This window comes from Kordia sp. (assembly GCF_022447245.1).
Lineage (GTDB): Bacteria > Bacteroidota > Bacteroidia > Flavobacteriales > Flavobacteriaceae > Kordia.
Genome location: NZ_JAKVBC010000011.1, coordinates 1 through 57,671 on the forward strand (window position 1 = coordinate 1; position 57,671 = coordinate 57,671).

Genomic DNA, 57,671 nt, shown 5'->3' on the forward strand with positions numbered 1-57,671 from the left:
AAATCAAATACCTGTTAACAGGTATTTGATGAAAAATAAACAAGTAGCTTGATATATGATTATTCACTTAACTTAGCATAAAACCTGTCCTCTGAATGGGGGAATGATCAGATTGTCTTTATATTTCTAATTTCTACAAGAAATTATTCAACTTTATTTAGTTTAATTTCTTTTTACTTCTTTTTACCTTTGAAGGTTTCTTGAGTTATTTCATAAAAGGTTTATTGTTTTTAGCATACCGTACCCAAGTTCACTATAATCGGTTCCTACCTGTATCTATATGTACTTTTGATCATTCCTTCTTATTATTTTGTTTATTTCATATCATAACATAATTAACATGATTTTAAACAAGAAAAAAACCTTATTTATTGGAAGTTTCTTTTCAAAAAATTGGTTTTGATTGTTAGAAGAGATAAAGATCACTAAGGTTTTACCGTATTTTAAACACTTTTAATTCACTAACTTTATACATATTATCTTATTTTTTTGAACTCATAAAAAAAGAGAATACACAAATTAGAATTGCACAAAAATTCAATATCCAAATTATAATCACAGCAAATAAAAGGTAGATTGAACAATGAAGAAGAAAATGATAGATTTTAATCTTGGGGTTGATGCTTCAATTTTGTATGTTGATCTATTATATGTCCTACAGATTCATGTAGAGCTAACTGTTAATAATTATAGCCTACACTAAGTATAAAAGAATCTTCTTCGGAAGTTTTTTTAATACAATATGATTACTACGGATTCACCGTAAATATTTGGTGATTGGAATATTTACCTTTACAGCATTATTAATATCAATACACTAGGTCCGCACTAATTTTATATAGTAAATTAAAGAGCACCAAGAGTTTGATTTTGCTGACATTTTTAAAAAGCATTAATTTTTTGACAAAAAAATATACGGTTTTACCTTACAAAAGTTATAAGTTTTTAAATCTATTTAAGCAAAAACTAAAGTACTTTTACAGTTATATAATTAGTTTATTTAAATTTTAATCGGGCTTAAAATTTGAATGTTAGTGCATAAAAAATATAAGGAGAGAAATTGTCAAGGATTTGTATCATTTTTTCATATGTGAATTATTAAGTTAATACTAAGTTTTCTTCAAATTTAATCGAGACGTTTCTCTTCTTTTTTATGCGAATAAAATCTTTTCTTATATTTTCAATGTTGTAGATTTATAAAAAAGCAGGCTGTAAGCCGAATCCTGTCAAGCCTTATCATTTATCTAAAATCATTGTTACCAATAACTTTTATCTGCCTACCCTTGAACATCGAACGTGCCGTTCTCAAACATTCATATACATGGCATTGCACCTCGTAGAGTTTACCTGATTTCACTACAGCATTACCTGTACATACTTTCTGCTGCACTTGTCCTCGCCTCACGACGGACGGATGTTATCCGCTACAATTGCACTATGGTGTTCGGACTTTCCTCTCCTTCCTAAGAAGCAGCGATAAGGTAGCCTGCTTTCCGCAAAAGTACACAATTGCTTTGTATGATAAAAACAATTAGATGCTACTCTTTTTTAAAATTTAACAAATACAACAACTACGGATGAATACAATACTTGTACACGTTTTTTTGCAATTCGTTGAGTATTTTATTAGTTATAATTCTTGAAGGTCTTATATAAGCAGCCAATTCATCTTGACTTACAGGTATTTCGTTAGGAATAGCCTCCATATTCAAAGAAAATATTTATAGATTCTTATCAAAATCGGATAGTGTTTTACAAAGGCGCTTTTTTATAAATCGATTTTGTAATTTTATGATTCTTCTATCCAACGATCCGTATTCCATAGCTGCATTATAAAATAATTCGCTGTTAAAACTATACATGATTCCTTTAATAAATTTTCCAAAAATTAACTGTTAATTTAAATAGCATCAGGTATAAATAATGAAAATAGATAAAGGCTAGGAATCTTGTTTGAATCTTTTTGAATTCTACTACGATAAGATGCAAATCCTTTGTTAATGTATCAATGGTTTGGTGCTTCTGTAAAGCTCAAATTTGACAAAAATATTATTTTCAGAATCTCTGCAGGTTCCACATTAAATACGGATGTTGGTACTTCCGACGAATTTTACAAAGTATCTGCATTTATTCCTTTGTAAAAAACAAGTTCTATTCTATTTTTTTAATACAAAAATGAACCAAGCACTTCGGTGTTTGGTTTTTCTTTTTTTACATGAGTCAAGAATCGAACTTACTTAACAAAATCTGTTAATAAAAAAGCAGAACTATCTGCATATTTACTGTGCTCGATTAGATATGTATTGTTATATTTGTCCCTGTTAAGATTCCTCGAATTCTATGGAACATTTCATTGTATCAGCGCGTAAATATAGACCGCAAACATTCAAAGATGTTGTTGGTCAACAAGCGATTACAAATACTTTAGAAAATGCTATTAGAAGTAATCATTTAGCACAAGCTTTATTGTTTTGCGGGCCACGTGGCGTAGGAAAAACAACCTGTGCTCGTATTTTGGCCAAGAAGATCAATCAAGATGGTACAGAAAATCCTGATGAAGATTTTGCATTCAACATTTTTGAATTAGATGCTGCTTCAAATAACTCTGTAGATGATATCAGAAGCTTAATTGAGCAAGTGCGTATTCCTCCACAAGTCGGAAAATATAAAGTATATATTATTGACGAGGTACACATGTTATCTCAAGCAGCTTTTAATGCGTTTTTAAAGACCTTAGAAGAACCGCCAAAACATGCTATTTTTATTCTGGCTACAACCGAGAAACATAAAATTATTCCAACAATTTTATCGCGATGTCAAATTTTCGATTTTAAACGAATTGGCGTTAAAGATGCTAAGGAATATTTAAAGTATATCGCAGAAAATCAAGGTATAGAAGCTGACGATGACGCTTTACACATTATTGCACAAAAAGCCGATGGTGCCATGCGTGATGCTTTGTCTATTTTTGACAGAGTAGTTAGTTTTTCTGGAAAACAATTGACACGACAAGCCGTAACCGAAAACTTGAATGTGCTCGATTATGAAACCTATTTTACTGCAACTGATTTAATGTTAGCCAATGATATTCCGCAATTATTAGTTGACTTTAACACAACATTATCTAAAGGTTTTGACGGACATCATTTTATAGCGGGAATTGCATCGCATTTTAGAGATTTATTAGTCTGTAAAAATCAAGCTACGATTGCTCTCTTAGAAGTCGGCGATCAAACCAAACAAAAATATTTAGAGCAATCACAAAAAACGTCACAACAATTTTTAATGAAAGGAATTGAACTGGCAAATGATTGTGATTTAAAATATAAAACGAGTCGAAACCAGCGTCTTCTAGTCGAATTATGCTTAATGCAATTGGCCTCTATCACTTATGATAGAGAAAAAAAAAATAGCAATCGGTTCATAATTCCTGCTACGTTTTTTATTGCTCACGGTAAACAAATTGATCCAATTGCTAAAGTTACCTTAGCAAATACATCAGTTTCTACTCAGCAGCAGCAACCACAACTCAATACTACAACTTCGCATCAAGTAGCTGAACCAACACCAGTAAAAGCTGCACCTCCGAAAGTAGAAACGCCACCACCAGCAAAACCGAAGATCGATATTTCGATGATGCGAAATAAGGTTTCTGGTTTGTCACTCTCAAGTATCAAAGCAAAGCAAGAACATTTAAAAAAGCAACAGAGTAAAATTGTACAGCATAAGGTATTGCCAAAAGATCCTTTTACGGAAGAAAAGATGATTGAAGTGTGGAATGCATATGTGGAAAAGATTGATAAGAAAGGTGAAAAAATTATGGCATCTTTGTTGGCTACCGATGTTCCAAAATTGAAGAATGATACAACCATTTCTATCGAATTGCCAAATGCAACCATGAAGATTGAAATTGAACGTGCGCAATATCCTTTATTAGAATTTGTGCGTTCTGAATTGAATAATTACGATGTTTCGTTAGAAATTGAGGTTAACGAATTGACTGCAAAGAAATATGCGTTTACAACTCGTGATAAATACGAAAAACTAAAAGAAATTAATCCACTAGTTGAAAGACTACGTAGAGATTTTGATTTAGAAATATAAAAGTTATACGAATGTTAGGATTAAAATTGCCAACCGATCCGCGTTGGGTAAATATTGCAGAAAAGAACATTGAAGAAATTTTAACCGATCATGCTTTTTGTGAACAGAAAGCAGCGAGTACTGCAATTTCCCTTATCGTAAGTTTCCCTGAATATTCTGAATTGGTCGAAGACATGATTGCTTTGGTCAAAGAAGAAATCAGTCATTTTAAAATGGTTCATGATAAAATTCTTGCCAGAGGTTCGAAGTTAGGTCGCGATCGAAAAGATGAATATGTTTCTAAATTATTACAATTCTTCCCAAAAGGTGGAAGCAGAACTACTCAATTGGTTCACAGACTGTTATATGCAGCTTTGATTGAAGCTAGGAGTTGCGAGCGGTTTAAATTACTATCAGAACATATTAGTGATCAAGAATTGGCTACTTTTTATAAAAATCTAATGGTTAGTGAGGCCAATCACTATACTATGTTTCTAACGTATGCTAGAAAGTACGGAAATCGTGAAGAAGTAGATCAAAAATGGCAAGCTTTGCTAGATTTTGAAGCAGAAATCATGAAAGGTTTGGGGAATAAAGAAACTATACACGGGTAATTTAGACACACCTGGCTTTTAGACTTGCTGCGCTGTTAGATTGTTAGAATTATTTACCTCTGGAGGATTTTGTTTGCTGTAAATATAAACATTTTATGAAAAACACTCGTTATTTATAAATTGTGCGATATACTTGACTGATAATCATCAAATCTCCTTTTTTAACAGCAAAAGCTGTTGTATTTTTATAGTGATTAATATTATACAGTTACTATGAAAAAACTTTACATTTTTATTTTATTAGTTTGCACTAGCCATAATATCAAAGCTCAAGACGATCCCGATTTATTAGGTACTTGGTACTTGCATTATATTGAGTCCAACGGAAATATTGTATATGTTCCAAGTAATGGGAATTCATCTATAGTACAGCCTTCCATTATTTTTTCTAATTTAGTTACAGATCCACTAGAGCATAATATAGAGGGAGATGGTATGTGTAATAATTTCTTTGCGCATTATGAACTTCCAGGTAATGATACTGTCACAATACCTATTTGGAGTACAACATTAATATTTTGCGATGAAGCAAATTCGGGTGATTCATCCCTTGAGCAAATTGAGCAATATGAATTATTGTATTTTGGCATTTTATTCGATACTTCAACTACGACTACTTTTAACTATACAATTGACACTACGAATAACATTTTAATGATGGTTGATTCACAGGGAGAAAAACTCGTGTACGGAAAACAGATTCTGTCAACCAAAGATAATGAAGTGTTTTCAAAGAATATACAACTCTACCCTAACCCTGCACAGAAAGAGTTATTTATAACGGGAATCTCTATCAATACAAAAACGAGTTATTCTATTTATAATCTTATCGGAAATACTATTATTTCTAACAAGCAATTAATAGAAAAGCGCATCGATGTACATTCTTTGAAAGCAGGAACCTACTTTTTAAAAGTATCACAGAATGGAAACACTAGTGTGAAAAAATTTATCAAACAATAACTTTTTTGACATGTTTATTTCCGTTTACGGTTCTGATTACTAATATATACATTCCTTTGGAATAACTGGAAGCATCTATTTTTTCTGTTTTGAAGAATGTTTCCAAAAGATTGCCAGTATAACTGTACAGTTGTATTTCTTCAATCTGATGATTACTGCGAATTTGTATGTGTTTAGTATCTTCATTTAGATATACAAACATGCCATTTACCATTTGTGACTCTCTTGTCGATAAGATACTTGAATCTTCTACCAAATAATCAAAATCATCAAAAAAATACGTTCCTGTATCTTGTCCCCACATTACTTGAACTTCAATGCTACTTGTGTTTTCCATGACTGTATACACATATTCATAAAGCTCATATACAGTTGTTAAATTATAGGTTGACGATGGAACAAATCTATTGCTTCCATTTTCAACCGCTTTTATCCTAAATTTAAATCGTTGATTGCTATTAGTTGCTTTTGCATAACAGGAAATCGATATTTTTTTACCTGTTAGATCTTGTGTATATGCGTTATTTTTTAATAGCACTTTATTATAGCCAGCTGCTGTTGTCACTTCTATTTCTGCCGCAACAGCTCCACTTCTAGCATTTGTTGTAGCATCTGAGAATGTTGCATTGGCTGTTTCTAATGATGAAAAAATCCAATCTACATTATAACCACATTCAAAATTGGGGTTTACTATAATAGTATCTATAGAATTATCACATACAGGTTCAGCTCCAGCCGATAACAATGCATCTTTTACATCTTCTACCCAAATCGAGGTATCTACAGAAGCATCTGAATAATAATTAATGGTATTAGGATTGTCTCTTCGTTTGTGAATCGTTTTATTTGATTTATTTCCTGCACACCAAGCTGAGAAAGAAAAACCTCTACTGATTGCTGCTTCTGCTATAAAAGCATGATAGGCTACTCTCGCTTCACTCACAGGACCTCCATACATTCCATAGGCTCCCGTATTATACAAAAATCCGTTTTCATTATCTGCTCCAAATTCTCCTACATATACAGGTATATTATTCGCATTTGACCATAATAACACCTCATCAAATTGTGTACTTATACTTGCTTTTTCCGCTTCTGTTCCCCAATTAAAAACATTATACTGCTGCTTAGAAGAGCTCGTAAAATTAAATGGCTGATAGTAATGAAATGTTGCTATCAAATAATTATCGCTTGTCACAACAGCATTACTTATTTGAAGCGGAGCCATGTATGAATTGGCTCCACCACCTGTAATTATAATATTTCTTGTTGTATAGAACCCGCCTGTGGCACGTATACTATTGATAATTGTCATATTTAATGCATCAACTTCCGTTGCGCTCATATGAAAATATGGTTCGTTGATTATTTCAAATAGTAAGTTTTCTGAATGATTTTTAAATCGATTCGCTATAGCAATCCATATCGCTTTAAATTTCTCGGTATCTGCCAATCGTTTCGCAGAAGTTGGCGCTGTATATTCAGCTCTGTTGGAATCAAATGTATAAATAAACTCTGTTTTTAAGGTAGCTCCATGAAAATCCAAGCTTACTATTAACCCAGCATTTAACGCCCAATTTACAACTTCTTCTACTCTATCTAAATATACTGCATCTATTACATAATCCGTAGACGATCCTGAATAATTATCTGATGTGCCAGAGTTACTTGCATAAATTGATGTATCACCTGAGGTTCTAGTTCCAAAGAAATCAGTAGGAATTCTAACATTCGTAAAACCTTCGTTAGCTACATCCACAAAGAATTGTTCATATACGGCTGGCGCCCAATTTCCTTCCAAAGGAGCACTTAAAACATTTCCTAAATTTATTCCTCTTCCCATCTGTGCAACCATTTCTTCTGGTCCTGTCTGAGAATAACTAACTATTGAAATACTTAAGAATATTGCAAAAACTATTATTTTTCTCATTATTAATTCCTTTGGGAAGTTCTTTGCTTTCTTTTAAATATCTCTTTTGATTTTCCCTGGTTGTATAAATCAGGCATTAAGTATTTCCCTCTATTTTCACCTTTATCTGCCTCTACGATTCTTTCTTTTGGATTTTGCTTTAGATAAGGATCATTACGTTCAGCTGTTAATTGCCAAGAAACTTTTTTTCCTGAAATTCCACCACCAATTACAAAGCTTCCGCCAGTCAATTCTCTTTCTATAAAAAGTCCTGACATGGAAGCTCCTATTGGCGTTAGTTGATAACTTGGATTTTTATTAATTGCTTCATAGTATTCGGGCATTGTTATTATAGCCTTTCCATTAGCATCAAAAGTAGCAATACCTCGATATACATTTAGGATTTCATTAGATTCAATTGAAAAGTGTTTTAAGTATCTATTTTCTGGATCAAGAGGATGGTCTATTTTAAATGTTTTTGTACCTGAGGCTGATAAGTTTCCATTGGCATGAATGGCGTTGTTAGAAACTCCTGTGTTTTCCCCAACAACTCCATAACTTCCTGTATGACTTGTTAACCCATAGATACCGCTTCCACTACCTGTATTTTCTCCATGTATTCCATATCCTGAACTCTGGCTTAATCCATAAACTCCTGTTCCCCCTGCGGTATCTGTTTGTCCATAAACACCACTTCCTGTTCCTCCAAAGTTAAATCCGTAGACTCCATTTCCTGTTCCTGTATTTCTTCCAAAAACACCAGAAGCACTGTTTGTACTTGAGCCGTATATAGCACGTTGCGCAGCTCCCGTGCCATTTGTATGCACTGATAATTGACTTGTGGTTTCTCCATCAGTATTGATAAAAACTCTGCCTGTAGAAACTATTTTCATTCGGAGTTCTCCATTAGTGGCAAAACCTAATTGATTTATTCCAGCTTTATACATTCCTATTCCAGAATCTGTTTGCCAAGAATACGCAGGTGATGTTGCTGATCCACTTATGTATGCATGCATTCGTCCAGGAGTAGATCCTGCTGTGATTTCAAATCGATCCAAATCATTCGTTTTAATTCGCAAACCGCTATTATCGGTTGTTCCCAAAAAATTATTTGTAGTGGTTGTTCCTGAGTTTCCAGTAGTTTTCCAAAAAAAAGGATTGCCAACTGGTGTCCATGCTGAGTTATTCCAATAATAAAATCCAACTCCAGTGGTCGCATTCGTATTATACACTAATAGACTTTCTGTACTTCCTCCTGTAATAGGATCTATTGTACTTAGTTCAGAAATATCAACTCTCGGAACCAACATCCCTTTTTCTGTACTGGTGACATCGAGCATACTTCCATCACCTGGAGTAGTTGTATTGATTCCGACTTGTGCATTTGTAATTGACGTAAGGGAAAAATAAAGCAATAGAATGCCAGACACCCTGATAAGTAGTGTTTTTGTGTTCATGGTAGGTTAATTTTAAAAATGACTTCTTCCTAAGATAAGAATTAACCCTCACATAAACTACTGAATAACAAGTATAAAGGGCACTTTTATTGTTTTAACATACTGAGTTTACGTTCTTATAATACATTTTGGGTCTCTCAAAATAATAACGGCTAAACCTTACTTTTGACAAGATTTGTTTTACTATTTTAATAAACAACAATTAACCTACCATATCATGAAATACAAGTTATTTCCCATTTTTCTTGTGTCATATACTATATGTATGGCGCAACTTACCGTAAAAAACTCAAACTATATATTTGCTGATGGAGTCCCCATATATGTAGAAGGAGAAGTTAATTTAAGTGAAGCTAATAGTCAGTTTTATTTACGAAATGATTCTCAACTACTTCAAGGAATAACTTCAACTGGAAACTCAGGTATTGGACAAATGAGCGTTCAACAGGATGGAACTGTTAGCCAATACGCTTATAATTACTGGTGCTCTCCCATAGGCAATGTTGATAGTAATACAAGTGTCAATAATTCATTTAGAGTAAATTTACTTGATGACAGTACTGGTTTGATTACTAGTACAGATGCTTTATTCACAGCGGCTCATGATGGAATTTCTTCTCCGCTTACAATTTCAAATACGTGGTTGTATACATTTACCACAAGTACCGATTATAATGAATGGACTCATGTAGGAGCTACTGGAGCTATTGCACCAGGCTTAGGCTTTACGATGAAAGGAACTAACGGAAGTAGTAATAATCAAAATTATGAATTTAAAGGGAAGCCAAATAATGGAACTATGACTAACAATGTATCTATTGGCGAATGGACACTTGTCGGAAATCCATATCCAAGCGCCATAGACGCTTTAGCTTTTATTCACGATCCTCAAAATATTCTTCAATTACTGGTGATTTGCATTTATGGGAACAAGACCCTACTGTAGATTCTCATTATATTGAAGATTATGTTGGAGGTTATGCTACATATACTATTTCTTCGGGAGGTGTTGGTTCCTTTACACCTGCTACTTTTACTACATATTCAGGCACTGGAGTTCCAACAAATATTCCATCAGGAGCACGAAAAAAGACATTAAAAAGATATCTCCCAATAGGACAAGGATTTATGGTAGAAGGAATTGCCAATGGTAACGTATTTATGAAAAATTCACATAGGATCTATTACCCAGAAGCACAAACGGAAAGCTATTTTTTTAGACCTAATGCTCAAACAACTTTATTACAAAGTGAAAATTCTGACGATTTAGACACCTATGGCTTAAATACAGTTCCTGATGATTTTATGCGTTTTAGGATTAATGTAGATTTTAATAATACGTATACCAGACAGCTTTTGATGAATTTTCATGTAACAGCTACAGATGGCTTTGATTATGGGTTAGAGGGAAAAAGCCCGGAAGATACTGCTTCTGATGCGTATTGGGTTTTAGATGAAGTTCCGTATGTTATACAAGCATATCCATACGAAGATGCTCTTGAAATTCCGTTAGCTTTAAAATTGAATACTGATCAGACTCTGCGTTTTCGCATATTCGATGTTCAAAATTTTGACGATGCTCAAGCCATCTATTTACATGATATGATAACAGATACATACACAAATCTTAGATTACAAGACGTTGAAATTAATTTGACATCAGGAATACTTACTGATCGGTTTGAAATTGTTTTTAATAAAAAAGTATTATCAACTCCTACCGTAAATCCAGACATGTTTAGTGTGACTCAAAATAATGAATTGAATACTTTAGTTATTCATAATCCTAATGCAATTGAGATTAGTGAAATTAATATGTATGATACTACAGGAAAGCATATTTTTCAAATCAACCCAAAACTTCCTAAAATTCAATACTCCATGAGTACTGCAGATTTGAGTGGTGGAATGTATATTATAAAATTAAAAGCAAATGCTCCAAATACTAATATTGTTAAAAAAGTTATTGTACATAACTAATTATAAAGATAACGTTTTGCATTTTCAACTATCGTAATATTAATATGCCCTTAGACAAAAAACATCAAACTAAAATTTTCGGTTTGATGTTTTTTATTGAGTTAATTTATCTTAAAAATTAAAGTCTGTATGTGAGACCAATTTGAATAACTGCATTTTTACCTTCAAAATTTGGCACTCTGTCTTCGTCAAACATTTCAGCCAATCCAAGGTTGTAACGTGCTTCAATAGCTACATTTTCTAGGATTGTTAGTCCAATCCCTCCATTTACACCAAAGTCAAAGTTTTTAAAATTGTCTTCAAATTCGTGAATTTTCACACCTATTTGTGGTCCTAATTGAATGTTTAAGAAATCTGTTAGTTCATACTTTAACATTAGTGGTACTTGCAAATAATCTGCGCGTAAGTTCTTTTCTTTTGCACCTTGAGCTGAATATAAAAATTCTGGTTGAAAGCGTATTCTTTCAGTCAAACTCATGTTTATAAAAAATCCTGCTACAAAACCAATTCTCGAATCATTAAAACCATCTTGAATGTCATTTAAGTTGGTTCCGCTATAGTTTGAAATATTGAGTCCAATTTTGAATCCGTAACGTGTTTCTGTATCTGCACTTACGTAATCGTCAACATCAATAGAATCATCTGTTTCTTTAATTTTTTCTTGAGAAAAGGCGATACATGAGCATAGTAAAAACGAGAGAAGTATCAGTTTTTTCATCTGTAAGATTTTATTTTAGGTTGTTTAGATTCTTTAATATTCGAGTATGAATCTATCGCTATTAGTTATTTTTAAAAATACTTATCCCTTACTCAAAAACTTAAAATATTAGTCCCTAATTTCGTTTTTTTCGATGTTTCGAAGAATAATGTCTTTATAATGCCATCTGAAAGTCCAATTTTAGGCACATATATCTTACGGGCACCACTCCATTTGCACGCAGAAAGGTAAATTTTGGTTGCTGGAATGATTACATCTGCTCTATCTGGATTCAATCCTAATTCTGAAATACGTTCCTCATAGCTAAGACTTTGCAAAAATTGATACTGTGCATTTAAGTAGATATACGATAACGGTTCACCTATTGGCGTTCCTGACATTTTGTATAGTTTGTTAATATTTCCGCCTGAACCAATGAGTGATAAACGTTTCAAGTCTTTGGTATTTTTCTTGATCCATTTTTCAATATCGTCCCAAAAAGTATCGGTAATCATTCCGTTTAATAAACGAACTGTTCCAATTTTGAAAGAGCGTGACGTTTTTATTTTTCCATTAGAGAAGATCGTAAACTCAGTACTTCCACCACCGACATCTACATAAAGATAGTCTTTCTCTTTAGCGATGACACTATGAAGATCAGTAGAAGCAATAATTTCTGCTTCGCGTTTTCCATCAATGATATCAATTTTAATATCTGCCTTCTTCTTGATTCTTTCAACAATAGCAGCACCGTTTTTTGCATCGCGCATTGCTGAAGTCGCGCATGCCATATAACTTTCCACTCCATGAACATCCATTAACAAACGATAGGATTTCATTGCGTTGGTCATACGATCTATATTCTTTTTAGAAATTTCTCCATTCGTAAATACATCCTGTCCCAAACGAATTGGCACACGAACCAACGAGCTTTTTTTGAATTTTGGGCGTTTGTTTTCCTCTTCAATCACATTTGCAACTAACAATCGTATAGCATTCGATCCAATATCAATGGCAGCAAATTTTCTAATTCTCAAAATGGATTTCTTTTATGTGTTAATTTGACATTTTTTCTAAATAGTAATCATACGTAGCAAATTGTGAACGTACTTTTATCAACTGGTTTTTGCGATATGCATTGTCCTGTTTTTCCGAGAATACGCGTGCTTTTACGTTATCGCTCCAACCAATATTGAATGTATCTAGCAATTCTTTTTTGATATCTTCATCGTATATCGGACAGGTAACTTCTACCCTTTTGTCTATATTTCGCGTCATCCAATCAGCAGAGGAAATATAGATTTTTGAATCACCATTGTTGCCAAAGATAAACATTCTTGGGTGTTCTAAAAACTTGTCAACGATACTTATTGCCTCAATGTTTTCGCTCATTTCAGGAATGCCTGGAATTAAACAACAAATTCCACGTACAATCAGCTGAATTTTTACTCCAGCTCTGCTTGCATCATACAATTTGTCAATAATTTTATAATCTGATAAACTGTTGACTTTTATTTTGATATAGGCTTCTTTGCCTTCTCTCGCATTTTTTATTTCTGTATTAACCAGTTTGATTAATGCGTTTCGTGTATAGTGCGGTGATACAATTAAGTGCTTGTATTTTGCTACTTTGTAATTTGTTTCAAAAAAGTCAAATACTTTTGAAACTTCTTTTAGTATGTTTTGATCTGCCGTAAAAAGCGTATAATCCGTATAAATTTTTGCTGTAGATTCGTTTACATTTCCTGTACTTACAAAACCATAACGAACCAATTTCCCCTGTTCTCTACGTTCTATCACACAGGTTTTACTATGCACTTTTAAGCCTTGCACACCAAAGATTAAGTTTACGCCTTCGCTCTGCATTTGTTCTGCATATTTGATGTTCGCAGCTTCATCAAATCTTGCTTGTAATTCAATTTGGACTGTTACCTTTTTACCATTTTTCACTGCATTTACAAGAGAACTTGCTACATGTGAAATTTTTGCCAAACGATATACCGTAATTTTTATGTTTTCAACTTTCGGATCTAAAGCTGCTTCTCGCAAAAAGCGAACTACATAGGCAAATGTGTGATACGGTGCGTATTGTAGGTAATCTTTTTGAGCAATTTTTTCAAACAAACTTCCTTCCATATTCAAGCCTTTTACTGGCAATGGCGGATATGATTTGTAGAGTAAGTCTTTACGCCCTAAACTAGGAAAAGACATATAATCTTTACGGTTGTGGTAACGTCCACCAGGAATTAAGCTATCAATATCATCAATACCCATTTTTTCCAACAAGTATTCAAAGGTGTCTTTTTCAATGGTTTTATCGTATACAAAACGTACAGGTTCTCCACTTTTTCTACCTTTTACACTACTTGATATTTTTTGGATGAAACTTTTCGTTAAATCGTTGTCAATATCCAATTCGGCATCACGCGTTATTTTAATCATGTGTGCCGATAAACTTTCGTATTCAAAAATGCTAAAGATATTTCCTAAAGAGTGACGAATTAAATCATCTAACATGATGATAAAGTTCTTTTCGCCTTCTGTGGGTAATACAATAAAGCGATCGATTGTTTTAGGAATTTCAATCAGTGCATATTTGATCTTTTTTACTTTAGGTTTGAAAAAACGCGTTACTTTTTTCGTATTTCGGGTTTGTTCTTTCATCACCATACGAATTGCCAAATATGCAGCTTTATCTTTTAGACTCGGCATTTCGTCAATATCATCCAAAATGATGGTTACCAATGCAGGGCTTACTTTTTCAATAAAGTATTTTTCAATGTATGCGCTTTGACTTGGCGATACTTTTTGCTCATTGATTACAAATATATTTTCTCCTTCTAAAGCTTTTTGAACTTCATTCAGTATACGCAAGCTTTCTGCCTGCTGCTTGATTACAATTTTGGTAATTTGCTCTAATAGATCTTTTGCTTTTGCGCCTCCTAATACACTTCTTCCTCCTTTCCCTGCTTGTGCAATACGTTTGACTGTGGCATAACGTACTTTGAAAAATTCATCTAAGTTATTTGAAAATATTCCTATGAAACGTAAGCGTTCAATGAGTGGAACCGTTTTGTCAGCGGCTTCTTGCAATACACGACCGTTGAATTGCAACCAACTTATTTCTCTATTAATGTATTTATTTTTAGTCTGCTGCATTTATTTTAAGTCTTTTGGGAATACTTTTAAGATTGTTTTGCCTTCGCTGATCGTTTCCCATGAATTTGTATCAAATTGGATTACTACGACACCACTAGTTGGCACATTGTCAAAAAACTGACTTCCGTAGGTATTTGCTACTGCGGTAATGGCATGATTGTGACCGAAAACCATTAAAGTATCTACCTCATCATCACATGATTTTACCGTTGCTACCAATCCTGATCCGCCAAAATCATACATACTTTCTTTAATAATTACTTTTTCAAACGGGTAGTCCAAACAACGCGTAAATATGGCACATGTATGCAAAGCTCTGTTTGCTATACTTGAAAAAATGACTCCTGGTGTTTCAATTTTAGCTGCAATGTGTTTTGCTACCAAATGTGCATCAGTAATTCCGCGTAATTTGAGTGTACGATCTTTATCATCTACAGGATATTCCCATGATGATTTTGCATGTCGCACGATGATTAGGGTTTTCACAATTTCTCAGTTTTTAATTAAGGTGCTAAACGTTCAATGTTCCATGAATAGTCAGCTTGTAATTGGTAACGAATTCTATCATGCAATCTATTAGCTCGTCCTTGCCAGAATTCAATTTCTTTGGGTTTTACGATATATCCGCCCCAATGTGATGGGCGTTCTATTTCTTTACCCTCGTAGACTTTTTCTAAATCTTTTAATTTTTGTTCTATATACGCTCTCGATGGAATTACAGAACTTTGATCAGATACCAAAGCTCCAAGTCTGCTTCCACGTGGGCGTGATTCAAAATATCCATCAGATAGATTTTCTGCTATTTTTTCTACTTTTCCTTTGATGATAATTTGTCGTTCCATTGCTGGCCAGAAAAACGAAAGACAGACATTTGGGTTGTTTGTCATTGCTAGTCCTTTTTCACTTTCGTAATTTGTGTAAAAGATAAATCCTTCAAAAGTGTACTTTTTGAGCAAAACAACTCTGCCTTTAGGAAAACCATCCAAACCAATTGTACTCAATGTCATCGCATTGACTTCTGCAACCGTTTCTGACTTTTCAACTTCTAGAAACCAATTGCGAAACATTTCAATAGGATTTTCGACGCAATTTTCTTCTAACAGTTCGCTTTTTTCGTAGGATTTTCTGTAATCACTTAAATCTTGTTTCATTCGTTTTATTTAACGTATATATCTATAAAATTATAGGTATTGCAATTTACAGCTTTTCGTTTGTTTAGCGAAGTAAAAATAGTCGCATTTTACTGAATATTTTTCTAAATCCAATTATGCATTAATAAATCTACTAACGCTCTTAATTACTACAAATACTAAAGTTTTGCTCTATTTTTTAAGAACTCTCAAACTAAATTTATGATAGACCTCACAATGCCGCGTTGAGATTAATAAGATCCTGTTATTTTTTGTGTTTCAGAACTTTATTATGAATAGTTTAATCAATTTTTCATATCATGAAGGGCTACATCAATAACTAATTTATAGTCAATAACCTTTTATATGAGAAAAGTATAATTCAATTTTATATTGTAAGTTTGAAAAAAACTTTTAATTTAAGTAAAACGCTATGAAATTTAAAATTACACTTATCCTATTACTAGGTGTTTTGACGCTATCGTTTGCTCAAGATAGAGAAAAAGCTAGTTATATAGGAACTGCTGACACGCACACCTATGTTCCTTCAATTGCCTCTAGATTGAATGAAATTACACCATCAACAATAAAACCTCCAAGTGAAGTAAAAGATGGAAGATATTTTAAAAATCGTATTCCTATCATTCCTGGCAAAGGAAAACAACAGGATATCTTATCCAAAAATCCGCATCCATTGAGTCAAAAAATTTCAGGAAGAACTCCAGATATAACTTGGGTAGGTGCAGTCTCAAATTCTCAACCTACAGATCCTGCGCTTGCAGTTGGGCCTAATCATGTTTTTGTGGTATTTAATACAGGCTTTGCGATTTATGATAAAGACGGTAATGAATTGGTTGGGCAAACAAATCCAAATCCTGCTATATTTCCTAGTTCTGGTTGTTGCGATTTAACAGTATCGTATGATCCTGTAGCAACTTCTGTTGGAAATTCGAATCCAGGTAGATGGGTACTTTCTTTTCTTGGATCAGGTGCTCAAATAGCTGTTTCTGATGGACCCGATCCTGTGAATGATGGTTGGAATGTTTATACCATTAATACTGTAAATGATTATAATAAGCTTTCTGTATGGAGTGACGGATATTACCTTACGGATGTAACTGGTTCTGGAGATAGAGTTTATGCTATGGACCGTCAAGCAATGCTCGATGGAGAACCTGCAGCTAACGTATCTATACAAGGTTTTGGCCTTCCTAACTTAAATGTTAGTGGTTTTGCTAGTGTACAGGTATTAAACATTTCTGATAGTGTATACCCAAATCCTGGAAATGCAACAGTCGTATTTTTTCAAGATGATGCTTACCCTAATCAAGATGATGACAGTGTAAAATTTTGGGATATAGATGTAGATTTTGACAATCCATTAAATTCAACAGTCTCTAATCCTCAAGAAATCATTGTAACACCATTTACATCTGTATTTGATGGTGGTTCCTTTTCTAACTTAAGACAACCAGGAGGACAAGATATTGATGCTTTACAAGGTATTGTGATGAATCAGGCTCAATACAAGAAATTCCCTAGTTATGAAAGCGCAATATTTAACTTTGTTATTGATGTAGGTACTGGAGGTAATGAGCAAGCAGCCATTCGCTGGTATGAGTTTAGAAGAAATAGTCCTTCAGATCCGTGGATGATGGCACAAGAAGGAACTTTTTCTGACCCTGATGGACGCCATTTTTGGCATGCCAGTATGATCATGGACATTCAAGGAAATATAGGAATGGGCTTCAGTGCCATGGGAAATGCGACTACAGGCAATGGTAGTAATGAATTTGTTTCTAGCTATTACACAGGTCGATTTGCAAATGACCCTGGTGGCACAATGACTATTGCACCTCAACTTATTGCTGCCGGAAATGGCAATATTCCGGGTTCTGAACGCTATGGAGATTATGGTAAGATAGACCTTGATCCTTCTAACTTTAAGAGAATGTATTTTATTAATGAGCTTATGTTTCCTAACCGAGCAAATGTAGTCGGTCGTTTTCAAATAGCTCCTGATTTGGATACAGATATAGGCGTCGTAAATATCGATGCTCCTGTAGACGGAACGTTAACTAATAGCGAACAAATAACAGTAAGTATTTTTAATTACGGTAACAATCCAGTCTCTGGCTTTGATGTGACTTATCAAATTGATGGTGGCACAATAATTACAGAAACTTATACTGGCACTATTAACTCTACAGAAACAGTATCATTTACTTTTACAACTCCTGCAGATTTAAGTGTTGAAGGACAAACATATACCCTTGTAGCTTCCACTGTTTTAAGTGCGGATGAAGAGAATTTAAACGATACTTTTACGAAAAATGTAACCCATTTATTTGCGGAAGATGTAGGTGTAACTGCTCTTGTTACTCCTTCTACAGGAAGTTTATCTGATACCGAAATTGTTACTGTAGAGATTACTAATTTTGGAACTTCTACACAGACTTCTATTCCTGTATTTTACATGGTTGATGGAGTTACTGAGAATGAAACTTATACTGGATCCATAGCTCCTGGAGCTACTGACAGCTATGCTTTTACTGCTACTGCTGACCTTTCTACTCTAGGAGATTACACTTTTGAAATTGGGACAGCTTTAGGGTCAGATTCCGATACCAGTAATGATGCAATCACAACAATCATTACTAATATTATCTGTATGCCTGATAGTGATTGCGCAGGATTTGGTGATGGCGTAACGCAATTGCAACTTGCAGATCAAGATATTGCCACAAACTGTGGTCCTGATGGATATTCTGATGATACATCTACAATCTTTAACTTTAATTTAGATGACGATAATCCTTTTAATGGTGTTTTACAACTAGGATATGTGAACTCTAATTACACAATATGGATTGATTTTAATGATAATAATGAATTTGAAACAGATGAAATTATTTCTAGTGGTCTTGTTGCAGCTGCTGATACCGATTTTAATTTTACTGTGGACTTTGATATAATACCTAATGTGTTACCTGGTTTGCACAGAATGCGTGTTAGAGGTGGAGATGAAAATTCTGGTGGAACAGTTAGCGACCCTTGTGGTGATTTACAATACGGTAGAACTAATGATTATACAGCAAATGTAATTCAAACCCTTAGTGTGGAAGATAACGTATTAAATGCTTCTAACTTTACCATTTTAGACAAAGGAAATAACATTTTTGATATTTCATTAAGCAACACGAATATAGATAGAATGATACTATCTGTTTTTGATATTTCTGGAAAACAAATATTTAGTCACGGACTTGTTAACGAAGATAAAGAAATCCGTTACAATCTAAATATGTCTTATGTAGCATCTGGAGTATATCTTGTTCGCCTAAGAAAAGGAAATACAGAATTGGTCAAAAAGCTAGTTGTGAAATAAATTTTCTGCCAGATACCAAAACATTTAGAAGAGACTACTTATTTTTTAGGTAGTCTCTTTTTTTGAGGAATTTACTTGAAAGTCTTATGACAAAAACGATATGTCTTAAAGAATCATGATATCCTTACAAGTCTGCAATTTATTTTAATTGTAAGATTTCAGACTATTTTTTTATCGATAATTTGATTAAAAACATGTATTGCTTTCCATTTAGTAATTCCACGAATACTATTCTGTTTTTCGTCCGTTTAGCGAAGTAAAAACGAGTCCTTTTATATTAAGTTTTCATCAAGTTAATTTATATATTTTACTAAAAAAAAGGGACAACCTAGGTTGCCCCTTGAAGCTTTATTGTAAGCCTATCTTAATTTTCTTGTTGATGTGTACATCCACCTGCTCCAAATTCGCTTGGTCCATCATTACATAATATAGATTGAGCTGTACAACCATTCAGTGATTGACAACCTCCTACACTACAAAAACCTGTACATCCTAATGTATTTGCTGGTATTGAACCATTTCCTCCTAATAGCATGTTTTTGTTTAAAGATGAAACAATGTTTTTGTTTAATCCTAAGTTACTAAACTTCTTTTTTTTCATGATTTTAAATTTTCTGTTGCGCCTACTTTTTCTATAGGTTTTCGGCAATACCTTTTCAATCGATTGTTACTGCCAAATTAGAAAGGAATGTGCACGAAAAAAAGAGTCATAAACGTAAATTGGATGATTTAAGTTATTAAGTAGTTACTTGATTGCATAACAAACTTTTTCTTCATCTGGAGCTTGAGACATTGGTGGTGATACAGGCTCAGACCCTCCTTTTACTGCTTTAGTTTGTAATTTTTGAATTACTGCTACTGAAATTTTTGCTATTTGTAAATTACGTGTTGACTTTTTCTTCATAATTGAAAATTTTAAATTATTAATTCTTTTTAAATCTATTGATTATCAATTTATGTTTTGAAAATTCTAAACTTAAATCATCTAATTCAAGGAAGAAACTTCACTTCTTAAATACAAATAATCAACATGTTAACAACGTTTTCAATATTCGTTTTACCGCATAAAAAAAGGAACAATAATTGCTCCTCTTTTCTTAAAAATTAGTTTTATTCTAGTGACATTGCATATTTCCGCAACGTGAATATAATGCTGTTTGCGTACATGTAGGTGTACAAGAATAGTGTCCACCTTTTACTTCGTTTGTATCTAATATTGATACTTTCTTTTTGTTCAATCCTAATTTTAAAGTTCTTGATTTTTTCATGGTTATAATTTTAACGTGCCTACAATTTATAAAGGCTTTGGCTTTTCCCTATCAATCTTTAGTAGGTAAAAATTGATAGTTGTAATCTATTGAAGAAATTAAAATTAAAAAAAGTAAACTTCCGTAAATTAGATGATTTAAGGTTGCATTAGTGACACATTTCATTTCCACATTCAGATCCAAGAGCTGTTGGAATTCCCGGAATAGAAACGGTATCTGTTCCCCCTTTAAGCTTTGTAGAAAGCGATGTATTTATTTTGGAGATTAGTTTTTTTGAAAATCGTAGCTTTTTTGGTTGTTGTTTTTTCATTATTCAAGTATTTAAAAAATTGCGGTTAGTTTATTTAAGCTCTTAAAACTATTGAATATAATTAATTTAGAAATTTTTGTAAACCTTAAATTAGACAATTTAAGGCAGTTTAAATGTACTCACAGCATATTGCTAATACTAAGTCTCAAGACGTTTTTCTAATTCTTTGATGTAGTATGAAGGATTTATTCCTGTTGCCTTCTTGAAGTGTTTTGTAAAGGATTCTGGGCTTTTGTATCCAACCTCTAATGCAATATGTTTGATTGCATATTTACGAAATTGATGATCTGTATTCAATCGGTTTATGGTATAGTTGATACGCAACTCATTTAAGTATTGATAGAATGTTTTTTCTTTGTACTGTTTAATGATTTGCGTAAGATAGGTAGTATTCGTTTTTGCCTTTTTCGCCATATTTGCCAACGAACATGAAGATTCTAAGAAATAGTGTTGTTCTTCTAACTTTTCGAGGCGTTTTAAAACAGCTTCTACTTTTGTGTCTGTTATAACAATTTCTTTAGATTTTTGTTGTGCTTCAACAGTTTTCTTTTCTTGCGCTTGTACTAATTTTTCAAAATGTAATTTGTTCTTCTTAGCTTTTTGCCTGTAGTACAACAATAATAAAAGTACAATACATAATAGTATTATTATGATTGCTAACCATTTATAAAGGTTTTTTTCAGATTTTTCTACCTTGTCTATTTTCTTTTGTTTTATATTGATAAGGCGTTCATATAAAACTTCATTTACGATGGCTATTTTAGATTCAGATATTTCTTTCAAATCCTCTGCTAAAGATTTGTATATTGACGCATTTTCATGTTGCGCATCTCGTTCATAGCAACTAGCTAACAATTCATAATTTTCAACTAATTCAAGTGGTCGAAATTGTGTTTTCAAAAGATTTCCAGAAGCTTCAATAATACTGGAAACTTTTTCAAAATTAACTAATGCTTTTTGAAAGTTTTCAAGTGCAAAATGACTTTTACCTACATAGAAAGTAGTTTCTGCCATCCGTTCTTTATTTCCAATTGATTCTCTGAATTGTATTGACTTATCTAAATATTGTATTGCTTTTGAGTATTCTTCTTTGAGAATATATGCCATGCCCTTATCATGATAAAAAAAACTTTCAGCAATTTTATCATTATCATCCATCATTTTTAATCCTTTATCAATATATACTAACGCTGAGTCTGGTTGATGCATCACTAAAAAAGTGCCGCCAATTCCCATAATAATTCGGGATAGATTTTTCTTATGAAAGTTGAGTTCTAATGCACGTTTATATCCGACCTTATACATTTGTAAAGCTTTTTGATACTTTCCTAAATTTCTAGTGATTTTTGCTATATTTATTTGTGCGATTTCAATTTCTTCTTGCTGATTGTTTAAAAATGCATTTTCGTAAGCTTCTGTATAGCACTTTAAAGCTTCCTTATCTTCATACCAATGCGAATATACATTTCCTAAACGCAGCAAATATCTATTTCGAAGCGTGTTTTTCCCTGAGATATCAATGAGTTTCAATCCAAGTTTTAGAGAATCAACAGCCTGTTGACTTTCTCCTATATTTGTATATAAAATTCCAATATCTAAATACGTTTCTATTAATAAAGTAGTATCCTTTTTAGCATATCCTATTTTTAATAATTCTCCTAATTTTTCTAAGGCAAGTGTTCCTTCATTGAAAAGATTCTTTTTTACAGATTGCTTTAGTGCTATTACATCTCGCCTTTCATGTTTACAAGCATATACTGAAATAAGCAATATAATTAGAAAAATTTTCCTCATAAGCGACTCTATTTTTTTGATGATCTCTATTTCTTCTTAAAAATCTAATAGTTCAGCGTCAAATTAACTATGATTCTTCTGAACTGTTTAAATCTTTTATATAATAGGAAGGATATAAATCTGTTATCTTTTTAAAATCTTAACTTTTATCATTTTATTTTAACTAATTAATTAAATTCAAAAACTTTTCCGTCATCAGCTAATACTACATTTTCAAAAACAGTTTTGGCTTCTTCTTTGAATTCATCAAAACCATCATAACGTGTTGAAAAATGTCCCAGTATTAACTGACCAACATTGGCTTCTTTGGCAATCATAGCTGCTTGTTTTGCCGTTGTGTGCTTTGTTTTAGAGGCTAATTGATCGTGCTTGTTTAAAAAAGTAGCTTCGTGATATAAAACATCTACTTCTTTGATTTGATCAACTATTTTAGGGAAATATTCGGTATCACTGCAAAAAGCGTACCCTTTGGATTTAGGAGGATCGAAGGTTAATTTTTCATTAGGAATGACTTCACCAGAATCTAATGTGATGTCTCTTCCCTTTTTTATGTTTTGATAGTAACATTTTTCTATTTCATAGTTCAATACAGCATTGATATTTAGTTTACGTTCTTTTTCTTTTTCCTGAAATAAAAAACCATTTGTGTATACACGATGCTGCAATGGAATGGTAGTCACCTTAACTTTTTCATCTTCAAACAAAACTTCAGGTGCATCACTTTCCAATTCGTGAAAACAGAGTTTATAATTTGTCCAAGATTTAGACAGTTTTAATTGTAAAAGCGTAAGTTCTTTTAATCCTTTTGGTCCATAAATATGCAAGTCAGTATTTCTACCTAACAACATAAATGTAGAAATTAGTCCAATTAAACCATAAAAATGATCTCCGTGTAAATGTGAGATAAAAACATGTTTAATTCGTGCAAATTTCACCTTACTTCTGCGCAGTTGCACTTGTGTTCCTTCTCCACAATCTATGAGGAAAATATGATTTCTAATTTCCAGTACTTGCGCTGTTGGATTTGTATGTTTTGTTGGTGTTGCTGCATAACAGCCCAATATTGTTAGCTTCATTTAATATAATATTGACAAGATCGCTAGAAGCCTAAATCGCGTTCTATTTCTTCCATTTCAATAATGTCAAAAGCTTCCTGTAATGTTGGTACTGTCATGATGGCTTCTGGTAAATCGTCTGTACTTATTTTATTCGTAACTATGACAAAGGAATGTTTGGCGGCACGATGTTTTTTTGAGAGTTGTAAAAACTCAACTAAATCACTTTTAATTAGGTTCCCAAAAGAAAACAAGTTCACAATGATGTTATCATTTTTAACTTCGTCGTAACGTGTTTCTATTTTTTGTACAAGTGCTACAGTATCTGTAGATTCTTGTGTAATGATGAGAATATTCTCTTGTTTATCTAAAATCATAAGTTCAAAATTTAGAGGGTTTTGGTTGTTTTATGATGTGCATTATAACAATTTACAAAATTTACCTCATAAATATATATTCACAATACGTTTAACCCTATTTTAATATAAATACCAAGAAAACCAAAAATTATGTTATTTCTTTATTTTGGAAGCCAATAAGTAAATTACAGCCATTCGCACTGCCACTCCATTTTCTACCTGATTCAGAATGATAGATTGCTTGGAATCTGCCACATCACTGGTAATTTCCACTCCACGATTGATGGGTCCTGGATGCATGATGACAATTTCTTTATCCAATGAATCTAATAGTGTTTTGGTAACTCCATATTGTTGTGCATATTCACGTGTTGAAGGAAAGTAACTAATATCCATACGTTCATTTTGCACACGTAACATGTTTGCCACATCGCACCATTCTAATGCTTTTCGCAGATTGGTTTCTACACCAACACCTAAACTTTCAATGTATGTTGGTAGCAATGTTTTAGGTCCGCACACTTTTACATTGGCTCCTTGAAGTTTGAGTGCAAAAATGTTTGATAAGGCAACTCTACTATGTAAAATATCACCGACAATAACTATATTTTTCCCGGCTACATCACCTAATTTTTCACGGATAGAATAAGAATCTAACAATGCCTGCGTTGGATGTTCATGAGCACCATCACCAGCATTGACTATACTTGCACTCACATTTTTTGAAAGAAAAACTCCAGCTCCTGGATTTGGATGTCGCATGACTACCATATCCACTTTCATGGATAAGATGTTGTTTACAGTATCAATTAATGTTTCTCCTTTTTTCACAGAAGACTGCGAAGCTGAAAAATTGATAACATCTGCTGACAAACGTTTTTCGGCTAATTCAAACGAAAGCTTCGTACGTGTACTATTTTCAAAAAATAAATTTGCAATGGTAATGTCTCGTAAAGAAGGTACTTTTTTTATAGGACGGTTGATCACTTCTTTAAATTGATCTGCCGTTTCAAAAATGAGTTGTATATCTTCTTCTTTAAGATATTTAATTCCTAGCAAGTGGTTTACACTTAATTCACTCATTTCTAATTGTCTTTTTCTTGATTAATAAGATATACCATGTCCTCTCCATCATTCTCTTTCCAATTTACTTTTACTTTTTCTTCATTGATGGCATCTACTTGTCTTCCTCGGTAATTTGGTTGAATAGGCAAATGTCTGCTAAAACGCCTATCTATTAACACAAGTAACTCAATTTCTTCAGGTCTTCCAAACGATTGAATAGCTGTCAATGCTGCACGAATACTTCTTCCTGTGTACAGTACATCGTCAATAAAAACAACTTTTTTATTTTCAACGACAAAGTTGATATTGGTTTTATTAGCTTCTAAAATTTTTTCACTGCGACGGAAATCATCTCGAAAAAAAGTAATGTCTAGATATCCAAGTTGAATGTCTTTTACCTCATATTCATCACGTAAAATGCTTGTCAACCGCTCAGCAAGATAAATTCCTCTGGGTTGCATTCCAACAAGTACAGTATTTGAAAAATCGAGATGATTTTCGATAAGCTGACATGCTAATCGATGCAGGATAATTCCGATCTCTTTTGAGTTCAATAAGGTTTTTTGACTCATAGTGTTTGTCCAAATGGTATTTGGAATACAAAAGTACAGTTTTTTTTGGTTTTATACGTTTTATTCTAAAAACTCATCCCAATTTTACTGCAACTACACAAAATATTACTCCTTTTGTGGGAAACCGTAAGATCAAGTCCAAAAAAAGCCGTTTCAAATTGAAACGGCTTCTTATAATATGATAAAATGTTCAGAATTATTTTCCTTCCATTTTGTCTTTTAACTGTTGTAAAGCGTTTAAGTCTCCAAGTGTAGTTTTCTCAGAAGCTTGTTGCTTTTTAGCAGCAGCTTGAACATTACGTTGCTCTTCTTCTCTAAAGATTGCAGTGTGAGAAGCTACTACTCTCTTGAATTCTTTGTTGAACTCAATTACTCTGAACTCAGCAGTATCACCTTTCTTCAATTTCTTACCGTCTTCTTTTTCTAAGTGACGAGAAGGAATAAATGCTACTACATCATCATTTAATGCTACAGTTGCTCCTTTATCATTTGTATCAGAAATCTCAGCAGTATGTGTAGTTCCTACACCAAACTCAGCTTCGTACTTATCCCAAGGATTTTCAGTAGTTTGTTTGTGACCTAAACTTAATTTACGCCCTTCTACGTCTAATTCTAATACAAGTACTTCTAATTTGTCACCAACAGTAACAAACTCAGATGGATGCTTCACTTTCTTAGTCCAAGATAAGTCAGAAATATAAATTAATCCGTCAATACCTTCTTCTAATTCTACGAATACACCAAAGTTAGTGAAGTTACGTACAGTTCCTGTGTGTTTAGAACCTACAGGGTATTTAGTAGTAATATCAGTCCATGGATCTGGAGTCATTTGCTTGATACCAAGAGACATCTTACGATCTTCTCTATCTAATGTTAAGATTACCGCTTCTACTTCATCTCCAACTTTTACGAAATCTTGAGCTGAACGTAAGTGAGTAGACCAAGACATTTCAGATACGTGAATTAATCCTTCAACACCTTCTGCTACTTCGATAAATGCACCGTAATCAGCAATAACAACAACTTTTCCTTTTACTTTATCTCCGATTTTTAATTCAGAATCTAAAGCTTCCCATGGATGCGCGCTTAATTGCTTTAATCCTAATTGGATTCTTGACTTGTTATCATCAAAGTCAAGGATTACAACATTTAATTTCTGGTCTAATTCAACAACCTCATTTGGATGGTTGATACGAGACCAAGAAAGATCTGTAATGTGGATCAATCCGTCAACTCCACCAAGATCAATAAATACACCGTAGGAAGTGATGTTTTTCACAACTCCTTCTAGTACTTGACCTTTTTCTAATTGACTGATAATTTCTTTCTTCTGCTCTTCGATATCTGCTTCGATAAGCGCTTTGTGAGAAACAACCACGTTCTTGAATTCATGGTTAATTTTAACCACTTTGAATTCCATTGTTTTATTTACGTACTGATCGTAATCTCTGATTGGCTTCACGTCAATTTGAGATCCTGGTAAGAACGCTTCAATTCCGAATACGTCTACAATCATACCACCTTTAGTTCTGCACTTAACAAAACCATTAACGATTTCACCTTTATCATGAGCAGCGTTTACACGATCCCATGCTTTGATTGTTCTCGCTTTTCTGTGAGATAATACTAACTGTCCAGTTCTGTCTTCACGAACGTCAATTAATACTTCTACTTTGTCTCCAACTTTTAAATCTGGATTGTAACGAAATTCGTTTAAAGAAATTACACCTTCAGATTTAGCATTAATATCAATGATTGCTTCTCTGTCAGTCATTCTTACTACAGTTCCATCTACTACAGCATCATCATCTGTATCAACGAAATTTTCTGCTACTAATTTTTCGAATTCTTCTAACTTTTCGTCTTCTACTTGGTCAATCCCTTCTTCGTAATTGTGCCAGTTAAAGTTTGCTAAGAACTCTTCAGGGTTTTTAACGTCCTGAACGTTTGTGTTTGTGTTATCTTCAGCCATTGCTGATTAAAATTTGTATACTACTCATTTAGAGAACCTTTGCATGTAAAAGCAGTAGATTGTTATGTTTCTATAAATTTTCTTGTCCCTTTTCCGTTTCTCCATCATGCTAAAAAGGAGTGCAAAAGTATGATTATTATTTTGATTTACAAACTAATAGTCCTTCAATCCACATGTTTTATACAATTTAGCTATGAAATATGATTTTCATCGAAAAAAAAGATTGTAACACTGTCATAACACAAATTTTATTTTTTTACTTTATCTTTATGATACTAATAATTAAAATAACAAAAGAATGAGTGTAAAAGCGAAATATCAAGGAGTTTTAGATCTTGGACAAGAATTAAATATTCAAAATGGAAATGTAGAAGAGGTAGATGGAATATTAAAAGTAAGCGGAACTGCAGGAACGCAGTATGAAAAAAACTTGATGTGGGACAAAATTAAAGAAGTAGGTGGTGAATTGCCACAAGATATTGAAGCAGATATTAAAGTTGCTGACGAAACTGTTTTTCACCGTCATATGGTAGCAAGTGGAGATACTTTAGGTAAAATTGCTAAGAAATATTACGGAAAGGCTGGTGAGTACCATGCAATTTTTAAAGCAAATGGAGATATTCTTGACAATCCAGATGTAATTCATCCAGGACAAGAATTAGTAATTCCTCATTTATCATAAGTAAGTAATATATAATATATACATAATATAAAACCGCCTCATTAAGAAAAATGAGGCGGTTTTTTTATTTATCTAATTTTATCAAAAGTAACTCTTGTTTCAAAATTCCATTCTTCCCCTATATCTAAATCTACATTTTGAATATATCTATAATACTTGCTATAAAATTCAGTATCCCATATATATTGCTTTGAAGAATTGTTATTGATACTAAAAATACTTTCTATTTTTGTAAAAAGCTGAAGGGCTTCACTCCATAAAAAAATTCTATTGTTAACTTCTTCCATCTTTCTATTGCCATTTTGATTGAATGTGACAGATTCACTGATGTTGTCCGTATAGCCTTTTTCTCCAATGTCAATACTTGCAGATACTAAAGAACCATAACAAATATTCATAGAAATAGCCTCTCTTCCAATCAAAGTATTTCTGGTAAAATACCCGCCTTCTTTAAATGTAGTATGCTTTATATGTTCGGCTTCTTCTCCATGAGATATATCGTCTTTATGCATGATACTTTTTTGCAAATATGAAAATTCTTCACAAGGTCTCATTGTAAATGCTGTTGTATGATTTTTCAGTATATCATTATCTATAAAAAAATCTATTTCTTCTAACGTTTCTTTTCCATGAAAACCGCCTGTAAAGTACGTAACACCATTTTTTTTGTGTGCAAATTCAGATTCACCAAAATGTAATATCGTGGTTTCTGTTGGTTTCATTTCTTCTCCATCATAAATAAACTCCTCACAGTATGTAATTCTAAATTGATCCGTATATACAGCGTCTGACAAATTTTGTTCGTGTCTTATCGTAAAACCCCAATAATATTCAGGTTTTGATTCACTCTGCGTAAATACAGTAAAAACAGCATTCCCTTGATAGCCTACAGGATCATAATTCACATAACATTTACGGAAATCTTCATAAAAAGTTCCTTGATTAATTTCAATTTTAAAAGTAGCACCAACGGTTTTAACTTCAACCGTTCCTGCTCTTGAAGAATACGTTTCATTTTCAAAAACGGTAATGTGTAATTTATTAATGCTAAAATTGATTTCCGAAGTTACTTCAATCCAGCTAGGGGTTGATACAATTTTCCAATCAATATTGGTAGAAATATCAATTTCATATTCAGTTTCTTCTGGTGGCGCGAATAATTGAGTTTCAGCAATTTCAAAATAGGACTCTACTTCAAATTCAGTTTCATCTTTGGAACATGAAGATATAAAGAGTAAAATAAAGGCAGTGATAGATATTAAAAATATCTGTTTAGCAATTTTCATACAGTTTAGGTAACTTAATCGATTTTTTTTCAATCTGAATATAGGATATTCATCCTAGTTATCCTAAAATACTCTATATGAGCAACCTTTTATAGGGTAAAAACACTTTTTAAGCGTTTATGGTACGATTTACCAAATTGAGAATACGTTCAAATTGTTCTTTGAGTCCCATATCACTGTTATCAATAGCAATGGCTTCTTCAGCTTGTCGTAAAGGAGAATCTTCTCTATGCGAATCTATATAATCTCTGTTTTGCACATTGCGTAATACATCTTCGTATTTAACGTCCTCTCCTTTATCTATAAGTTCTTTATAACGACGCATGGCTCTTTTTTCAGGAGAAGCAGTCATAAACAGTTTTAATTCTGCGTTCGGAAAAACGACTGTTCCTATATCTCTTCCATCCATGACAATTCCTTTGTTTTCGCCCATTTTCTGTTGTTGTTTTACCAACTGATAACGAACTTCGGGAACTGCAGCCACTTTGCTTACAAAGTCAGATACTTTTAAGGTTCTAATTTCTTGTTCTACATTTTCACCATTCAAGTACATTTCTGCAAAGCCTTGTGCTTCATTAAATATAAAGTTGAGCTGTATATTGTCTAAGTTTTCCACCAAATCATTTACCGAAAAATCTTCTGCATTGATATATTCTTTTCGAAGCGCATATAAGGTTACAGCACGATACATTGCTCCTGTATCTACATATATATATTCTAATGTTGCGGCAAGTTGTTTGGCAATAGTACTTTTTCCTGTAGATGAGAAGCCATCAATGGCAATGATAATTTTTTTCATGATTGCATTCGTTTTGGCAGTAAAACGTCGTCTTATTGTAAATTGATTGTAACACCAAACATGCTAGTATTTGCTGCAATAGCATAACGAGCATAGGTATAATCAAATTTTAGTTTATTGATTCGAAGTCCAAATCCAGCTGTAATTCCTGAGAAATTACGTTGGTCCACAATTTTAAGTTCTTCTCCTCTACGGAAGTTATATCCTAAACGAATATTAAATCCTTTGTCAGGAAACAATTCCATTCCTACAATCGTTCTGCGAATGAGGTTTTTAAAGAAAGTAACTTTTTCTTCGGTAACGCCGCCTTCTATAGATTGTTCTGCTCTATTTGGATTTGCAAACGCTATATTCCATTCTTGTAAGTTTTCAAAAGTAACATGCCAACGAATAGGAACATGTTCTAATTTTTGTGATAATCCTAAAATTAATTCAAAAGGTAACTTTTCTTGTATACCAGCATAGGTTGTAAATTGAACTCCTAAGTTTCTAGCTACTAAAGCCACATTGAACTCCAACTTTTCATTGATATACATAATTCCTAAATCAACCGCGCCACCAAAAGAATTATATTGTTCTAGTTTTGAGTTAATGAATTTTGCATTGGCTCCAATGTGAATATCTGTCCAAGGAATATTATATGCATATCCCATTGATAAAGCAATTTCATTTCCTGTAAAGGTCCCTGTAGAGTTTCCTTCTTCATCATAACCATCAAACTGTCCGTAGGCTACATATGTAACTCCAGCATGAAAAGTTTGTACTCTTCTATCCCATGTATAAGCATAAGCAGCAGAACCGTAATTTACATCTCCCAAATAATTCACATAGTTTACAGACAATTGATTGTCCATTGTGTAATTAATACTCGCAGGGTTAAATAATGCCTGATTTACATCTTTATCATAATTCGTAATTACTTTACCTCCAAGAGCTGCTTGTCTTGGTGAAGAAATTAAGTTTAAAAACTGGTACGTATATCTACCTCCGATTTGTGCGGAGGCCAGCGTAGTTATAAACAAAAAAAAGGAATAGAGGATCTTTTTCTGCATGTGTACAAAGTAACTAAAATCTTTATTCAAAACGTTTAGATATTGTAAATATTTTATGCGTTTTTTAAAAAATTCTAGATATTTCTATGAATTGATTTTTTTCTGCGGCAAAACTACACGTTTTATTGGCAATCCTTTACAAATATGGCTCTCATAGCATTTTATTTTTAATGATATTTTATAAAACCGCACATGATGTCTTTGTTTTTCCGCACAAAACCATCGTAAATTAAGAGCATGTTTAGTAGTCAGTAAAAGAATTCAAAAGCCATTTTTAATCATCAAAAAACAAACAAAACCATCCTATGTACATAAAAGAAGTTTTCCGGAAAACTATCATTACTTTTTTAGAGAGGCTAATTATAAAATTCTAATATCTTGTTTAGAGAAAACACGTATTCAGAAATGATTAATTATGTAACAGTTACTCAATAACCATAACATTTTTTTTGTTTAGTTTAACACTATTGGGTAGCTGTTCGCCTTTTTGATGTTTTTAGAGTATCTCGTAAATTTTTCTCTTTCTGAATACGTGTAATATTGCAGGTCTTCCATGTTAGGTACAAAAAAAGACTTAGAATTTTATTACTATAAAACTCTAAGTCTTGTTTTTAAGTATGTTTTATGAAATTAAAATTGAGTTTAAATTCAATTTTAACTTTATCATTCTGCTGATAATGTTTTTGCGTTTTTCACAGGTTCATCAGTAATTGCATGTTTGATAACTTCGCTCATTTCAGTAACATAGTGAAATGTCAATCCTTTTAAGTAGGCTTCTTTAATTTCTAAAATATCGCGTTTGTTTTGCGCACACAAAATAATTTCTTTGATTCCTGCGCGTTTTGCTGCTAATATTTTTTCTTTAATTCCGCCAACAGGCAATACTTTTCCTCGTAAGGTAATTTCTCCTGTCATGGCAATATCCTTTTTCACTTTTTTCTGTGTGAATAAAGAAACCAACGATGTCAACATGGTAACTCCGGCACTTGGTCCATCTTTTGGAGTTGCACCTTCTGGAACGTGAATGTGTACATTGTATTTTGAGAATATTTCAGGTTTTATTCCTAACAAGTCTGCATTAGATTTCATATACTCCATAGCAATCGTTGCAGATTCTTTCATCACTTTTCCTAAATTTCCTGTGATTGAAAGCGTTCCTTTTCCTTTTGATAAGGTAGATTCTATAAATAAAATATCTCCACCAACACTTGTCCAAGCTAAACCAGTAACGACTCCTGCCACATCATTATTTTCGTATTTACTACGCTCCATTCTTGCAGGACCTAATACTTCTTCTATAATGCTATTGGCAACTTTTTTCTCGTATTTATCTTCCATTGCAATGGATTTAGCTGCATAACGCACCATTTTTGCGATTTGCTTTTCCAATCCACGCACACCACTTTCACGTGTATAACCTTCAACAATTTTTTCAAGCTGCTTCTTCCCTATTTTTAAATCCTTTTCAGAAAGTCCATGCTCTTTTAATTGTTTTCCTAACAAATGCTTTCCTGCTATTTCTATCTTTTCTTCTGTCGTATATCCAGTTACATTGATAATTTCCATACGATCGCGCAAAGCTGGTTGAATGGTACTTAAACTGTTTGCCGTAGCAATGAACATTACTTTTGACAAATCGTACCCCATTTCTAAGAAGTTATCATAAAACTCTGTATTCTGTTCTGGATCTAATACTTCTAGCATCGCCGATGACGGATCGCCATTGTGACTACTAGAAAGCTTATCAATTTCATCCAATACAAATACAGGATTTGAGGTTCCTGCCTTTTTTAAGCTTTGAATAATTCGTCCTGGCATTGCACCGATATACGTTTTACGATGTCCACGGATTTCAGCTTCATCGCGCAATCCACCTAATGAAATACGCACATATTCTCTTCCTAACGCTTCAGCAATTGATTTTCCTAAAGAGGTTTTTCCAACTCCTGGAGGACCGTATAAACATAAAATTGGTGATTTCATGTCGTTACGTAATTTTAAGACTGCTAAGTACTCTATGATACGTTTTTTTACATCTTCTAAACCAGAGTGATCACGATCTAAAATGGTTTGTGCTTTTTTCAAGTTGAATTTGTCCTTACTGAATTCATTCCAAGGTAAATCTAAAAACAGTTCAAGATAATTACGTTGAATTGAATATTCAGCAACTTGTGGATTCATACGTTGCATTTTCGACAATTCTTTATCAAAATGCTTCTTCACTTTTTCGTCCCACTTTTTCTTTTTGGCACGTGCGCGCATATCTTCTACTTCTTGCTCATACGAAACGCCACCGCCCAATTCTTCTTGAATGGTTTTCATTTGCTGGTGCAAGAAATATTCACGCTGTTGCTGATCTAAATCGTGACGTACTTTTGATTGAATGTCATTCTTTAATTCTAGCTTTTGCATTTCCAAATTCATGCTCTTCAATGTTGCCAATGCACGTTGCTTTAAGTCAGTTACGGCTAACAACTCTTGCTTTTCTTTTACTGTCAAATTCATATTTGACGATATGAAATTGATTAAGAAAGAAGAACTTTCAATATTTTTTATTGCAAAAGATGCTTCTGAAGGAATATTTGGACTTTCCTTTATAATTTGCAGCGCTAGTTCTTTGATAGAATCTAAAATTGCGCTAAACTCTTCATCATCTCTTTCTGGACGTGTTTCTGGTACTTCTTTCACCGTTGCTTCCATGTACGGAGTATCGCGCAATAGCGTATCTAGTTGAAAACGTTTTTTTCCTTGAATGATGATTGTTGTATTTCCATCAGGCATTTGCAATACACGTAAAATTCGTGCTACTGTTCCTAAAGTATTGATGTCTTCCAATGCTGGATTTTCAACAGATTCATCTTTTTGAGAAACAACTCCAATTACTTTTCCTCCATTATTGGCATCTTTGATCAATTGAATTGATTTATCGCGTCCAGCTGTAATAGGAATTACAACTCCTGGAAATAATACCGTATTTCGTAATGGTAAAATAGGTAACGTTGGCGGCAATTGTTCTCTATTGATTTCTTCTTCATCTTCGGGCGTCATCAACGGAATCAATTCCGCATCTTCATCAATAGATTGAAATGACAAACTGTCCATATTTAAAAACTTTGTTTCGCTCATATATATTGTACTAGGTCATTCTGTCATATAAACAGAATTAAATCGATCTTTAATTTTTTTCTTTTCTAGCTTAACCACTTATAAATCAACCGTAGTAGTTGATTTTACTGGTCACTACGACTACTTAAAGACAATTGTTATGCCAAGTTTACTTCAAAAAGCAGATAAAAATCAAGAAATATTAAATAATTTTAGATAAAACTGTAACAAACTCATTTTTCAGTAATCTTTACAATAAACTAAACTTTTTGAGCCACCAAAAGTTACATACTGAACAACTCATTACGTTGTGCAAAGAAGGAAATCAATCTGCGCAAATGGAGATTTACAATCGCTATTATAAAGCGATGTACAATACTGCATTTCGAATTTTAAAAAACAGCGCAGAAGCAGAAGACGCCATGCAAGAAGCATTTTTGAATGCTTTTATGAAATTGGACACTTTTAGCGAACAAGTTTCTTTTGGCGCATGGTTAAAAAAAATAGTAGTGAATAAAAGTATTTATCTGTACAAAAAGCAACAACAAAAAGAAGAAGTTCCTATCGATACATTGTTACATAAGGTCGAAGATAATGATGGAGTTGCTTCGGATGAAGAGTTTACAAGCTTACAGGCTCAAAAAGTATTGCAAACTTTAAAAACACTGAAGGACAATTACAGAATTTCTTTGACCTTACATTTAATTGAAGGGTACGATTATGAAGAAATTTCCTCGATTCTAAATATCAGCTATGCAAATTGCAGAACTACGATTTCGCGTGCAAAGGAAAGTCTAAGACGAAAATTGGAAGTATACGTATGAAACGAGCATTAATAAATTATTATCTCATAATAAAAAATTTAAACGTGTGAAAGATAACGACAACATTACAAACCTGTTTGACCGATTGAAGGATGATTTCGATATCGAAACACCTGAATTGGGACACGAACATCGTTTTTTGAGAAAGCTACAACAGCAGCAGCAAAATCAAGAAACAGCAGACACCAGTAAACCAAAAACATTGTTTACTTGGTGGAAGCAAATTGCAGCAGCCTGTGTAATTTTATTGAGCTTGGGAATTTTTATCGGTTCTAATTTTAGAACTGGTGAAATAGATACTCCAGAAGTTACATTTTCACCAGAAATTGAAAAATCTCAACTGTATTTTGCTTCTATTATTGAGAAAGAAGTTGAAAAATTGAAAGCTGCTGAAGATGAAGACACCAAGCAAATCATCCAAAATACGATGAAGCAATTGGAACGACTTGAAAAAGATTATGAAAGCCTAAAAAAACAACTCATTGAGCGTGGAGACGACAAACGTATATTACATGCAATGGTCACAAACTTTCAACTTCGTATAGAATTATTAGAAAGTGTTTTGATACAAATCGATGAAATAAAATTATTCAAAAATGAACAAACTATCATATAAATTAACCTTTCTCGCCCTTGTTTTGCCTGTTCTCGTATTTGCGAATAATGGATTTGGGAAACACCTTGGAAAGCATACTAAAGAGAAAACAATTACTAAGGAGTTTTCAGTGAATTCAGATGCTGTGTTAAAAATTACCAATAGTTATGGAGCTGTATACATGACTGCTTGGGACAAAAATACGGTTGCTATTGAAGTTGTCATTAAGACGAATGGAAATTCTGAAAAGAAAGTAGCAGAACGTTTAAGTCAAATTGACGTTGATTTTACAAACACAAGCAATATGGTAAATGCCAAAACGAAATTTAATAATGGTTCAAAGGCTTGGTGGAAATGGAATAAACGCAACAGTGTAAATGTTACAGTAAATTATACGATTAAGTTTCCAAAAGGAAATGTGTTAGATATTTCAAATGATTATGGTAAGATCTTTATTGATAAAGCTGAAAATAGAACTTCTTTAAACTCAGATTATGGCGGAATGGAAATTGGAGAACTGTTATCAGAAGATAATTCACTAAATTTCGATTATTCAAATAATGTCAGTATTGCTTATATGAAAGGTGGACGAATTAATGCTGATTATTCTTCATTTAATGTAAATAAAGCAGTAAATATTACGTTGAACGCCGATAATACTAGATCACTTTTTGGTACTGTAAACAATATTGAATACAACTGTGAGCATAGAACACTTCAAATAGAACAAGCAAACAACGTACGAGGAACTGGAGATTATTTGTCATTGCGTTTGGGAACAATTTCTGGAAATATAGACTTAGAAGCAGATTACGGTTCTATCAAAATTTCAGAAATGACTGATAAAGCTGGTGATATTAATATTGAATCTGAATTTGCTGGCATCAAAATAGGATACGATCCTAACTATTATTTCAACTTTGAGTTTGACCTAGAAAATGCAAGCTTTAAAGGGGAGAATAGTCTCGTATTAAACAAAAAAATCATTGAATCGGGTGAAAGCTATTACGAAGGCTATCACGGAAATGGTTCAAGCGACAACAGTATTATCATTAATTCTGAATACGGAAGTATTCGATTTATAAAACAATAATTCATCAAATCATAAAACAAACATTAATTTAAAAAATCAATCATCATGAAAAAAGCGACAGTATTCATCATTACATTATTACTAGCTACAACAGTTTCACACGCACAGTGGGGAAAAAAGAAAATTAAAGGAAATGGTAATGTGACCACCATTACTAGAACTACATCAGACTACGATGCCGTAAGCGTAGCAGGTTTCTTTGATGTAGAATTGGTAGCTGGAACTGAAGGAACTATTACTTTAAAAGGAGAATCTAATTTATTGGAATATATTGAAACAGAAGTAAAAGGAGATGTGTTAAAAATTAAAGCCAAAAAAGGAGCTAATTTACGCGTAAGTAGAGGAAAGCAATTAATTATTACAGTTCCTTTTAGAGATATTAGTGGAGTTTCATTATCTGGCTCAGGAGATGTATATACAAAAGATACGATCAAAGCAGATACTTTTAAAATGGCATTGTCTGGTTCTGGAGATGTTATCGTTGATGTAAACACAGGAAAGCTAAAAATGGCGGTTTCTGGTTCTGGAGACATGACAGCAAGAGGAACTGCTGATAATGCAGAAATGGCATTGTCTGGTTCTGGAGACATTCACGCATCTAAATTACAAGCTAAGAGTGCTAAAGTTAGCTTGGCAGGTTCTGGAGATATCCGATTACACGCTACCGATTATTTAAAAGCTCGTGTAGCTGGTTCTGGAGATATCACATGTAAAGGAAAACCAGTAAAACAAGATACTAAAGTAGCAGGTTCAGGAAGTATTTCTATGAACTAGAAGATTCAACAATCAAAATTTGGACATTAAAAAATCCACTCATTACTGAGTGGATTTTTGCTTTATGAGTATTTTGTATATGCTTTATTCTCTGGAAAAAACTGAAACAGAGGAAACGTCAACTGAATATTCAATTCCATCTTGTGTTTGTATTTCTTGTTGATCTTGCACAAAGGTAAGCGTTTGTCCATCTGCGCTCAACTGATACGTTAATTGCTGTGGCTCACCTGTTATTGCACTTGTATCTACACCAGGAGTTGTAATCGTAAAGAAAGGATCGTTTGTAACAATTGTATTATTTCCGACATCCTCATAATTTCCTGAATTTGTTTGGTCAGTAAGCGATTGTGTTGTTGTCGTTGGTGCTTCACCAGCAATGCTAAAAGAACTTTCAATGCTGTAATCACCAGTTGCTACATAGGTATTTTCAGTAAACGTAACAGTATAATCTAAATCAACACCCGTAATAGTTCCTGTGGTAGATATAGGAATTCCCAAAATAGTAGTCGTGGTTTGTATGTCTGCTTCTAAAGATACGGCTCTCCATGTTCCTAAAAGGGTTCCTGGATTGTTTGTATTGTTTGTATTTGCAGTTTCTTCTACTCCATCATCTAAAGCTTCATTTTCACAGGTAAATGCAGTTAGGGAAATAAAAATTAACAGTAAAAGGGATGTTTTTTTCATTTGATAACGGTTTTAATTTGTGCCAAATTTAATAAAATTTATATCGTAAGCAACTACTAATCTTTTGATTGCATATGAATCATTTATAATATTCGTAACTTCGGATGATTATTTTATGTGGTGTCTTACTGTCTTCATCTTCATAATAAAGTCTTTTGGTCCAATTATTTTGATCATCAAATTCTGTATACTCAAATTTTTCAATTTCATCATCTCCCACAGGAAAGCTCTTCTTTATCCCAACGAGAAATCCATTTTCGTCATATAAAAATTTCTTTTGAACTTCATAATTTACTTCCCCATTATACAGCGTTTTAAGATCACTACCTACAGGTTTACCATCTTTTAGATAAGCCGTCCCTTTAGATACTTCTATTAATTCGCCCTCATAAGGTTCATAAGAGGTAAACTCAATTTTTGTATCTGAAGTATGGGTGTATTTATTAATTCCTTGAAATTTTCCTTCTGCATCATACCTTGACTCTTCTACCATTTTTCCATTTTCTATTTTGGAAATTAAATAATAGCGTATCTTATTGTTCTCATCAAAAAAATTTGTTCGTTCATGATCACCTTTCTCTGAAAAAATGAGACTGTAATTTCCAAATCGTGTGGGTGCTCCTTGTTGCCATTTACCAGATTTTTCAACTGGCTCATATTGATTCTCAACAAGCGTTTTTACTTTTCCGTTCAATCCGTATTTAGTCCACTCTGTTTGCTCCACACAGGAATTCAACATAGTAAGAACAATACTTATTATTGGAAATAGTATATACTTTTTATTTTTCATAATAGGTATATGTTCTTGTGACTAATTTTTGTGGTGTCTCACTGATATCATCAACATAATCTAATCTTTTTATCCAATTATTTTGATCATCAAATTCAAGATATTTGTAAGTATATTTTTTAACTTCACCATCTTCATTTGTCTCTTGAATAGTATGTACTTGTCCATTTTCATCGTATTGAAATTTTACTCTAAACTCATACGTTACTTTTCCATTGGTAAATGTTTTGTGATCTCTTCTTACTAACTTACCGTTTTTCAAAAATGTTTTCCCCGCTCCAACTTCTTCTCCTTTGGGATTATAAGTAGTAAATTCAACTTTAGTCACAGAGAGGTGTTTGAAATTTGTAATTCTTTCTAATTTCCCTTTTGATCATAAGAGGATATTTCTTTTATTTCTCCATACTCTTTTTTGGGGATTGAACGTTCTTTCATTTTTCCATTTTTCCCAATAAAATCTTCTACTTCAAAATTTCCATCAGCATCAAAAGCAACACTGTAATTTCCAAATTCTATTGGTTCTCCTTTGTTCCATTCTCCAAATTTTGTTTCGGGTTCGTAATGCATTTCTACAAACTTTTTTACTTTTCCGTTAACATCGTATAAATTCCAGTCCGTTTTCTTTCCACAGGAACTTAGCATTGCAAAAACAATAATGAGTATGAGAATTGAAATATGTTTTTTAGTTTTCATAACATTCATAGGTTTACTAAAGTTATGCAGATATGTTTATTGTACATATTTCGTTTTCTTCACAAAACTCAATACGATAAAAGAAATCAGGAAAAATATAGCCAAGAACATTACGGACCATTGCATAGATCCTGTAATCGATTTTAAAGCTCCAAAAACAACCATTCCCAATACAATCGCTACTTTTTCCGTAACATCAAAAAAGCTAAAATACGTTGCGGTATCTTCTGTTTCTGGCAATAGTTTGGAATAGGTTGAACGCGATAAGGATTGAATGGCACCAAGCACTAAACCTATTAATCCGCCTAATATATAAAAGTATAATTGAATTTTTTCTTGATCTTTATCTAACATAAATGCAACAAAACAAACGGCTCCCCAAATGACGATTGTGCTTTTTAATGCAGTTAAGTTTCCGTATTTTTTGGATATGTTTGAAAAGATATATGCGCCAAAAATGGCAACAACTTGCACCAATAATATAGCACCTATTAAGTTGGTTGTTGGCAATCCTAATTCAGTACTTCCAAAGATTCCCGCCATGTAAATAATGGTTTGTACACCTACGCTATAAAAGAAGAAAGAAATTAAATAGGTACGTAATTGTGGATAATCCGTTAACTCCTTCCAAACTTTTCCTAATTCTTTGAAACCACTTGTTAAATAACCTTTTTGAGGTTTTCTTTCATGCACATTTTCAGGCAATCTTCTATAAGTGATTTGAGCGAAACCTAACCACCAAACTCCGACTGCAATAAAAGATATTTGCGTAGGTAATGTACCTTCTTTCAAACCAAACAAATCAGGTTTCATGATCAGTACTAAACATAAAACCAGCAATAAAATAGAGCCAATATAACCGTAAATAAAACCTTTAGCACTTGCTGCATCTTGCTGTTCTGGATGCGCAACTTCAGGTAAATAGGCATTGTAAAAGACAATACTTCCCCAAAAACCGATTCCAGAAGTAATGGTTAATAAAATCCCTATCCAAAGCGAAGACTCATCCTTAAAGAAAAATAATCCCATAATGGATAAAGAACCTAAAAGACAGAAGAATTTTAAAAATTTAAGTTTACTTCCTGTGTAATCTGCAATTCCAGAAAGTATTGGTGATGTAATGGCTACTATTGCCATAAAAAATGCAATTGTATAATCGTATAAGGTTGTAGGATCCCATTGCGTTCCTAAAAAAATAATTTTTTTATTAATAGCATATTGAGCAAATTGTCCTGTTACCGTTGCATAATATATTGGAAACACTGCTGTGCTTATTACGAGTGAATATACTGAGTTTGCCCAATCGTAAAATGCCCAAGCATTAATTAGTCTTTTGTCTCCTTTTTGTAGTTGGTTAGTTTTTTTCATTTCGCTAATATCATAAAAAAGTTGTTCAATTTTGGACGACAACTAAAATACAGATTTATTTTTAATGCATTCACAGGATCTTTTCTTGTAAGCCTGAAGTTACATTAACGAAATGTTTTCAATTATTTAGGTAAAGGTGTTAGAGGTTTCAATCATATTAAAAAAGATAAAATTATAAAGTCACATCCTTTAACATTAGTGAATTTTAATTTTTTTAGTGATTTTATGCGTTTTATCTAATGTAAATTTCACGAAATAATATCCTTCGTTTGCTGTAAATGGAAGTTCAATACGGTAATCAGAATAGTATGATTTTTGGTCTTGCCAAATTTGTTGTCCGATGGTATTATAAACTTTGATATCTTCTATAGAAAACAAAGTCATATTTTGAAAAACCAAGGAATTAATTTTGGAATTATAAAATGTCGTCAAGCTATTTACTTCAACCTCTATCGAGGGAATATCTAAGGTTGAATTTTCTTGGAAAACAAGATAAAATCTATGTTCGTAAGTTCCCGCTGGCAATGTCAAAATTGCTATTGAATTTTGATCCAATAAATTGTAAGTATTGGTTTGGCTGTCATAAAAGAACACCTGTAAGTTTGAAGGTAAACCTGAAAGATCTTCGGCACTGAATACCATCTCTCCAGTGGCACCCACTTTAATTTTTAAGGGTAACATTTGGTTGGAATCAATTTGACCTATACCTTGAATCACCATTGGAACTCCCAATATATCAAAGGCACAATCAGTAAAATTCCACTGAAATATGGGAGCATCGTAACCGTAATTGATCCCATCTTCCAATCCAGGTTTCACTCCCAACAATAACTGTCTCTCTGCTCCCTCAGGTGTTTTAAATTTAAAATACATTCGTGAAATATTATCATTTTCATTTTCTACATTTTCAGTGGTTAACGATTTAAATACCGACTCCCCATCTGATTCTCTCTGAAAAGCGCGCTGTGTATTAGAAAACTCAATAAAACCTCCATCGCTATCACCTTGCACAAAAAATCCTTGTCCGACAGGTATGTAGCGTTTTGGGAGTATGGTTCCATTACCTATACCAGACACATTAGGAGGAGAAATAGCTATGGTTGCTCCTGTCAAATTATATGTTGAATACCCACCTTGGTATTGATCTAATGTGTGACTTTCACCTCCCCAATGTTCCCAAAAATATAAAGCACCTGTTATGGCTCCGGGAGTAATAACATTGCCAGAAGTATCTAAGGTCTCTAAATTATCTTGAATAAATAGATTTGCATCTAATGCACTAGGATAAGGATTTCCTATCAAATAAATGTTAGAGGAATTTATACTATGAGTAATGGTCCCGTTATTAGGCTTACCAACAAATGTATAGTTTTGATTGTTGGCTGAACTACCTGACCCTTTTTGGGTATAGCCCTCTCCAACCTCAAGAATTCCAGTAGAGCCTAGATGTTCCCAGTTTTGATAAGCACTCGTCTGATCTCTAAAAGCAAATAACCAGTAATTGGAGAGTGTAATCGGAGAACTTGGAGCTCCATCATATCCATCGGTAAAATTAATATCTAATATATTAGAAGGGTTTGTACCATCATGCAATACCTCAGCAATTGAGTATGATTTATTATTTGTATGAGTATTAATACTTCCTACTGGAGAGCACCAATAATTGTAATAATAAATATTAGTATGCCCTTGTTGATCTCTTTCAATATATCCAGCACTACTAACATCTAAAACAGAGTTTTCTTCTTGTAAAAGTTGAGATTCTCCTTGTAAATCAATTTTTCCATCTAATTTCAAATACAAAGAATTTTGTATCATCTGATCACTTTTTACAACTAAACTTGTTCCTGCATCTAATAGTAATCCCAAGTGAGAATGACTTGCTACCGTTGATACGGTTGCATAATTTGTCAATGACACAATTGCCCAATCTTTGTGAGGTAGATTGGTAATATCCCATACATCTCCGTATTTCCATGTACTGAGGTCAGTCCATTCGCCAGAATTTTCAGCAATGTAAGGTATAGGAGCAGTAGTTTCCTGTACTGTGGTCATATTAAATAAAAAACCATTATTAGAATGTTGTGAAGTATCATTTGTAGTTCCATTGGCAGCAGATGTTAGTTTTAGATATAACTTCAAATCATCAGGAGACAATCCATCAATTTCTGTATTGGTAATAGCTCCGTATACTTTTCCTCCATTAAGATATATAGCTTGATAAACTTGCTCTTTAATCTGTGTATCGGAGAGAGGTTTCGCATACACTCTAACCTCTTGAATATCTGCTTTAATAAAATCTGAATTAGCTATTGGACTCTTTCCGATAATGAAATCAGAGGTACTCGAAAGTAGGGAGCTTCCAATAGTTTCCACACTACCGGCTGCCTCTCCGTTAATAAAAACTTTTAAATGGTTTTGATCGTACACAGAAGTCAAATGCACCCAAGTATTAGTTGGTATCGCTTCACTAGTTGTAGCGGAAATAGAACCATTATTAGTTGAAATTACCGAGGTTATTGTTTTATCAGGATTTACATACAAAAAATGATTAGACTCTCCCATAATTACATTAAGACCAGCAGTATTAGGGTCTAATTTCACCCAAGCCATATAGGTAAAACCATCAGAAGAACTTCCCAAAGAATTTACTTGTACATGATCATCTACTCCATCAAAATCAATGCTAACAGATCTACTCAAGGGCACAATAGTATCATCGTCTGGTTCTCCATCACCATTATCATCTACATTGGTGAAATCGTTTGGATCATCAGAATCATCTACTTGGTTAAATCCATTGGATTGCACCCCAGTTACTGTTGCAGCAGTATGGGTTTCTCCTTGAATTAGATCACTGTTCGTAATGGGATATTGCAAAACAAGCACCCAAGTTTCTGAGACTTCTAAAATACCATTATTGTTTGTATCTCCAGTGTAAGTTCCAGAAATGACACCTCCAAAAAATGGATCAGATATAGAAATATTGGACAAAGGGATTTCCCCATTGTTATAAAGAGTGTATGCAAAGGTAATCTCTTCTCCTGTTTCTGCAATACCATCCCCATCATCGGTAAATACTCCTGTATGCTCAATTCCTATTTCGCCATCATATACACGTGTATCTTCGCTTAGTTTGTCTAATACTAAATTAGCGTCTATTTGATCTTGTGTATTAAACACTGTACTAGTAAAAGTTCCGCCTTCTATTCCCACAATACTGTTAGTTGACAAGGTTAAAGTTTGTGTTTCTCCAGAGGTTAAAGACCCCACTACCCAATTCGGTGCTGTCCATGAACCTGCAGTATGTGAAACTCCAATCACTTCAAATGTTGAAGATATATTAGTCGCTATGGTCAAGTTTGTTATTGTATGAATACCCAAATTTGTTACTTGAATTGAAAAAATTTCTGAGTCGCCCTCAATGATAGGATCTACGGCATCAACAATTTCCACAAAAACCTCATCAACACAGAAAAATAAACTTATGGTATTAGATGAATAAGTACAAGTCCCTTTGGTAACATCAACATAATAATCGCCTATAGTCGTTGGAATGATGGTATTTGAGTTTGCGCCTGGGATAGCTACTCCATCATGGTACCATTGATACGCATCAAAAGTACCAGTTGATTCAGCAATAGTTGCGTTAGGAAAACAGCCTGCTCCTCCGATCGTTACATCAACTACTGGAGCTGTATCAAATCCTGAGAAATACCCAGCCAATCCTGCATGACTACCATAGCGCATAAAAGTCCCGACAGCAATGGGTCCTGTTGAGTTCACTTCTACTTCACCTGTTAAGTTAGTAACATAAAATGTTTTCCAATCTGAAGTTCCAGAAACAGGGCTCGCTACTGGTAAACTTACCGTACCCGATCCATCAGTCAATGATATATTTGCATCAGGAGTTGAAGTAGATGCAATAATCGTAATAGCTGATTCTCCACTAAAAGCGCCTGCGATTTCATTTATTTTTGGAATTTCATCCAAGCTACTTGGCAATAAACAATTGAGAGGAGCTATAAAGTTCATCCCAACTGTTTTGGTTGCTGATTGTCCAGCTAAACATTGATATGCATAAACTTCTTTAGAAGTGGACACAAACATATTTGCTCCGGGATTGGAAGATGAATAATTACTTCCTGGAATTTCTATATATTCGCCATTATTGATTGTTGTAAAGTAGTTTCCTCCTACATATACTTCAGTGTTATTTTGATAAGCGACAATTACAGGAAATTCACTTTCATTTCCTCCTCTCCCTCGGATAAAAACATATTCTTTACCCAATAAATTTGTAGGAACAGGCTGATCAATTCCTGTATCTCTTGAAGCTCCCGAGGTAATTCCAAAATTTAAACCTCCTGAACTAATAGCAATTGGCTTATCTGAACTTACTGTGGCGCCTAACCAACCATCATCATTAGAAGCACTTTCAGATGGTATTGCTTCCAATACATAACTTTGTCCTGCATGGAGAGTAATAGAAATAACATCACTTGTTATTCCATCGGGATCTCCTGCCAAACGAAATTCACAATTCGGATTATATCCCGAGATAGTAACTTGTGTATTATCCTCTGTAGCCATGATACCTAAGACTGAATTTAAACGTCCACTTATCGTAGCTTTATTTGGAATACCTCCCCAGCGAAAATCAGTTCCCAGTGCAGCCTGACCTTTACAAGTTAAAGATCCTGCTTGAGCGGAAGAACGTCCTCTAAAATTAACATAAAATTTTTCGCCACCAGATGATTCAAAACGCAATCCACTATTAGACAAAACTACTCCTGTATTACTATTTGACACTAACGTAATATTGTTATCACCATCGCCAGGGTCATAGGTTTTAGAGGAATTATTAGCTAAACCTGTAATCGTTGTAATTGGCGCTGTATTGTTCCCTCTGTATACAAGTATACTGAATGGTGTATTTTCAGGTGTTGAAAAATAAAATTCTTGCTGCTGTAAAGCACTATTGCTGGAAGATTGTTTTAACGGAGGGAAGTAATGAATGGAATCTAACTGAGCGAATATTACAGAAATGTTCATAAAAGAAAAAAGAATAAGTAACTTTTTTATCAAACGTAGATTGCGATTTTTCATATTGATTTTTTTTTTGCGCTTGATATTTTCCTGAACTTAACAGTAATTCCTGTAGTGTGTGTAATTTAGACTAGAAAGAAAATAATATTTTTCGATTTACAACAACTACACGTTTATTGAAAATTCAACCAATTTGTTAAAGAGTATCAAAGCACGGTTTACAAAATTGACCACCCTAGTATTTTAGATGAATCTAAATTATTAATTGGATAAAAAACAAACCCCTCAAGTCTTTGAAAATAGAGAAACTTGAGATGAGTAAACCATTGCTTTCGATTAACTTAGTATTTTGAATCCTAATAAAAAACAATTCATCAAAGCACGAGACTACATTGGCATTATGAAAGAATACAAATTTAATGGATCATTCAAATCTCTTTTTAACAGCTATGTATTCATTCTAAAAAATATCAACTACTAGTCAATTAACATGAAGTAAATTTGTTCCTATTCAATAATAAATTTTTAAGATAATCAACCAAGAAACTATCAAGTTTTTGCGAATACTTTTTAATTTAGAGCTAACTTTTTTGTGTTACAGGTTGATGACCTTTTATCACGCAAACTGTTTGAAGAACTGATTTTAAAAAAATTAATGAAGTATTTGTCTAATTTCTCATTAACACAATAAACCCTAAACAGCTCTAAATTTGCATATTACCCTCTTATTGACAAGAACATCAAATATTGCTTTTTTATTTTGAAATGAATCAAAATAAATCATTTCATAACATAAAATTTATGAGTATCATGGTAAAACATATTTTACCAAAATGTGTTTTTATAGATAGATCCTAGTTAATTTTGACAATATTAACCGTTGAGAAAGAATTTAAAATTAAATTGATATTTTAGATTGAAATCAATTTAAAATTCCCCTAAGGGACGGTATTGACTAACCCCAAATTTTCGAGCCTCTGCTTTAGCTAGAGATGCTTCTACTTGTAAGTTTTTGATTCGTGTTTCGTGTGATGGGTGGGTACTTAAAAACTCTGATGGTGCTTGTCCGCCACTTTTAGCGCCCATACGTTTCCATAGTTCTGCCGCTTCATCTGGATTGTATCCTGCAATTGCCATTAAATAAATTCCAATTTTATCAGCTTCGTTTTCGTGTTTTCTACTAAATGGTAACATAAACGCAACGTTAGATCCAACGCCATAATATTGATTAAACGCTTGACGCGATTTGTCATCTTCAATAGCAATATTTCCAGCAACTGCCAATCCTTGTTGTAAATATGCAGCACTCATACGTTGTTGTCCATGATTTGCCAATGCATGCGCTACCTCATGTCCCATAATGGCTGCAATCGCTGTTTCATTTTCTGCTACTGGTAAAATTCCTGTATAGAATACAATTTTTCCACCAGGCATACACCATGCGTTAACAGCTGAATCGTCTACCAAATTATATTCCCACTGATAATCTTTTAAATATCCTTGATTTCCGTTAGCATCTAACCACCGTTCTGCTGCTACAGCAATTCGCTCTCCTACTCGCTTAATCATTGCTGATTGAGAAGTTCCATTAACAACTTTGTTTTCGTTTAAGAATTGATCATACTGTGCAAATGCTGTTGAAAATAATTGTGTATTTGAAACCAACGCCATGGTTTTTTTTCCTGTGAATGGATTTGTCGCACAGGATAGTATGAATATGAAAACTGATAATGCGATTATTTTCTTCATGTTTTACTATTTTTGAGTCTTTATTGAAGTGTTTTAACTCTATAAGACTTCATACAAAATTAGCGATTATTAAATTATTAACACAAAATTATAGATTGTATTTCCGAAGCTCGATAATTTACCCCAATTTTGAAGAATCTTAGATAGATTACCAAAAAATGAGTCAAACTGCATCCAATTTTAACCCAGAACCTCCTGTTCAGATTCCAAAACCTATTTTATATACAGGTTGTTTTTTACAATTTATTTCTACAACACTTGCCGCAAAATATGCCAAACGCTTATTTGTTACGCCTGTAAAGTATAAAATGCCAAAGCGTGAATTTCATATGGATAAGGAATCTACACAAACGATGATACCAGTTCCTGAAATTAATAAAGAAGTGTTAGTGTATTCGTACGGAAAAAGTGACAAAAAGATTTTATTGGCGCATGGTTGGAGTGGTCGCGGTACACAACTGGTAAAAATTGCAGATCATTTTGTAAAACTAGGGTATCAAACCATTAGTTTTGATGCTCCTTCTCATGGAAAACTCAAAGGAAATCAATCTTCTTTGTTGGAGTTTATCGCTACAATTCAAGAACTTGACAAACAATATGGTCCGTTTGAGTTTGCTATTGGACATAGTTTGGGCGGCATGTCTTTATTGAATGCTATTAGAGATGGAATGTGCGTAAAAAAGCTCGTAACCATTGGTGCAGCTGATATTATTTCTGACATTATTGCCAATTTTATCAAAGCATTGACACTCAAACCGATTGTTGCTACCAAAATGAAAGCCATTTTAGACGGTTTGTTTGGGACTGATATTAATGAAATTTCCGCGAGTTATTCTGCAAAAAAAGTGACTGTACCTACCTTAATTGTACATGATGAGAACGATGCAGATGTACATGTAAGTTGTGCGCATTCTATACATAAAGCGCTTCCTGATGGCAAGATTCACATAACAAAAGGCTTAGGACATCGTAGAATTCTTGGAAATCAGGAAGTAATTAAAAAGATTGAAGCGTTTTTGTTGGAAGATTGATTAGATTTTATACACGCTATCGCTTTAGTATCACTAATGTTCTTAGATAGTTAATATAGGCTTCGCCTCTTGATATGTTAGACTTGCTTTACGCTTAGATTTATGGATTCGCTTTTGCCATTAGATTTTTATTGGTTTTCAATAGTGTATATTTAATTTGAGGGATTTCGCATCGAGTACTGAATGACAGTTAAATGCTTTCCAAGTATCAGTTTGAGTGACGAATCTCAGATTCGTTATATCGAGAACAACTTTGATTTTCATGTTACCTCTCGATATAATTTTCTTCTTTTCATTTGAAAATTACTTGAAATAGCGGTTTGAGTTTGAAAGGTTCTTGCGAGGAAGCATGACGAAGTAATCTGTTCGTATCAAATAAAACTGTATTTGAAACCACAGATTGCCACAAATTTTTACAAAATTGTCGCAATGACTTCTTCTAATACAAAAAAGAGCCAATACTATACACATATTGACTCTCAATTTCAATTCAACAATTACTATTTTTATATTATCCAATGATATGAATCTCAGAGAAATTCTTGTCTACAATCATAGCTCCTCCACTGTCTTTTTTGACCTCTGATAGTGAAACCGTTTCATTGTCTATTTGTATTTCTTTAACTTCAAACGGCAATCCGTGAATGTTCATTTTGAAGTTTTCATACTCTGTAATGTACTTTCCCTGTTTGTGCTGTTGCAGAATGAGTTCTTTTGGCTTTCCTGTCAACTTGAAGGTTCTTAGACTGTAACGTCCTTTTGTGTAATCGTAACCATCATGCGCATCATCAAAGAGTTGCGAACGCTCTTTTCCCTCGGTATAGTATATATCTAAGGTAACTTCTGAGATTTCTTTCTCGCCAACATATTGTTGTACAGGATATTTAGGAATAACGGCTCCTGCTTTTACAAAAATTGGCATGCTATCAATTTCGGCATCTACCCATTTTTCTTTTCCTCCTTCTACCAATTCGTCTGTCCAGAAATTATACCATTGTCCACGTGGAATATACATTCTACGACCTTTGCTGTTTGGTTCTTGAATTGGGCAGACTAATATTTTATCTCCAAAAACAAATTCATCTGTTCGGTAATGCGTTTGATGATCTTCTTGATCAAACATGACAAGCGATTTTAATAATGGCGTTCCGTGATCTACCAAATTCCAAAATGCTGTGTACAAATAAGGTAATAATTGATAACGTAGTTCCACAAACTTACGTACAACATCGGTTACATCTTCATCAAATGCCCATGGTTCTTGATCGCCATGATCTCCAGAAGAATGCACTCTACAAAACGGATGAAAGATTCCAAGTTGAATCCAACGCGTAAATAATTCTCCTTGTGGTTGTTCTGCAAATCCACCAATATCACTTCCTACAAAAGAAAAACCAGACATTGCCATTCGTTGTGCTTGTACATTAGCAATCCATAAGTGTTCCCAAGTTGCCACATTGTCACCTGTCCAAGTTGAGGTATAACGTTGCGTTCCAGAGTACGCTGCTCGTGTTATAACAAATGGACGTTTTGGATAGTTAAATTTCTTTAAACCTTGATAGGTTGCACGCGCCATTTGCATTCCGTATACATTGTGTGCTTTTCGGTGACTGCATGGATTCCCATCATAATCATGTCTTACATCATCTGGGAATGTTTTGTTTGGAACTTCCATCACCGCAGGTTCATTCATATCGTTCCAAACACCTTTGATTCCTACTTCTTCAATCAGTTCTTTAAACAATCCTGACCACCAATCGCGCACTTCTGCACGTGTAAAATCTGGGAAGTAACATTCGCCTGGCCACACTTTACCTTTCATATAAGGACCATCGGCACGTTTACAGAAATAATCTTTTTCTAATGCTTCTTTAAAAACATTGTATTCTTTGTCAATTTTGATTCCCGGATCGATAATAGCAACAGTTTTAAAACCGTCATCTGCCAATTCTTTCACCATTCGTTTCGGATCTGGAAAGTGGTTTTTGTTCCAAGTAAAACAACGGAAACCATCCATATAATCAATATCTAAATAAATGGCATCACATGGAATTTTTAAGTCTCTAAATTTCTGTGTGATTTCTTTGACTTCACTTTCTGGATAGTAACTCCATTTACATTGATGATAGCCTAATGCCCATAATGGTGGTAATTGATGTGGTTTTCCAGTTAAATCCGTATAGCTTTCAACGACATCTTGCATTTTTGGACCATAAAAGAAGTAATAATTCATTTCACCTCCTTGTGCCCAAAAGCTTGTTACATTTCTACGCTCATGCGCAAAGTCAAAATAACTTCTAAAGGTATTGTCAAAAAAGATTCCGTAGGCTTTGTTATGATGTAATCCTGTGTAAAAAGGAATTGCTTTGTATATTGGATCGGTGTGTTTTCCGTATGCGTATGAATCGGTTACCCAATTTTGGAAACGTTTTCCTTTGAGATTTAAATGATCTGGCTTGTCACCTAATCCAAAATAACTTTCGCGTTCGTTGACTGTCTTGCTCATTTTTACAATGTTTCCCCCGTACTCATAACTTTCTTCCCAATGGAAACCAAGTTCGTCTTCATTAATTAGAACATTGTCTTTTACATCATACAATCGCACACGCATGTTTGCTTTTGCAATATGACAAATTAGTTTGGATGTCGTGATACTATATTTTTCTTGGTCTTCTTCTATTTCTAAATGATTGTAACCTGTACTTGCATATTTTGTAATGGCATAGGAAAAATCATTTTCAAATGTTCCTGTAGTTGTATATCGAAAACGCAATACACTATCGCGTACAATTCGCAATTGCAATACCACATCATTTTCTGCCTTAAAATACAAGGTATCGACGTCTTTGCTAAAGTCTATTATTTTGGATGGAAATAAATTCCCTTTGTGTTCTAATTCTGTGTTTACAATCATCTTGCAATTTTTAAGATATTATGTAAAAAAACACAAAAGTTTAGACAATTAAAAGCTTTGAATCAGCTACTTATTAACGATAACGTTATCGTAATGTATTATTTTTTTATTTCGACTCCGCTCCAAATAAAAACCTGATAGATGAGTGGGTTTTTGAATACGTTTTTTTGTTGAATTATGATTTTTAGACCACAAATTTTGTCGTTTTCGCAATTCTTTGTTTTTAGGTTTTTTTTGATGGAATGACTGAAAGATTTTACGATTTAATAATCACGTTAACTATCATTTATTTTTTTGGTACTAATTCAAAAGAATATACGGCACGGCAATCTGTTTAGCATACAGTAAATTTGTAATTTGAAGGTATAGATTGCTTCATTACGTTCTTTAACTAAATAAACAGATTACTACGTCACTATGCTTCTCTCAAAGACGTATCTAACATGTTTAAAAACCTAAACATACTTCAAAATAACCATTCCTAATGGTGGAATTTTGATTTCTGTAGAGTGATTTCTGAATTGCCAATCGAGTTGATCAGAAGTAACTTTTGTATTGACAAAATCATTAGTTCCTGCATATTGCTGTAGATCACTGTTGAAGATTTCTTGTAAAATTCCTTTTCTTGGCAATCCGATACGATAGTTTTCTCGTGGAATTGGCGTCATATTACACGCAATGATCAAATCATTTTCTGGTTTTTTGCCTTTGCGCATGTAGATCAATACGGAGTTTTCGGTATCGTTGTAATCAATCCACTCAAAACCATCTGCAGTAAACTGTTTTTCGTGTAATGCTGGTTCTACTTTGTAGAGAGCATTCAAGTCTTTGATTAAGGTTTGAACTCCTTTGTGTACATCATATTCTAATATATGCCAATCGAGACTTTGTTGAAAGTTCCATTCTTCACTCTGTCCAAATTCTGCTCCTTGAAATAGTAAGTTTGTTCCTGGATGCGTAAACATATAACTGTACAATAAACGTAAGTTTGCGAAGCGTTGCCATTCATCGCCTGGCATTCTTCCCAAAATAGATTTCTTTCCATATACAACTTCATCATGCGACAAGGGTAACATAAAGTTTTCCGTAAACGCATAGGTCATACTAAAGGTTAAATCGTTTTGATGATGTCTACGGTAAATAGGTTCTTTAGCAAAGTATTGCAAGGTGTCATGCATCCAACCCATCATCCATTTCATTCCAAAACCAAGTCCGCCAATAGATGCTGGACGCGATACCATTGGAAACGAAGTTGATTCTTCGGCAATGGTTTGCACATCGGGAAACATTTGGTAAATGGCTTCATTCATTTCACGCATAAATGCTATGGCTTCTAGATTTTCACGTCCGCCAAATTGATTTGGTTCCCATTCACCTTCGTTTCTAGAGTAATCTAAAAATAACATGGAAGCTACTGCATCTACTCGTAAACCATCGGCATGATATTGTTCAAGCCAAAAAATAGCATTACTAATTAGGAACGATTTGACTTCATTTCGACCATAATTAAATATCAAACTTTTCCAATCAGGATGATAGCCTTTTCGCTTATCTGGATGCTCATATAAGTTTGTACCATCAAAGAAACCAAGTCCATGTGCATCTTCTGGAAAGTGCGATGGAACCCAATCCAAAATAATTCCGATGTCGTTTTGATGTAATTTATCCACCAATAACTTAAATTCTTCTGGATAGCCAAATCGTGACGTTGGAGCAAAATAGCCTACCAATTGATAACCCCAACTTGGATCGTACGGATATTCCATTACGGGCATCAATTCGACGTGTGTAAAATTCATTTCTTTTACATACGCCACCAATTCATCTGACAATTCTGTATAGGTTAAGAATTTATTTTCTTCTAGCTTTCGTTTCCACGACCCCAAATGTACTTCGTATACAGAAAATGGTGCATCCAACGCATTGTGCTTTTTACGTTTTGCCATCCAATCTTCATCTTTCCAATCATGACCTGCATCCCAAACAATTGAAGCGGTTTTTGGCGGATGTTCACAGCGACGTGCATACGGATCTGCTTTTTCCGTTTTGATATCGTTGTGATGACTTTGTATTTTGTACTTGTACGTGCTTCCTTTTCCAACATTCGGAATGAACCCTTCCCAAACTCCACTTGAATCCCAACGCACGTTGAGTTGATGCTCACCTTCTATCCAAAAGTTAAAATCACCAATCACAGACACCGTTTTTGCACTTGGCGCCCAAACTGCAAAATAGGTTCCTTCCACACCATCAACGGTTAGGATATGTGAACCAAATTTTTCATATAATTTGTAATGTTTTCCTGCTTTGAATAAATTGATATCAAAGTCCGAGAATAAACTATGTGGAACTACTTTTTCCATAAATTAGTGATTGATAATGTTTGTGATTCCTTTTAGCGGAATGACTGCCCAAAGTGGTCGAGAATTGAGTTCGTATCCAAGTTCATATATCGCTTTTTCGAGCAATGAATATTTTAGTAAAAAGATGCGTTCTTGACTGTAACCAATGTTCAAATTGGCAGCTTGAATTTTTGTGATGTATGTTTTTAAGAATACGCCTATGAAGTATGTATATAGAATTTCTCCTGCTTCAAACAATTCTTCTTGATTGTGTTTGTATTCTTCTTTATGATTAAAAATTGTAGCATAAATTGCATAGTGGAAACTTCGGAACAATCCTGCCACGTCTTTTAAAGGCGGTTGTTTGACTTTACGATCACGAATGGTACTTTCTGGTTCTCCTTCAAAATCGAGAATGTAGAAATCGTCGTCTTTCACCAAAATTTGTCCTAAATGATAATCGCCATGAACTCGGATGCGTTCACCTTTTAACTTTGTCCAGTCAAAATTGACCAAACGTTTACGAATGCTATTTTTATTATCTAAAAACTCATTTGCTAATTCTAATGACAAACCTTCTAGTTTGTGGAGATTGTTTTCCACAGTATTCAGACGATTTTGGAATTGATACAACAATCTGTTTTTCAACCAAACTGTGTAGTCTCCATTAAAATGTGTTGGTGTAAAGGCTGTTTCTTCAAATTCGCTTCCCAAAGCAATGTGCATTTCAGCGGTGCGTTCTGCCAGTTTTTGAACCTTTAAAAATAGATTCAATCCCACCCAATCAATAATTCTCGGAGATACATCGCGAATGCTTAAACGTTCAAACAATTCCGTTTCGGGTAGTTGTGGAATGTTTATATTTTTTGCTTCTAGATTTAGAAATACTTTGTGTAGTTCTTTCAACATATAATCCCAAGCATCGCCTTGATTAGGAACCATTTCTTGCATGAGTCCGATCGTAATATTTTCCTTGTCAAAATCTACAATACTCAAACTTCCTAAATATGCTGGTGTATTTTTGTATTGTTTCTTTTCAGATAAAAACCGACTCATTTCATAGTCAGGATTTTTATTCGCATAGATTCTTCGGAAGAATTTTAACACATAACGTTCATTATATACAATGGAAGTGTTGCTTTGTTCTAAGCCCATAAAACTTGACGATTGGTACTCGTCATTGAATTGCAAGCTTTTATGATATTGCACACGTGTTTGATCGTTTGGAACTGCCGTATGAATGCGCTCAAAAACCAATTTCCGAAAGGCTTCTAAGTTGATGGCATCAATGATAAAACCTTCTTGGTTTTTGATACTGATTGGCAAAATTCGATCTTCTTTGGCAAAACTTTCATCCGATACAAAGGCAATCGGTAAAAAGTAATGCTGATAGAACGCTTCTACAAAATTGACTTCTAATATTAGACCATAATACACTTCTCCATGCTGTTGAATTCTAAAGTATTCAGAGAGTTCTATATATTTTAGTTTGCTTGCTTTTCCTCCATACCAACGCTTTTTAATAATATAATCTTCCAATACATCTGAAAGAAATGCTTTGACAAAGTTTTTGTTTTCTAACAAGTCTTCCCAAGCATCGTTAAAATTATATTGCGTTTTGTTTTTGGTGGTCTTTTTAGTCATGGTAGCAAGTTTTATAACTATTTTCTTATCTCAAAAATGTGGAATGGCAATGTTGGATGCAATTCTACATAGTTCCATTCATCATACCAGTTGTAACTGTTTCCTGTCACCAAATCGTGCACTTCTACTTTGTGTCCGTGTTGAATTCCTAAATCCTGTAAGGGCAATTGTAATGTTCCTTGCTGCATATAGTATTGATCTAGACTAATCACAACTAAGATTTCGCTAGAACGATCTTGATTCCATTTGTAAAACCCAATGAGGTTGTCATTTTCTATGTGACAGAATTTGATATTGTTGGTTTGTTGCAACGCTTGATGTTCGTGACGAATTTGATTGATGCGAGAAATAAGTGTTGTTAATTTGTTTTCTTTGAACCAATCGTAATGACAAACTTGAAATTTCTCTGACATGTAGTATTCTTCCTTTCCAGGAATCGCATGATCGATCATTTGCTCAAATACTGGCCCGTAAATTCCGATGTTTGAACTCAAAGTGGCGGCTAATGCGTAGCGCTGAATGTACTTTGATTCATTGGCACCTTGTAAGTGATACGGATTAATGTCTGGAGTGTTTGGCCAAAAGTTTGGTCGCATGTATTCCTTTTGATCTGTCTGAGTCAATTCTGTTACATACTCAATCAGCTCATGCTTGTTATTTCTCCAGGTAAAGTAGGTGTATGATTGTGTATAGCCTTGTTTTGCCAATTGCTGCATTACTTTTGGCTTGGTAAATGCTTCTGCGAGAAAGATGACGTCTGGAAACTTCTTTTTTACTTCCGCAATAATCCAATTCCAAAAGTAATATGGTTTTGTGTGTGGATTGTCTACACGAAATACGCGCACACCACAATCAATCCAAACCATGAGAATATCTAAACACTCATTCCATAGATTTTTATAGTCTTCACTTTCCCAATAGATTGGGAGAATATCTTGGTATTTTTTCGGTGGATTTTCGGCATATTGTACCGTTCCATCTGGACGCCATTTGAACCAATCGCGATGCGATGTTACCCAAGGATGATCGGGCGCTGCTTGTAAGGCATAATCCATTGCGATTTCAATTCCGTGTTCTTTCGCTTTGGCAACTAAAGTTTTAAAATCGTCCATCGTTCCCAACTCTGGATGTACATCTTTGTGTCCACCATACTGAGATCCAATTCCCCACGCAGAACCTACATCGCCTTTTTTGGCTTCTGTGGTATTGTTTTTCCCTTTGCGGTTGACTTCTCCAATTGGGTGAATTGGAGGAAAATATAAAGTATCAAATCCCATGTTTGCAATACGTGGCAATAAACGTTCGCAATCTTTGAACGTTCCGTGTTTTCCTTCCGTTTCTGAGCTAGAACGTGGAAAGAACTCATACCAAGTACTGAATGTGGCTTTTTTACGATCTACATATACTTTTAAATCATGTGAA

Annotated in this window: 45 protein-coding genes and 1 other RNA gene (1 of these 46 running past the window's edge); 13 read left to right on the plus strand and 33 right to left on the minus strand. The window is 33.6% G+C overall.

All coding sequences use genetic code 11. The annotated features are described in order from the left end of the window. Positions 1–1,197: 1,197 nt before the first annotated feature. Positions 1,198–1,493, minus strand: an RNA gene (rnpB, locus tag MK119_RS09135) — RNase P RNA component class A. Positions 1,494–2,000: 507 nt separating this feature from the next. Here rnpB and MK119_RS09140 point away from each other — a divergent pair. The 4 genes from MK119_RS09140 to MK119_RS09155 all read left to right on the plus strand — a co-directional run bounded on the left by MK119_RS09140 (position 2,001) and on the right by MK119_RS09155 (position 5,660). Beyond that, positions 2,001–2,141 (plus strand): DUF6733 family protein, encoded by a 141-nt coding sequence (locus tag MK119_RS09140; protein ID WP_290677306.1) that lies wholly within the window; start codon positions 2,001–2,003, stop codon positions 2,139–2,141. A gap of 199 nt (positions 2,142–2,340) precedes the next feature. Continuing rightward, positions 2,341–4,104, plus strand: a complete 1,764-nt coding sequence (locus MK119_RS09145) for a DNA polymerase III subunit gamma/tau (protein WP_290677309.1) — start codon at positions 2,341–2,343, stop codon at positions 4,102–4,104. 11 nt (positions 4,105–4,115) lie between these two features. Then, a complete protein-coding gene (locus MK119_RS09150; RefSeq protein WP_290677312.1) occupies positions 4,116–4,697 on the plus strand; it encodes a tRNA-(ms[2]io[6]A)-hydroxylase in 582 nt (193 codons plus the stop codon). Between the two features lie 213 nt (positions 4,698–4,910). Then, on the plus strand, positions 4,911–5,660 hold the full coding sequence (locus MK119_RS09155) for a T9SS type A sorting domain-containing protein (protein WP_290677315.1): 750 nt from the start codon (positions 4,911–4,913) through the stop codon (positions 5,658–5,660). Here the strand turns inward: MK119_RS09155 and MK119_RS09160 are convergent. Both MK119_RS09160 and MK119_RS09165 read right to left on the minus strand, forming a co-directional pair. Continuing rightward, positions 5,650–7,590, minus strand: coding sequence for a cellulase family glycosylhydrolase (locus tag MK119_RS09160; RefSeq protein WP_290677318.1), 1,941 nt, complete (start codon positions 7,588–7,590; stop codon positions 5,650–5,652). The two genes, MK119_RS09155 and MK119_RS09160, sit on opposite strands and share 11 nt — an antisense overlap. A 2-nt stretch (positions 7,591–7,592) precedes the next feature. After that, on the minus strand, positions 7,593–9,026 hold the full coding sequence (locus tag MK119_RS09165) for a hypothetical protein (protein ID WP_290677321.1): 1,434 nt from the start codon (positions 9,024–9,026) through the stop codon (positions 7,593–7,595). 265 nt (positions 9,027–9,291) lie between these two features. On the opposite strand from MK119_RS09165, the gene MK119_RS09170 reads away from it, so the two are divergent. Both MK119_RS09170 and MK119_RS09175 read left to right on the plus strand, forming a co-directional pair. After that, entirely contained in the window at positions 9,292–9,972 is a 681-nt protein-coding gene (locus MK119_RS09170) for a hypothetical protein (protein WP_290677324.1), read from the plus strand. Next, positions 9,942–11,006, plus strand: coding sequence for a T9SS type A sorting domain-containing protein (locus MK119_RS09175; protein WP_290677330.1), 1,065 nt, complete (start codon positions 9,942–9,944; stop codon positions 11,004–11,006). Before MK119_RS09170 ends, MK119_RS09175 begins: the two co-directional genes overlap by 31 nt. A 118-nt stretch (positions 11,007–11,124) precedes the next feature. Here the strand turns inward: MK119_RS09175 and MK119_RS09180 are convergent, their stop codons facing one another. The 5 genes from MK119_RS09180 to pdxH all read right to left on the minus strand — a co-directional run bounded on the left by MK119_RS09180 (position 11,125) and on the right by pdxH (position 16,013). Further along, positions 11,125–11,724 carry a porin family protein gene (locus MK119_RS09180; RefSeq protein WP_290677333.1) on the minus strand — a complete coding sequence of 200 codons (600 nt, stop codon included), beginning with the start codon at positions 11,722–11,724 and terminating at the stop codon, positions 11,125–11,127. A 92-nt stretch (positions 11,725–11,816) separates the two neighbouring features. Further along, a complete protein-coding gene (locus MK119_RS09185; protein WP_290677730.1) occupies positions 11,817–12,743 on the minus strand; it encodes an exopolyphosphatase in 927 nt (308 codons plus the stop codon). A gap of 16 nt (positions 12,744–12,759) precedes the next feature. After that, positions 12,760–14,862, minus strand: coding sequence for a polyphosphate kinase 1 (gene ppk1 / locus MK119_RS09190; protein ID WP_290677336.1), 2,103 nt, complete (start codon positions 14,860–14,862; stop codon positions 12,760–12,762). After that, on the minus strand, positions 14,863–15,348 hold the full coding sequence (locus MK119_RS09195) for a histidine phosphatase family protein (RefSeq protein ID WP_290677339.1): 486 nt from the start codon (positions 15,346–15,348) through the stop codon (positions 14,863–14,865). It abuts the gene before it with no gap. Between the two features lie 17 nt (positions 15,349–15,365). Continuing rightward, positions 15,366–16,013 carry a pyridoxamine 5'-phosphate oxidase gene (gene pdxH, locus MK119_RS09200; protein WP_290677343.1) on the minus strand — a complete coding sequence of 216 codons (648 nt, stop codon included), beginning with the start codon at positions 16,011–16,013 and terminating at the stop codon, positions 15,366–15,368. A gap of 412 nt (positions 16,014–16,425) precedes the next feature. Here pdxH and MK119_RS09205 point away from each other — a divergent pair, with 412 nt between their 5' ends. After that, complete coding sequence (locus MK119_RS09205) at positions 16,426–19,380, plus strand: GEVED domain-containing protein (RefSeq protein WP_290677346.1); 2,955 nt, start codon at positions 16,426–16,428, stop codon at positions 19,378–19,380. Positions 19,381–19,744: 364 nt separating this feature from the next. On the opposite strand, the gene MK119_RS09210 is transcribed toward MK119_RS09205, so the two are convergent. From MK119_RS09210 to rpsA, 10 genes are all read right to left on the minus strand, one after another. Further along, a complete protein-coding gene (locus MK119_RS09210; protein ID WP_290677349.1) occupies positions 19,745–19,981 on the minus strand; it encodes a hypothetical protein in 237 nt (78 codons plus the stop codon). Positions 19,982–20,125: 144 nt separating this feature from the next. Next, positions 20,126–20,284, minus strand: a complete 159-nt coding sequence (locus tag MK119_RS09215; protein ID WP_290677356.1) for a hypothetical protein — start codon at positions 20,282–20,284, stop codon at positions 20,126–20,128. Between the two features lie 211 nt (positions 20,285–20,495). Beyond that, complete coding sequence (locus MK119_RS09220) at positions 20,496–20,648, minus strand: hypothetical protein (RefSeq protein ID WP_290677359.1); 153 nt, start codon at positions 20,646–20,648, stop codon at positions 20,496–20,498. 148 nt (positions 20,649–20,796) lie between these two features. After that, positions 20,797–20,958 (minus strand): hypothetical protein, encoded by a 162-nt coding sequence (locus tag MK119_RS09225; protein WP_290677362.1) that lies wholly within the window; start codon positions 20,956–20,958, stop codon positions 20,797–20,799. Positions 20,959–21,096: 138 nt separating this feature from the next. After that, on the minus strand, positions 21,097–22,752 hold the full coding sequence (locus tag MK119_RS09230; protein WP_290677367.1) for a helix-turn-helix domain-containing protein: 1,656 nt from the start codon (positions 22,750–22,752) through the stop codon (positions 21,097–21,099). A 167-nt stretch (positions 22,753–22,919) separates the two neighbouring features. Beyond that, positions 22,920–23,828, minus strand: a complete 909-nt coding sequence (locus MK119_RS09235) for a ribonuclease Z (RefSeq protein ID WP_290677375.1) — start codon at positions 23,826–23,828, stop codon at positions 22,920–22,922. 23 nt (positions 23,829–23,851) lie between these two features. Then, the gene (locus MK119_RS09240) at positions 23,852–24,184 is read right to left on the minus strand and encodes a ribonuclease Z (RefSeq protein WP_290677380.1); all 333 of its coding nucleotides are present in this window, start codon (positions 24,182–24,184) and stop codon (positions 23,852–23,854) included. Positions 24,185–24,319: 135 nt separating this feature from the next. Then, complete coding sequence (locus tag MK119_RS09245; RefSeq protein WP_290677383.1) at positions 24,320–25,249, minus strand: aspartate carbamoyltransferase catalytic subunit; 930 nt, start codon at positions 25,247–25,249, stop codon at positions 24,320–24,322. 2 nt (positions 25,250–25,251) lie between these two features. After that, positions 25,252–25,803, minus strand: coding sequence for a bifunctional pyr operon transcriptional regulator/uracil phosphoribosyltransferase PyrR (gene pyrR / locus MK119_RS09250; protein WP_290677385.1), 552 nt, complete (start codon positions 25,801–25,803; stop codon positions 25,252–25,254). Positions 25,804–25,999: 196 nt separating this feature from the next. Next, positions 26,000–27,775: a 30S ribosomal protein S1 gene (gene rpsA, locus MK119_RS09255; protein WP_290677388.1), complete on the minus strand. Its 1,776-nt coding sequence runs from the start codon at positions 27,773–27,775 to the stop codon at positions 26,000–26,002. 298 nt (positions 27,776–28,073) lie between these two features. Here rpsA and MK119_RS09260 point away from each other — a divergent pair, with 298 nt between their 5' ends. Next, complete coding sequence (locus MK119_RS09260) at positions 28,074–28,457, plus strand: LysM peptidoglycan-binding domain-containing protein (RefSeq protein WP_290677391.1); 384 nt, start codon at positions 28,074–28,076, stop codon at positions 28,455–28,457. Positions 28,458–28,525: 68 nt separating this feature from the next. Here the strand turns inward: MK119_RS09260 and MK119_RS09265 are convergent, their stop codons facing one another. From MK119_RS09265 to lon, 4 genes are all read right to left on the minus strand, one after another. Further along, positions 28,526–29,743 (minus strand): BACON domain-containing protein, encoded by a 1,218-nt coding sequence (locus MK119_RS09265; protein WP_290677394.1) that lies wholly within the window; start codon positions 29,741–29,743, stop codon positions 28,526–28,528. A 109-nt stretch (positions 29,744–29,852) separates the two neighbouring features. Further along, the gene (cmk, locus tag MK119_RS09270; RefSeq protein ID WP_290677397.1) at positions 29,853–30,542 is read right to left on the minus strand and encodes a (d)CMP kinase; all 690 of its coding nucleotides are present in this window, start codon (positions 30,540–30,542) and stop codon (positions 29,853–29,855) included. A 32-nt stretch (positions 30,543–30,574) separates the two neighbouring features. Then, entirely contained in the window at positions 30,575–31,594 is a 1,020-nt protein-coding gene (porQ, locus tag MK119_RS09275; protein ID WP_290677400.1) for a type IX secretion system protein PorQ, read from the minus strand. A 663-nt stretch (positions 31,595–32,257) separates the two neighbouring features. Continuing rightward, on the minus strand, positions 32,258–34,720 hold the full coding sequence (gene lon / locus MK119_RS09280) for an endopeptidase La (RefSeq protein WP_290677403.1): 2,463 nt from the start codon (positions 34,718–34,720) through the stop codon (positions 32,258–32,260). Positions 34,721–34,968: 248 nt separating this feature from the next. Here lon and MK119_RS09285 point away from each other — a divergent pair, with 248 nt between their 5' ends. From MK119_RS09285 to MK119_RS09300, 4 genes are read left to right on the plus strand one after another with little or no spacing between them, the layout of a single operon-like run. Beyond that, the gene (locus MK119_RS09285; RefSeq protein ID WP_290677406.1) at positions 34,969–35,523 is read left to right on the plus strand and encodes an RNA polymerase sigma factor; all 555 of its coding nucleotides are present in this window, start codon (positions 34,969–34,971) and stop codon (positions 35,521–35,523) included. A gap of 46 nt (positions 35,524–35,569) precedes the next feature. After that, positions 35,570–36,139 (plus strand): hypothetical protein, encoded by a 570-nt coding sequence (locus MK119_RS09290; protein WP_290677409.1) that lies wholly within the window; start codon positions 35,570–35,572, stop codon positions 36,137–36,139. Further along, positions 36,120–37,211, plus strand: coding sequence for a hypothetical protein (locus tag MK119_RS09295; protein WP_290677412.1), 1,092 nt, complete (start codon positions 36,120–36,122; stop codon positions 37,209–37,211). Before MK119_RS09290 ends, MK119_RS09295 begins: the two co-directional genes overlap by 20 nt. A 45-nt stretch (positions 37,212–37,256) precedes the next feature. Beyond that, positions 37,257–37,985 (plus strand): head GIN domain-containing protein, encoded by a 729-nt coding sequence (locus tag MK119_RS09300; protein ID WP_290677415.1) that lies wholly within the window; start codon positions 37,257–37,259, stop codon positions 37,983–37,985. A gap of 84 nt (positions 37,986–38,069) precedes the next feature. On the opposite strand, the gene MK119_RS09305 is transcribed toward MK119_RS09300, so the two are convergent. The 7 genes from MK119_RS09305 to MK119_RS09335 all read right to left on the minus strand — a co-directional run bounded on the left by MK119_RS09305 (position 38,070) and on the right by MK119_RS09335 (position 48,318). Further along, on the minus strand, positions 38,070–38,669 hold the full coding sequence (locus tag MK119_RS09305) for a hypothetical protein (protein WP_290677417.1): 600 nt from the start codon (positions 38,667–38,669) through the stop codon (positions 38,070–38,072). 79 nt (positions 38,670–38,748) lie between these two features. Then, positions 38,749–39,459, minus strand: coding sequence for a hypothetical protein (locus tag MK119_RS09310; RefSeq protein ID WP_290677420.1), 711 nt, complete (start codon positions 39,457–39,459; stop codon positions 38,749–38,751). Continuing rightward, positions 39,449–39,787 carry a hypothetical protein gene (locus MK119_RS09315; RefSeq protein WP_290677423.1) on the minus strand — a complete coding sequence of 113 codons (339 nt, stop codon included), beginning with the start codon at positions 39,785–39,787 and terminating at the stop codon, positions 39,449–39,451. The genes MK119_RS09310 and MK119_RS09315 overlap by 11 nt, the downstream gene beginning before the upstream one ends. 29 nt (positions 39,788–39,816) lie before the next feature. Then, complete coding sequence (locus tag MK119_RS09320) at positions 39,817–40,152, minus strand: hypothetical protein (protein ID WP_290677426.1); 336 nt, start codon at positions 40,150–40,152, stop codon at positions 39,817–39,819. Between the two features lie 36 nt (positions 40,153–40,188). Next, positions 40,189–41,520: an MFS transporter gene (locus tag MK119_RS09325; RefSeq protein ID WP_290677429.1), complete on the minus strand. Its 1,332-nt coding sequence runs from the start codon at positions 41,518–41,520 to the stop codon at positions 40,189–40,191. A 195-nt stretch (positions 41,521–41,715) separates the two neighbouring features. Beyond that, the gene (locus MK119_RS09330; protein WP_290677432.1) at positions 41,716–46,629 is read right to left on the minus strand and encodes a LamG-like jellyroll fold domain-containing protein; all 4,914 of its coding nucleotides are present in this window, start codon (positions 46,627–46,629) and stop codon (positions 41,716–41,718) included. Positions 46,630–47,496: 867 nt separating this feature from the next. Beyond that, on the minus strand, positions 47,497–48,318 hold the full coding sequence (locus tag MK119_RS09335; RefSeq protein ID WP_290677435.1) for a M48 family metallopeptidase: 822 nt from the start codon (positions 48,316–48,318) through the stop codon (positions 47,497–47,499). A gap of 158 nt (positions 48,319–48,476) precedes the next feature. On the opposite strand from MK119_RS09335, the gene MK119_RS09340 reads away from it, so the two are divergent. After that, a complete protein-coding gene (locus MK119_RS09340; RefSeq protein WP_290677439.1) occupies positions 48,477–49,349 on the plus strand; it encodes an alpha/beta hydrolase in 873 nt (290 codons plus the stop codon). 511 nt (positions 49,350–49,860) lie between these two features. Here MK119_RS09340 and MK119_RS09345 read toward each other — a convergent pair. From MK119_RS09345 to MK119_RS09360, 4 genes are all read right to left on the minus strand, one after another. After that, positions 49,861–52,263 (minus strand): glycoside hydrolase family 31 protein, encoded by a 2,403-nt coding sequence (locus MK119_RS09345; RefSeq protein ID WP_290677442.1) that lies wholly within the window; start codon positions 52,261–52,263, stop codon positions 49,861–49,863. 455 nt (positions 52,264–52,718) lie between these two features. Then, positions 52,719–54,626, minus strand: a complete 1,908-nt coding sequence (gene glgB / locus MK119_RS09350) for a 1,4-alpha-glucan branching protein GlgB (protein ID WP_290677445.1) — start codon at positions 54,624–54,626, stop codon at positions 52,719–52,721. 3 nt (positions 54,627–54,629) lie between these two features. Continuing rightward, positions 54,630–56,249, minus strand: coding sequence for a phosphotransferase (locus MK119_RS09355; protein ID WP_290677448.1), 1,620 nt, complete (start codon positions 56,247–56,249; stop codon positions 54,630–54,632). Between the two features lie 17 nt (positions 56,250–56,266). Beyond that, positions 56,267–57,671, minus strand: partial view of an alpha-1,4-glucan--maltose-1-phosphate maltosyltransferase gene (locus tag MK119_RS09360; protein WP_290677451.1) — the 3' portion only. It continues 533 nt past the right edge of the window; the window shows 1,405 of its 1,938 coding nt (coding positions 534–1,938); the start codon falls outside the window, past its right edge; it ends in the stop codon at positions 56,267–56,269.

Bases quoted from the DNA above. Each gene is read 5' to 3' on its own strand.
- MK119_RS09140 (WP_290677306.1), top strand. From the start codon at position 2,001: ATGTATCAATGGTTTGGTGCTTCTGTAAAGCTCAAATTTGACAAAAAT.
- MK119_RS09145 (WP_290677309.1), top strand. From the start codon at position 2,341: ATGGAACATTTCATTGTATCAGCGCGTAAATATAGACCGCAAACATTC.
- MK119_RS09150 (WP_290677312.1), top strand. From the start codon at position 4,116: ATGTTAGGATTAAAATTGCCAACCGATCCGCGTTGGGTAAATATTGCA.
- MK119_RS09155 (WP_290677315.1), top strand. From the start codon at position 4,911: ATGAAAAAACTTTACATTTTTATTTTATTAGTTTGCACTAGCCATAAT.
- MK119_RS09160 (WP_290677318.1), bottom strand. From the start codon at position 7,590: ATGAGAAAAATAATAGTTTTTGCAATATTCTTAAGTATTTCAATAGTT.
- MK119_RS09165 (WP_290677321.1), bottom strand. From the start codon at position 9,026: ATGAACACAAAAACACTACTTATCAGGGTGTCTGGCATTCTATTGCTT.
- MK119_RS09170 (WP_290677324.1), top strand. From the start codon at position 9,292: ATGGCGCAACTTACCGTAAAAAACTCAAACTATATATTTGCTGATGGA.
- MK119_RS09180 (WP_290677333.1), bottom strand. From the start codon at position 11,724: ATGAAAAAACTGATACTTCTCTCGTTTTTACTATGCTCATGTATCGCC.
- ppk1 (WP_290677336.1), bottom strand. From the start codon at position 14,862: ATGCAGCAGACTAAAAATAAATACATTAATAGAGAAATAAGTTGGTTG.
- pdxH (WP_290677343.1), bottom strand. From the start codon at position 16,013: ATGAAACAAGATTTAAGTGATTACAGAAAATCCTACGAAAAAAGCGAA.
- MK119_RS09205 (WP_290677346.1), top strand. From the start codon at position 16,426: ATGAAATTTAAAATTACACTTATCCTATTACTAGGTGTTTTGACGCTA.
- MK119_RS09210 (WP_290677349.1), bottom strand. From the start codon at position 19,981: ATGAAAAAAAAGAAGTTTAGTAACTTAGGATTAAACAAAAACATTGTT.
- MK119_RS09215 (WP_290677356.1), bottom strand. From the start codon at position 20,284: ATGAAGAAAAAGTCAACACGTAATTTACAAATAGCAAAAATTTCAGTA.
- MK119_RS09220 (WP_290677359.1), bottom strand. From the start codon at position 20,648: ATGAAAAAATCAAGAACTTTAAAATTAGGATTGAACAAAAAGAAAGTA.
- MK119_RS09225 (WP_290677362.1), bottom strand. From the start codon at position 20,958: ATGAAAAAACAACAACCAAAAAAGCTACGATTTTCAAAAAAACTAATC.
- MK119_RS09230 (WP_290677367.1), bottom strand. From the start codon at position 22,752: ATGAGGAAAATTTTTCTAATTATATTGCTTATTTCAGTATATGCTTGT.
- MK119_RS09235 (WP_290677375.1), bottom strand. From the start codon at position 23,828: ATGAAGCTAACAATATTGGGCTGTTATGCAGCAACACCAACAAAACAT.
- MK119_RS09240 (WP_290677380.1), bottom strand. From the start codon at position 24,184: ATGATTTTAGATAAACAAGAGAATATTCTCATCATTACACAAGAATCT.
- MK119_RS09245 (WP_290677383.1), bottom strand. From the start codon at position 25,249: ATGAGTGAATTAAGTGTAAACCACTTGCTAGGAATTAAATATCTTAAA.
- pyrR (WP_290677385.1), bottom strand. From the start codon at position 25,803: ATGAGTCAAAAAACCTTATTGAACTCAAAAGAGATCGGAATTATCCTG.
- rpsA (WP_290677388.1), bottom strand. From the start codon at position 27,775: ATGGCTGAAGATAACACAAACACAAACGTTCAGGACGTTAAAAACCCT.
- MK119_RS09260 (WP_290677391.1), top strand. From the start codon at position 28,074: ATGAGTGTAAAAGCGAAATATCAAGGAGTTTTAGATCTTGGACAAGAA.
- MK119_RS09265 (WP_290677394.1), bottom strand. From the start codon at position 29,743: ATGAAAATTGCTAAACAGATATTTTTAATATCTATCACTGCCTTTATT.
- cmk (WP_290677397.1), bottom strand. From the start codon at position 30,542: ATGAAAAAAATTATCATTGCCATTGATGGCTTCTCATCTACAGGAAAA.
- porQ (WP_290677400.1), bottom strand. From the start codon at position 31,594: ATGCAGAAAAAGATCCTCTATTCCTTTTTTTTGTTTATAACTACGCTG.
- lon (WP_290677403.1), bottom strand. From the start codon at position 34,720: ATGAGCGAAACAAAGTTTTTAAATATGGACAGTTTGTCATTTCAATCT.
- MK119_RS09295 (WP_290677412.1), top strand. From the start codon at position 36,120: ATGAACAAACTATCATATAAATTAACCTTTCTCGCCCTTGTTTTGCCT.
- MK119_RS09300 (WP_290677415.1), top strand. From the start codon at position 37,257: ATGAAAAAAGCGACAGTATTCATCATTACATTATTACTAGCTACAACA.
- MK119_RS09305 (WP_290677417.1), bottom strand. From the start codon at position 38,669: ATGAAAAAAACATCCCTTTTACTGTTAATTTTTATTTCCCTAACTGCA.
- MK119_RS09310 (WP_290677420.1), bottom strand. From the start codon at position 39,459: ATGAAAAATAAAAAGTATATACTATTTCCAATAATAAGTATTGTTCTT.
- MK119_RS09320 (WP_290677426.1), bottom strand. From the start codon at position 40,152: ATGAAAACTAAAAAACATATTTCAATTCTCATACTCATTATTGTTTTT.
- MK119_RS09325 (WP_290677429.1), bottom strand. From the start codon at position 41,520: ATGAAAAAAACTAACCAACTACAAAAAGGAGACAAAAGACTAATTAAT.
- MK119_RS09330 (WP_290677432.1), bottom strand. From the start codon at position 46,629: ATGAAAAATCGCAATCTACGTTTGATAAAAAAGTTACTTATTCTTTTT.
- MK119_RS09335 (WP_290677435.1), bottom strand. From the start codon at position 48,318: ATGAAGAAAATAATCGCATTATCAGTTTTCATATTCATACTATCCTGT.
- MK119_RS09340 (WP_290677439.1), top strand. From the start codon at position 48,477: ATGAGTCAAACTGCATCCAATTTTAACCCAGAACCTCCTGTTCAGATT.
- MK119_RS09345 (WP_290677442.1), bottom strand. From the start codon at position 52,263: ATGATTGTAAACACAGAATTAGAACACAAAGGGAATTTATTTCCATCC.
- glgB (WP_290677445.1), bottom strand. From the start codon at position 54,626: ATGGAAAAAGTAGTTCCACATAGTTTATTCTCGGACTTTGATATCAAT.
- MK119_RS09355 (WP_290677448.1), bottom strand. From the start codon at position 56,249: ATGACTAAAAAGACCACCAAAAACAAAACGCAATATAATTTTAACGAT.